53 protein-coding genes (2 of these 53 only partly in view) are annotated in these 57,671 nt (G+C 63.6%); 17 read left to right on the top strand and 36 right to left on the bottom strand.

Annotation, left to right across the window (positions count from 1 at the left end; genetic code table 11):
* Positions 1-747, bottom strand: partial view of a DNA internalization-related competence protein ComEC/Rec2 gene (locus Q0799_RS09705; protein WP_298397745.1) — the start only. It extends 1,557 nt beyond the left edge of the window; only the first 747 of its 2,304 coding nucleotides appear in the window; it begins with the start codon at positions 745-747; its stop codon lies beyond the left edge, outside the window.
* A gap of 61 nt (positions 748-808) precedes the next feature.
* Here Q0799_RS09705 and Q0799_RS09700 point away from each other — a divergent pair, with 61 nt between their 5' ends.
* Entirely contained in the window at positions 809-1,345 is a 537-nt protein-coding gene (locus Q0799_RS09700; RefSeq protein ID WP_281981462.1) for a DUF2062 domain-containing protein, read from the top strand.
* Here the strand turns inward: Q0799_RS09700 and Q0799_RS09695 are convergent.
* The 4 genes from Q0799_RS09695 to Q0799_RS09680 all read right to left on the bottom strand — a co-directional run bounded on the left by Q0799_RS09695 (position 1,337) and on the right by Q0799_RS09680 (position 6,725).
* On the bottom strand, positions 1,337-2,644 hold the full coding sequence (locus tag Q0799_RS09695) for a phenylacetate--CoA ligase family protein (protein ID WP_298397737.1): 1,308 nt from the start codon (positions 2,642-2,644) through the stop codon (positions 1,337-1,339). The two genes, Q0799_RS09700 and Q0799_RS09695, sit on opposite strands and share 9 nt — an antisense overlap.
* 84 nt (positions 2,645-2,728) lie before the next feature.
* Positions 2,729-4,711, bottom strand: coding sequence for a methyl-accepting chemotaxis protein (locus Q0799_RS09690; protein ID WP_298397734.1), 1,983 nt, complete (start codon positions 4,709-4,711; stop codon positions 2,729-2,731).
* 99 nt (positions 4,712-4,810) lie between these two features.
* The gene (lolD, locus tag Q0799_RS09685; RefSeq protein ID WP_298397731.1) at positions 4,811-5,491 is read right to left on the bottom strand and encodes a lipoprotein-releasing ABC transporter ATP-binding protein LolD; all 681 of its coding nucleotides are present in this window, start codon (positions 5,489-5,491) and stop codon (positions 4,811-4,813) included.
* Positions 5,484-6,725, bottom strand: coding sequence for a lipoprotein-releasing ABC transporter permease subunit (locus tag Q0799_RS09680; protein ID WP_298397907.1), 1,242 nt, complete (start codon positions 6,723-6,725; stop codon positions 5,484-5,486). Before Q0799_RS09680 ends, lolD begins: the two co-directional genes overlap by 8 nt.
* A gap of 89 nt (positions 6,726-6,814) precedes the next feature.
* Between Q0799_RS09680 and Q0799_RS09675 the strand changes: the two genes are divergently transcribed.
* The 3 genes from Q0799_RS09675 to Q0799_RS09665 are packed head-to-tail and all read left to right on the top strand — an operon-like array spanning position 6,815 to position 8,429.
* A complete protein-coding gene (locus Q0799_RS09675; protein WP_028995424.1) occupies positions 6,815-7,129 on the top strand; it encodes a YbjQ family protein in 315 nt (104 codons plus the stop codon).
* Between the two features lie 4 nt (positions 7,130-7,133).
* Complete coding sequence (locus Q0799_RS09670; RefSeq protein ID WP_298397727.1) at positions 7,134-7,580, top strand: YbjQ family protein; 447 nt, start codon at positions 7,134-7,136, stop codon at positions 7,578-7,580.
* A 3-nt stretch (positions 7,581-7,583) separates the two neighbouring features.
* Complete coding sequence (locus Q0799_RS09665; protein ID WP_298397692.1) at positions 7,584-8,429, top strand: M48 family metallopeptidase; 846 nt, start codon at positions 7,584-7,586, stop codon at positions 8,427-8,429.
* On the opposite strand, the gene nudC is transcribed toward Q0799_RS09665, so the two are convergent.
* The 5 genes from nudC to Q0799_RS09640 all read right to left on the bottom strand — a co-directional run bounded on the left by nudC (position 8,426) and on the right by Q0799_RS09640 (position 13,053).
* A complete protein-coding gene (gene nudC / locus Q0799_RS09660) occupies positions 8,426-9,193 on the bottom strand; it encodes an NAD(+) diphosphatase (RefSeq protein WP_298397689.1) in 768 nt (255 codons plus the stop codon). The genes Q0799_RS09665 and nudC overlap by 4 nt on opposite strands.
* Positions 9,194-9,251: 58 nt before the next feature.
* The gene (locus Q0799_RS09655) at positions 9,252-10,337 is read right to left on the bottom strand and encodes a hypothetical protein (protein WP_298397686.1); all 1,086 of its coding nucleotides are present in this window, start codon (positions 10,335-10,337) and stop codon (positions 9,252-9,254) included.
* A gap of 54 nt (positions 10,338-10,391) precedes the next feature.
* Complete coding sequence (locus tag Q0799_RS09650) at positions 10,392-11,633, bottom strand: uracil-xanthine permease family protein (RefSeq protein ID WP_298397683.1); 1,242 nt, start codon at positions 11,631-11,633, stop codon at positions 10,392-10,394.
* Entirely contained in the window at positions 11,630-12,262 is a 633-nt protein-coding gene (gene upp, locus Q0799_RS09645; RefSeq protein WP_298397680.1) for a uracil phosphoribosyltransferase, read from the bottom strand. Before upp ends, Q0799_RS09650 begins: the two co-directional genes overlap by 4 nt.
* Positions 12,263-12,615: 353 nt before the next feature.
* Complete coding sequence (locus Q0799_RS09640) at positions 12,616-13,053, bottom strand: GAF domain-containing protein (RefSeq protein ID WP_298397904.1); 438 nt, start codon at positions 13,051-13,053, stop codon at positions 12,616-12,618.
* A 201-nt stretch (positions 13,054-13,254) separates the two neighbouring features.
* Here Q0799_RS09640 and Q0799_RS09635 point away from each other — a divergent pair, with 201 nt between their 5' ends.
* Positions 13,255-14,292, top strand: coding sequence for a hypothetical protein (locus Q0799_RS09635; RefSeq protein ID WP_298397678.1), 1,038 nt, complete (start codon positions 13,255-13,257; stop codon positions 14,290-14,292).
* Entirely contained in the window at positions 14,289-15,977 is a 1,689-nt protein-coding gene (recJ, locus tag Q0799_RS09630) for a single-stranded-DNA-specific exonuclease RecJ (protein ID WP_298397675.1), read from the top strand. Before Q0799_RS09635 ends, recJ begins: the two co-directional genes overlap by 4 nt.
* 13 nt (positions 15,978-15,990) lie before the next feature.
* Here recJ and Q0799_RS09625 read toward each other — a convergent pair whose 3' ends face one another.
* The 5 genes from Q0799_RS09625 to Q0799_RS09605 form a co-directional block, all read right to left on the bottom strand.
* Positions 15,991-17,118 (bottom strand): response regulator, encoded by a 1,128-nt coding sequence (locus tag Q0799_RS09625; RefSeq protein ID WP_298397671.1) that lies wholly within the window; start codon positions 17,116-17,118, stop codon positions 15,991-15,993.
* On the bottom strand, positions 17,115-17,540 hold the full coding sequence (locus Q0799_RS09620) for a BLUF domain-containing protein (RefSeq protein WP_298397668.1): 426 nt from the start codon (positions 17,538-17,540) through the stop codon (positions 17,115-17,117). The genes Q0799_RS09625 and Q0799_RS09620 overlap by 4 nt, the downstream gene beginning before the upstream one ends.
* A gap of 129 nt (positions 17,541-17,669) precedes the next feature.
* Positions 17,670-19,811, bottom strand: coding sequence for a bifunctional diguanylate cyclase/phosphodiesterase (locus Q0799_RS09615; protein ID WP_298397665.1), 2,142 nt, complete (start codon positions 19,809-19,811; stop codon positions 17,670-17,672).
* 144 nt (positions 19,812-19,955) lie between these two features.
* A complete protein-coding gene (locus Q0799_RS09610) occupies positions 19,956-20,846 on the bottom strand; it encodes a nitrate- and nitrite sensing domain-containing protein (protein WP_298397662.1) in 891 nt (296 codons plus the stop codon).
* Between the two features lie 7 nt (positions 20,847-20,853).
* Positions 20,854-22,044 (bottom strand): methyl-accepting chemotaxis protein, encoded by a 1,191-nt coding sequence (locus Q0799_RS09605; protein ID WP_298397659.1) that lies wholly within the window; start codon positions 22,042-22,044, stop codon positions 20,854-20,856.
* A 270-nt stretch (positions 22,045-22,314) separates the two neighbouring features.
* Between Q0799_RS09605 and prfB the strand changes: the two genes are divergently transcribed.
* Both prfB and Q0799_RS09595 read left to right on the top strand, forming a co-directional pair.
* Positions 22,315-23,419, top strand: a protein-coding gene (gene prfB, locus Q0799_RS09600) for a peptide chain release factor 2 (RefSeq protein ID WP_298397656.1) whose coding sequence is annotated in 2 segments (ribosomal slippage) — positions 22,315-22,395 and positions 22,397-23,419 — 1,104 coding nt in all. Because the reading frame shifts where the segments join, the coding sequence is not laid out codon by codon here.
* Positions 23,416-23,742: a cupin domain-containing protein gene (locus Q0799_RS09595; protein ID WP_298397654.1), complete on the top strand. Its 327-nt coding sequence runs from the start codon at positions 23,416-23,418 to the stop codon at positions 23,740-23,742. Before prfB ends, Q0799_RS09595 begins: the two co-directional genes overlap by 4 nt.
* On the opposite strand, the gene Q0799_RS09590 is transcribed toward Q0799_RS09595, so the two are convergent.
* Positions 23,743-24,717, bottom strand: a complete 975-nt coding sequence (locus tag Q0799_RS09590; protein ID WP_298397651.1) for a nucleoside recognition domain-containing protein — start codon at positions 24,715-24,717, stop codon at positions 23,743-23,745.
* Between the two features lie 127 nt (positions 24,718-24,844).
* Between Q0799_RS09590 and lysS the strand changes: the two genes are divergently transcribed.
* The 4 genes from lysS to Q0799_RS09570 all read left to right on the top strand — a co-directional run bounded on the left by lysS (position 24,845) and on the right by Q0799_RS09570 (position 30,154).
* Positions 24,845-26,338, top strand: a complete 1,494-nt coding sequence (lysS, locus tag Q0799_RS09585) for a lysine--tRNA ligase (RefSeq protein ID WP_298397648.1) — start codon at positions 24,845-24,847, stop codon at positions 26,336-26,338.
* Positions 26,338-26,856, top strand: a complete 519-nt coding sequence (locus Q0799_RS09580) for a hypothetical protein (RefSeq protein ID WP_298397645.1) — start codon at positions 26,338-26,340, stop codon at positions 26,854-26,856. The genes lysS and Q0799_RS09580 overlap by 1 nt, the downstream gene beginning before the upstream one ends.
* The gene (gene mnmC / locus Q0799_RS09575; RefSeq protein WP_298397642.1) at positions 26,856-28,775 is read left to right on the top strand and encodes a bifunctional tRNA (5-methylaminomethyl-2-thiouridine)(34)-methyltransferase MnmD/FAD-dependent 5-carboxymethylaminomethyl-2-thiouridine(34) oxidoreductase MnmC; all 1,920 of its coding nucleotides are present in this window, start codon (positions 26,856-26,858) and stop codon (positions 28,773-28,775) included. The genes Q0799_RS09580 and mnmC overlap by 1 nt, the downstream gene beginning before the upstream one ends.
* Positions 28,776-28,882: 107 nt before the next feature.
* Complete coding sequence (locus tag Q0799_RS09570) at positions 28,883-30,154, top strand: bifunctional O-acetylhomoserine aminocarboxypropyltransferase/cysteine synthase (RefSeq protein WP_298397640.1); 1,272 nt, start codon at positions 28,883-28,885, stop codon at positions 30,152-30,154.
* 54 nt (positions 30,155-30,208) lie between these two features.
* Here the strand turns inward: Q0799_RS09570 and Q0799_RS09565 are convergent, their stop codons facing one another.
* The 15 genes from Q0799_RS09565 to Q0799_RS09495 all read right to left on the bottom strand — a co-directional run bounded on the left by Q0799_RS09565 (position 30,209) and on the right by Q0799_RS09495 (position 48,556).
* Positions 30,209-32,563 (bottom strand): ATP-binding protein, encoded by a 2,355-nt coding sequence (locus tag Q0799_RS09565; RefSeq protein WP_298397638.1) that lies wholly within the window; start codon positions 32,561-32,563, stop codon positions 30,209-30,211.
* Positions 32,560-33,078 (bottom strand): YfiR family protein, encoded by a 519-nt coding sequence (locus Q0799_RS09560; protein ID WP_298397636.1) that lies wholly within the window; start codon positions 33,076-33,078, stop codon positions 32,560-32,562. The genes Q0799_RS09565 and Q0799_RS09560 overlap by 4 nt, the downstream gene beginning before the upstream one ends.
* Positions 33,078-35,039: a TonB-dependent receptor gene (locus Q0799_RS09555; RefSeq protein WP_298397633.1), complete on the bottom strand. Its 1,962-nt coding sequence runs from the start codon at positions 35,037-35,039 to the stop codon at positions 33,078-33,080. Before Q0799_RS09555 ends, Q0799_RS09560 begins: the two co-directional genes overlap by 1 nt.
* A gap of 71 nt (positions 35,040-35,110) precedes the next feature.
* Positions 35,111-35,908, bottom strand: coding sequence for a hypothetical protein (locus Q0799_RS09550; protein ID WP_298397630.1), 798 nt, complete (start codon positions 35,906-35,908; stop codon positions 35,111-35,113).
* A gap of 10 nt (positions 35,909-35,918) precedes the next feature.
* Positions 35,919-37,037, bottom strand: coding sequence for a cell division protein ZapE (zapE, locus tag Q0799_RS09545; protein WP_298397627.1), 1,119 nt, complete (start codon positions 37,035-37,037; stop codon positions 35,919-35,921).
* Positions 37,038-37,138: 101 nt separating this feature from the next.
* On the bottom strand, positions 37,139-38,560 hold the full coding sequence (gene lpdA / locus Q0799_RS09540; protein WP_298397624.1) for a dihydrolipoyl dehydrogenase: 1,422 nt from the start codon (positions 38,558-38,560) through the stop codon (positions 37,139-37,141).
* 72 nt (positions 38,561-38,632) lie between these two features.
* Positions 38,633-39,868, bottom strand: a complete 1,236-nt coding sequence (gene odhB, locus Q0799_RS09535) for a 2-oxoglutarate dehydrogenase complex dihydrolipoyllysine-residue succinyltransferase (protein WP_298397621.1) — start codon at positions 39,866-39,868, stop codon at positions 38,633-38,635.
* A 24-nt stretch (positions 39,869-39,892) separates the two neighbouring features.
* Positions 39,893-42,724 (bottom strand): 2-oxoglutarate dehydrogenase E1 component, encoded by a 2,832-nt coding sequence (locus tag Q0799_RS09530; protein ID WP_298397901.1) that lies wholly within the window; start codon positions 42,722-42,724, stop codon positions 39,893-39,895.
* A 108-nt stretch (positions 42,725-42,832) separates the two neighbouring features.
* Positions 42,833-44,131: a citrate synthase gene (gene gltA / locus Q0799_RS09525; protein ID WP_298397618.1), complete on the bottom strand. Its 1,299-nt coding sequence runs from the start codon at positions 44,129-44,131 to the stop codon at positions 42,833-42,835.
* 64 nt (positions 44,132-44,195) lie between these two features.
* The gene (locus Q0799_RS09520; RefSeq protein WP_028995008.1) at positions 44,196-44,462 is read right to left on the bottom strand and encodes a succinate dehydrogenase assembly factor 2; all 267 of its coding nucleotides are present in this window, start codon (positions 44,460-44,462) and stop codon (positions 44,196-44,198) included.
* Positions 44,462-45,172 carry a succinate dehydrogenase iron-sulfur subunit gene (locus tag Q0799_RS09515; protein ID WP_028995007.1) on the bottom strand — a complete coding sequence of 237 codons (711 nt, stop codon included), beginning with the start codon at positions 45,170-45,172 and terminating at the stop codon, positions 44,462-44,464. The genes Q0799_RS09520 and Q0799_RS09515 overlap by 1 nt, the downstream gene beginning before the upstream one ends.
* A gap of 12 nt (positions 45,173-45,184) precedes the next feature.
* Positions 45,185-46,969: a succinate dehydrogenase flavoprotein subunit gene (sdhA, locus tag Q0799_RS09510; protein WP_298397612.1), complete on the bottom strand. Its 1,785-nt coding sequence runs from the start codon at positions 46,967-46,969 to the stop codon at positions 45,185-45,187.
* A gap of 2 nt (positions 46,970-46,971) precedes the next feature.
* Entirely contained in the window at positions 46,972-47,319 is a 348-nt protein-coding gene (gene sdhD / locus Q0799_RS09505) for a succinate dehydrogenase, hydrophobic membrane anchor protein (protein WP_298397609.1), read from the bottom strand.
* The gene (gene sdhC / locus Q0799_RS09500) at positions 47,316-47,696 is read right to left on the bottom strand and encodes a succinate dehydrogenase, cytochrome b556 subunit (RefSeq protein WP_298397606.1); all 381 of its coding nucleotides are present in this window, start codon (positions 47,694-47,696) and stop codon (positions 47,316-47,318) included. Before sdhC ends, sdhD begins: the two co-directional genes overlap by 4 nt.
* Positions 47,697-47,827: 131 nt before the next feature.
* The gene (locus Q0799_RS09495) at positions 47,828-48,556 is read right to left on the bottom strand and encodes a GntR family transcriptional regulator (RefSeq protein ID WP_298397899.1); all 729 of its coding nucleotides are present in this window, start codon (positions 48,554-48,556) and stop codon (positions 47,828-47,830) included.
* A 222-nt stretch (positions 48,557-48,778) separates the two neighbouring features.
* Here Q0799_RS09495 and Q0799_RS09490 point away from each other — a divergent pair, with 222 nt between their 5' ends.
* From Q0799_RS09490 to Q0799_RS09480, 3 genes are all read left to right on the top strand, one after another.
* Positions 48,779-49,771, top strand: coding sequence for a malate dehydrogenase (locus Q0799_RS09490; RefSeq protein WP_298397603.1), 993 nt, complete (start codon positions 48,779-48,781; stop codon positions 49,769-49,771).
* 69 nt (positions 49,772-49,840) lie between these two features.
* Complete coding sequence (locus tag Q0799_RS09485; protein WP_298397599.1) at positions 49,841-50,824, top strand: aldolase/citrate lyase family protein; 984 nt, start codon at positions 49,841-49,843, stop codon at positions 50,822-50,824.
* Positions 50,817-51,548, top strand: a complete 732-nt coding sequence (locus tag Q0799_RS09480; RefSeq protein WP_298397595.1) for a tRNA pseudouridine(65) synthase TruC — start codon at positions 50,817-50,819, stop codon at positions 51,546-51,548. Before Q0799_RS09485 ends, Q0799_RS09480 begins: the two co-directional genes overlap by 8 nt.
* On the opposite strand, the gene Q0799_RS09475 is transcribed toward Q0799_RS09480, so the two are convergent.
* The 4 genes from Q0799_RS09475 to Q0799_RS09460 form a co-directional block, all read right to left on the bottom strand.
* Positions 51,542-51,982 carry a CBS domain-containing protein gene (locus tag Q0799_RS09475; RefSeq protein WP_298397592.1) on the bottom strand — a complete coding sequence of 147 codons (441 nt, stop codon included), beginning with the start codon at positions 51,980-51,982 and terminating at the stop codon, positions 51,542-51,544. The two genes, Q0799_RS09480 and Q0799_RS09475, sit on opposite strands and share 7 nt — an antisense overlap.
* 92 nt (positions 51,983-52,074) lie before the next feature.
* Entirely contained in the window at positions 52,075-52,503 is a 429-nt protein-coding gene (locus tag Q0799_RS09470; RefSeq protein ID WP_298397589.1) for a hypothetical protein, read from the bottom strand.
* 4 nt (positions 52,504-52,507) lie between these two features.
* A complete protein-coding gene (locus Q0799_RS09465; protein ID WP_298397586.1) occupies positions 52,508-53,737 on the bottom strand; it encodes a porin in 1,230 nt (409 codons plus the stop codon).
* A gap of 18 nt (positions 53,738-53,755) precedes the next feature.
* Positions 53,756-55,012, bottom strand: coding sequence for a nitronate monooxygenase (locus Q0799_RS09460; RefSeq protein ID WP_298397583.1), 1,257 nt, complete (start codon positions 55,010-55,012; stop codon positions 53,756-53,758).
* Positions 55,013-55,184: 172 nt separating this feature from the next.
* Here Q0799_RS09460 and Q0799_RS09455 point away from each other — a divergent pair, with 172 nt between their 5' ends.
* Both Q0799_RS09455 and Q0799_RS09450 read left to right on the top strand, forming a co-directional pair.
* On the top strand, positions 55,185-56,342 hold the full coding sequence (locus Q0799_RS09455) for an NnrS family protein (RefSeq protein ID WP_298397581.1): 1,158 nt from the start codon (positions 55,185-55,187) through the stop codon (positions 56,340-56,342).
* 110 nt (positions 56,343-56,452) lie between these two features.
* Entirely contained in the window at positions 56,453-56,716 is a 264-nt protein-coding gene (locus Q0799_RS09450) for a hypothetical protein (RefSeq protein ID WP_298397579.1), read from the top strand.
* A 51-nt stretch (positions 56,717-56,767) separates the two neighbouring features.
* Here Q0799_RS09450 and Q0799_RS09445 read toward each other — a convergent pair whose 3' ends face one another.
* Positions 56,768-57,671, bottom strand: the 3' portion of a protein-coding gene (locus Q0799_RS09445; protein WP_298397577.1) for an ATP-binding protein. It continues 797 nt past the right edge of the window; the window shows 904 of its 1,701 coding nt (coding positions 798-1,701); the start codon falls outside the window, past its right edge; the stop codon is at positions 56,768-56,770.

Raw genomic sequence — 57,671 nt, 5'->3', positions numbered from 1 at the left:
CGACATCAAATGAATGGTCCCGGTACGGTTGAAAACCACCCACAGATCGCTGTCGACGGCTTTCTGGTCGCCCACCGCCAGCGCCGTCAGGATGCCCTGCCAGGGATAGTGCTCGGCCGGCAGCAGGCGCGCGAAATTCTGCCGGACGGTGGCGCGCAGGGCTTGCACGACGGTGGCCGGGCGCCAGACGAAATCCTCCACTCGGGTCGCCGCACCGGGACGGACATAACCGGTCGCCCGAATGCCACGTTCAAGCAGCCAGGCTTCGTAGTCGAAACCGCCCGGATTGGCGCCACCGTGCGGACGTTTCAGGCGAACGGTGAACTGCCAGCGCTGTCCCGGCGCCACCGCCGGTGCCGCCTGCTTGCCGTGATACCAGGCCAGTTGTACCCGCGACGGCACGACGGCGCCGGGTGTCAGCCGCTGTTCGATGGCGAATTCGAAACGCACGCCCCGCTCGAACTCCTGCGGCAGACCGCTAACCACGCCGACCACTTCGATGTCCTGGCCTTCCCAGGCGCTGCCCAGTTCGTCGGCCAGCTGCCATTCAGCACGCCAGCCGGCCCAGGCGACACCGATCAGGAAACAGCCGAGCAACAGTGCCAGACGGACCACCGGCCCGCGCCAGCGCAAGGCCGGCAGCATCAGGGCCAATGCCGGCACCAGCAGCAATGTGCTAGACGGCAGTACGGCACGGGTCTGCAGAAACAGGACACCAAGCCCAAAGGAGATCACGGCCAGATTCATGCCAATATCATGGCACGAACCGTCACAAACGGCGACCGGCGCATTTTGCGATAATCCGCCCATGCGCCGCTTCCTGAAGAATCTCCTGCCGGATCACGAAACGATACGCCGCAACCCCTGGTTGCGCCCGTTCGAGAACTCGCTGCTGCACCCCCGGCTATGGCATCTGAACCGCCGCTCGGCCGCCGGCGCCGTGGCCGTCGGCCTGTTCTGCGGCCTGATCCCGGGGCCGTTCCAGATGCCTGGCGCGGCGCTGTGCGCCATCCTGTTCCGCGTCAACCTGCCGCTGGCGCTATTCGTGACGCTCTACACCAACCCCTTCACCATCGTTCCGCTCTACCTGCTGGCCTACCAGATCGGCCGGCTGCTGATCGGCGATACGGCCGGCTTCCTGGCGCCGCCGGCCTTCGATTTCGATAGTTTTACGGCATGGACTCAGGCCATGCAGGCGTGGATGCTGGCCGTCGCCCGACCACTCGCCGTCGGCCTGATCGTGCTTGCCGACGGCCTGGCGCTGGCCGGCTACCTGCTGACGCGCGGCGCTTGGCGGCTCTACCTCGTCCGCCACTGGCACCGGCGCCGCCGGCGTTCAGCCTGACTTCCTGCGATGGTCGATGACGCGAATCGCCTTGCCCATTGAGCGCTCGATGGCGCCGGTCGGTTTGACATTGACCTGGCACGACACACCGATGAAGTCCTTGATGTCCTTCTGCACCTTGGCGGCGATGCGGTCCATTGCTTCCTGGCCCTTGGCGAACAGCGGCGGGCTGGCTTCAACGTTGACTGCCATCGAATCCATGAAGCCTTCGCGGAACACCTCGATCTGGTAGAACGGCGACAGCGTTTCGGTACGCATCAGCACCGCCTCGACCTGGGTCGGGAAGACATTCACCCCGCGGATGATCAGCATGTCGTCGGAACGCCCGGAGATGCGGCGGATGCGCGCATGGGTGCGGCCGCATTTGCACGGTGAGCGGTCGATCACCGAAATGTCGCGGGTACGGTAACGCAGGATGGGAAAGGCTTCCTTGGTCAGCGAGGTGAACACGATCTCGCCCTCCTCGCCGTCCGCCACCGGCTGGCCGGTATTGACGTCGACGCATTCGACCAGGAAATGGTCCTCCCAGATGTGCAGGCCCTTCTTGGCCTCGATGCACTCGACACCGACGCCCGGCCCCATGACTTCCGACAGGCCGTAGATGTCGATGGCTTCCAGACCCAGGCGCGCCTCGATCTCGTAGCGCATTTCCTCGGTCCACGGCTCGGCGCCGAAAATGCCGACGCGCAGCGGCAGCTTGCGCATGTCGACGCCGATGCTCTCGGCTTCCTCGGCGATGTTCAGGGAGTACGACGGCGTGCAGCACAGGGCGGTGGCCTGGAAATCCGACAGCAGCATGACCTGCTTCTGGGTCTGGCCGCCGGACATCGGCACGGTCAGCACGCCCAGTTCCTCGGCGCCGTAATGCAGGCCGAGGCCGCCGGTGAACAGGCCGTAGCCGTAGGCATTGTGCAGTCGGTCACCGGGGCGCAGGCCGGCGGAAGCCAGGCTGCGGGCGACCAGTTGCGCCCAGTTGGCGATGTCGCGACGGGTGTAGCCGACCACGGTCGGCTTGCCGGTGGTGCCGGACGAAGCATGCACCCGGACAACCTGCTCGGTCGGCACGGCGAACATGCCGAAGGGGTAGTTTTCGCGCAACTGCTCCTTCTTGGTGAAGGGCAGCAGGCGGGCATCGGCCAGCGACTGGATGTGATGCGGCTTGACCTCCAGTTCGTCCATCGCCTCGCGGTAGAACTTGACCGTCGCATAACAACGCTCGACGGTGCTACGCAGCCGACGCAACTGCAAAGCCTCGAGATCCTCGCGCGGCAAGGTCTCGTTCTCGATATCGAAAATCATTGTGTCATCTCCCTGATGCTGTTTTTGTTTGAGGGAGAAATCATACGCCCGCCGAAGCGGGCGTGGGCACGGCGGCCTTCAGATTCAGGTACGGAAGCGTCCGACTTCCTGATTCAGGGTTTCGGCCAGCTGGCGCAGGCCGTCCGCCGTATGCGCATTGCTGCCGGCCGCGGCGTTGTTCTCTTCGGCCATCTGGGCAATGCGCTCGACGTTCTGGGCGATTTCCGTGCTCGCCGCCGCCTGCTCGCGCAAGGCCACGGTGATTTCGGAAACGGCGTCCATGACCCGGCGGGCATGCTGCTGGACTTCGCCGATGGTTTCGCCGGCGCGCTGCGCTTCGACGACACCGACCGCCACCCGGTCGACCCCCTGCTTCATGCTGTCGACGGCGACCGCGGTTCCCGACTGGATGGCCGCAATCATGCCGGCGATTTCCTGGGTGGACTTGGCGGTCCGCTCGGCCAGCTTGCGCACCTCGTCGGCCACCACGGCGAAACCGCGGCCGGTCTCGCCGGCGCGCGCCGCTTCGATGGCCGCATTCAGCGCCAGCAGATTGGTCTGGTCGGCAATGTCCTTGATCGTGCCGACAATCGCCGAAATCTCGTCGGACTGACGGCCCAGCGCCTCGACCGTGCTCGCCGAATGATTGACCGTATCGGCAATGCCCTGGATCTCGATCACGACCTTGCTGACAATCGCGCTGCCCTCACCCGCGACGCGGTCCGATTCGCGCGAATAGGCCTCGGCATCCTGCGCATTCTTGGCGATGTGATCGACGCCGACGGTCATTTCCTCGACCGACGCCGCCATGCTCGATGCGGCATCGCTCTGCGAACCGGCGCTGCCCGAAATCTGGTGGCTGGACGTCGACAGGTCGCCGGCCGCCACGCGCAGATGGCCGACGTCGGCCTGGATGCGGGCAAGCAGTTCGCGGATCGAGGCGGCCATATTGTTCAGATCGGAACCCGCCTCATGCAGCTCGTCGGCCCCTTCGGACGCAAAATGCACGGTCATGTCACCGTCAGCCATGCGCTTGGCGCCGGCCGAGAACACCCGAACCGTATCGGTCACCGAGTAATAGGCACCAATGCCGAAGTAGCCCACCGCCAGCATCACCAGCGTCGCCAACGCGGCCTGGAACAGGAGCACACGCTCGGCTGCCGCCTTGCGCGCTTCAAGCTGCTGCTCGAACTGCGGCATCAGCGTTTCGAACATGATCTTGTAACCCAGGTCGATGGCCTGCGTGGTCAGGGCGAAATAATCCGCCGGCTTGGTTTCGAAACGCTCGCTCAGAATGTCCTGCTGGACCAGGGTGACGATGTCCTGAACCGCCTTGGTGAACGCCTGCGTCGGCTCGACCAGCGTCGTGCGCAGCGACGGCGAGTAGCGCATCGCCTTCTCCAGGTTGGAGTTCTGCGTGCGCAGGGTGCCGCTCATGCGCTCGATCAGGGCGGCGATCTCGCGACGGTTATCCAGCGTCAGTTCCTGGGCGCTGAGCACACCGGTACCGCGCCCGCGCGTGATCGCCAGCGGCTCCAGCATCGCCGGCATCTTGCCGACGACGGTATCCATGAAATAGTAGGTATCGATCTGCGGGTCCAGCGTCAGCTCGGTTTCATCGGCCAGATCGACCATGAAGACCAGGACCTTGTTCACCATCTGGGTATGCCGCTTGAAATTGTCCGGCGCCTCCCAGTTCAGACCCTGCTTGCTGATCTCCGCCCAGTCGGCGCGGATTTCCTTCCAGGTATCGCTGTCGCGCAGCACCGGCAGCAGGCTGGCATCGGTCTCGCCGATGGCCTTCTCGACCTCGCGCTCAACCGCCGCGCGCCGCTCCTTCATTGCCTCGTTGCCGTTGAGCACCCCGGAAGACAGCCCCCGGTGCTGCTGCATGAACTGCACCGCACGGTTCATCGGCTTGAGCATCTGCAGACCGTCGAGCTCATGCTGGGCGGTACGGATGTCCCGGCTCAGATTGAGGAACAAGGTGTAAAGCAGGACCAGCAGCACGACAACCAGCGCGCTGCCGAGAAAAACGAACTTGGCCCGGAAACGCATGCGATTCATCAGGGCAACTGCGGGTGCGAACAATGTGCGCATATTCAACCTCCAAGGCCACGATCCGGCCATAAAATCATCAAAAGCGGCCGGATTCTATCGGATACATCAAGAAACAACTAATTTGCCATCGTCCAATTCGATTGTTCTATCGGTACGCTCTGCCAGACGACGGTCATGCGTGACCATGACCAGACTTCCCCCTTGAAGCTTCACCTGCGCAACCAGCAGGTCGAAAACGGCACCGGCGGTGTGACTGTCGAGATTGCCGGTTGGTTCATCGGCCAGGATGCAAGACGGCCGGCTGACCAGGGCCCGGGCGATGGCGGCGCGTTGACGTTCGCCGCCCGACAGTTCGCCGGGCCGATGCGCCAGGCGATGGCCGAGACCGACGGCGCCGAGCATGTCGGCGGCCGCCGCCAGCGCCTGCTGACGCGGTTCGCGCCGGATCAGCAGCGGCATGGCGACGTTTTCCAGTGCCGAGAACTCGGGCAGCAAATGATGAAACTGGTACACAAAACCCAGATGACGGTTGCGCCAGTCGCCCCGGTCGACCTCGTTCATCGCCGAGAAATCGCGCCCCATCAATGCCACCGAACCGCTGCTCGGCGCATCGAGGCCGCCCAGCAGGTGCAGCAAGGTGCTCTTGCCGGAACCGGAAGCGCCGACGATGGCCAGTGTCTGCCCGGCCGCCAGATCGAGGTCGATGCCGTTGAGCACGGCCACCTCCAGGCCGCCGCCGCGGAATACCTTGCCCAGTCCCCGGGCCTGCAGGATCAAATCACTCATAGCGCAGCGCCTCCGCCGGATTGACCCGCGCCGCCCGCCAGCTCGGATACAGCGTCGCCAGCAGCGACAGCACGAAGGCGATGCCGGTCACGCCCCAGACATCGCTCCACAGCAATTCGGACGGCAGGTCGGAAATGTAATAGACGTCCTTGGCCAGGAACTGGATGCCGAGCACACGTTCGATCGCCGGCACCACCACGTCGATGTTGAGCGCCAGCGCGACACCGCCGGCCACGCCGAGCCCCAGCCCGATGAAGCCGACCAGCGCGCCCTGGATCATGAACACCGCCATGATCGAGCGCGGCCGGGCGCCGAGGGTGCGCAGGATGGCGATGTCGGCCTGCTTGTCGGTGACCGCCATGACCAGCGTGGACACCAGATTGAAGGCGGCGACCGCGACGATCAGCGAGAGGATGATGAACATCATCGTCTTCTCGATCTGCACCGCGCGGAAGAAATTGGCATGGCTCTTGGTCCAGTCGTGCAGCCAGGCATCGGCGTTGATGTAGGCGACCAGTTCGCGGGCGATGCGCGGCGCCTTGAACAGGTCGTCGACCTTCAGGCGCACGCCACTGACCGCGTCACCCATCTGGTACAGGCGCTGCGCATCCTGCAGGTGGATCAGCGCCAGTCCCGAGTCGTACTCGTACATGCCGACCTCGAAGATGCCGACCACGGTGAACGAACGCACCCGCGGCACCACGCCGGCCGGCGTCACCGTGCCCTGCGGCGCGATCAGCGTCACCTTGTCGCCGGTGAACACGCGCAGCGAACGCGCCAGATCGGCGCCGAGGACGACCCCGAACTCGCCTGGCTTGAGCGCATCCAGGCTACCGCTCCGGATCGTCTGGCGGAAGTCGGCAACGCCGTCTTCCAGGTCGGGCAGGATGCCGCGCACCAGGACGCCCTTGACCTCGCCATCGACCGAGAACATGCCCTGCGACTGCACGAAGGGCGCGGTCTCGCGAACTTCCGGATGCTGTTTGGCCTGGGCCGAAATCGACGCCCAGTCGCGCAGCGCGCCGTCCATCGCGGTGATCTGGATATGCGAGGCGACGCCGAGGATGCGTGTGCGCAATTCCTTCTGGAAGCCGTTCATGACCGACAACACCACGATCAGCGCGGCAACGCCGAGGCCGATGCCGGCCATCGAGATCAGCGAAATGAAGGAGATGAAATGGTTGCGCCGCTTGGCACGCGTGTAGCGCAAGCCGATCAGCAACTCGTAGGGCAATGACATCCGTATTCCCGCAATGCAACAAAAGCGCTATGGTACACCCACCCGGAAAAGCCGGCCCATTCAACCGTTCAGGAAATACCGCAATGATCGTCACCAATATCGAAACCGTCCCCGGCAAGCAGATCGTCAAGCATCTCGGGCTGGTCAGCGGCAACACCGTCCGTTCCAAACACGCCGGCCGCGACATCATGGCCGGCCTGAAAAACATCTTCGGCGGCGAACTCAAGGGCTATACCGAACTGCTCACCGAATCGCGCGAGGAAGCCACCGAGCGGATGATCGAGCAGGCCCGAGCCATCGGCGCCAACGCCGTGGTCAATGTCCGTTTCTCGACCTCGTCGGTTGCCGCCGGCGCTGCCGAACTGTTCGCCTACGGCACCGCTGTCGTCGTGGAATGACGCCATGTACGACCTGATCCTATTCCTGGTCTTGTTGCTGCTCGGCTATGTCTTCGGACAGCGCGCCGAAAAGCGGCATTTCAAGTCCATCATCGAACGCGAGCAGACCCTGCGCGACATCCTGGTCTTCTCCGAACGCCGCATCCCCGACGAGGACCAGCTCGAAGGCATCCTGGTCAGCGGCAACGTCGTCATCTCGGTCGACTTCTTCAAGCGCTTCGTCGCCAGCCTGCGCAACCTCGTCGGCGGCCGTGTCAGTTCCTACGAATCGCTGCTCGAACGCGCCCGCCGCGAAGCCATCCTGCGCATGAAGGACGCCGCCCGGCGCAAAGGCGCCACCGCCGTCTGGAACCTGCGCCTGGAAACCGCGTCGATCTACAAGGGGGCGCAAAACGCTGTCGGCGCCGTCGAAGTCGTCGCCTACGGCACTGCCGTCCGCCAGCGCCGCTGAGTCATGGCCGAGTACGAGAACCCACAGATTCCGGAAGGCATCAACGTCAGTCCGACGCATCCGCTCAAGGATTTCGCGCTGCTGGTCGGCGGCATCAGCGCGCTGATCCTGGTTGCCGTACTGGCCCTGTCACTGCTCGCCGGCCAACTGGCCCGTCACGTTCCGTTTGAGCAAGAGCGCGCCCTGGCCGGCAGCCTCGGCCGCTGGCTGCCGGAAACCCCGGCCGAGCCGGCGCATCGCGAGCGCCAGCAATACCTGCAGCAACTGGCCGACCGCCTGGCCACGGCCATGGACCTGCCGCCGGAAATGACGCTGACCGTGCATTACTCGGCGTCGAACACGGTCAATGCGCTGGCCACGCTGGGCGGTCACATCGTCGTCTTCCAGGGTCTGATCGACACACTGCCCAGCGAGAATGCGCTGGCCATGGTCATGGCCCACGAAATCGCCCATATCCGCCACCGCCACCCCATCGTCGCCATGGGCCGGGGTTTTGCCGTGATCTTCGCGCTCTCCAGCCTGGCCGGCATCGGCGACGGCGCCATGCAGCAATGGCTGACCGGCGTCGGCATGCTGCCGATCCTGTCGTTCAGCCGCAGCCAGGAAGAACAGGCCGACGCCGACGCACTGCAGGCCATGCTGCGCACCTACGGCCACGTCGGCGACGCAGCCGCCTTCTTCGAGCACATCGCCCGCCAGCAGACCACCGGCGAACCGCTGGCCATCTTCAGCACCCATCCCGGCCACGAGGAACGCATCGAGCGCATCCGGCAATTCGCCCAAAGCCACGCTGCTCAGGCCGCGCCGACCTCGGTGCCGCTGCCGGATTTCATGAAGACGCCGGATTAAGCCGCCAGCGCCGCGTCGATCAGGCGCCGCGCGATACTCACCGGATCGGGCAGCAGCGGCAGCTCGCCCGGCAGGTACCAGCCGGCATCCTCGATTTCGCCGGGCTGCGGCGTGATCGCCCCGCCAGCGTAATCGGCGAAGAAGGCAATCATCAGCGAATTGGGAAACGGCCAGGGCTGGCTGGAGAAATAGCGCAGGTTGGCGATCTCGATGCCGACCTCCTCGCGCACTTCGCGCACGGCACATTGCTCCAGCGTCTCGCCCGCTTCGACAAAACCGGCCAGGGCGCTGTACACGCCCGGCTTGAAATGCGGACTGCGCGCCAGCAGCAGTTTCTCGCCATCGCGCACCAGCACCATCACCGCCGGCGACAGGCGCGGATAGGCCAGCAGGCCGCAGGCCGGGCAGCGCATCGCCGGCTCGCCGGCCATGATTTCGGTCGGCGTGCCGCAACGGCCGCAATAACGGTGATTGGCCCGCCAGTCGAGCAGTTGCGTCGCCCGCCCGGCGAGCGCGAAGAGTTCAGGCCCGGCCAGCGTGAAGATGGCGCGCAATGGCGTCGGCTCGGCGCCGGCAATCTGCGGAAACTCGGCCAGATCGACGGCATGACAGGGCAGGCCCAGGTACTCACCGACGTAAAGGGCGTTCTCTGGCGTTCCGAAAGCGTTCGCCGGCGCACGGGGAAAAATGGCCTCGCCAGCATGAGCGGTGCAAACCAGCAGGCGATGCTCAAAGCGCAAGATCCAGTAGGCGTCTGTCGTCATCGGGCGTATGAAAAGAAAACGGTTTGACCACAAAAAAACCGGCTGCGGAGACGAAGGCTCACTGCCCGTCGCCGGCCGGCGGCCGCCTGATCTCCACCCGCAGCGTCGGCGCCTGAACGTCCGGCCGGAACATCAGCGCAACGGCTTGCGGCGGCCCCTCGCGCTCCAAGGCAACACGCTTGTACCCGGGCATGATGCAATCCTCATCGAAGTTTTCCCCCGGTTGCAAGGCCCCCGCGGATGCGTAAACAAGCTGTTCCTGGCCGACAAAATAGCCCATGGCCGTGCGCTCCCGGGGGATGGGCACCGGCGGATCGATCCCGTCGGGACGGAAGGCAATGCGGAACTCCCGCGTCGCGGCGACATCCGCCGAAGCGTTCGCCGGCACGAAATCGGCGTGTACCAGGCGATCGTTCTGGCGCCAGTAAAAGCGCAGTTCCGGCAGGGCTTCACCCGCCGACCAGAAGAAATGCAGGTCCTGGGCATTGCGGCAGTAAAGGGTGCGTGTCGTGCTGCGGGTGTCAAGCCAGGCATCGCCAAACCTGCGGTCGATCCGTTCCAGCACGAACCCCGCAGGCGTCGACAGCGACTGGGCAAAGACCGGCCCTACCCCGGACAGTTCGAAACGCTGGATCGACCCGACTGAATACGGCATGGCGGCAGCCAATGTCCCCTTGACGGCATTTGCCGCCAAGCTATGCCTGGCCTGAAAAACTGCGCTCTGCCCCAGGGTCATCGCCATCGCCGGCGACAGCAGGATGAACAAGCCGCTGGCGCCCAGATACAAGCTCTCACCCTTGTTCAAAGCCGGCCTGAGCAGATGGCCGGCAAACACGTGTCCGGCAAACCAGACGAGCGGTGCCGCAACGAGCAAGGCCGCGTAGAAGACCGCCAGCGCCTCCATGCCGGAAACCATCCGGCCCGGGATGAGTACCACGCCGACAGTCAGCGGCAGCAGCAGGAACAGCGCCAGCAGGCGCAGCGACAGCCAGCTGCCGGCCTTGCCCTGGCGACCGAAATGGCGGCGCTCCCGCCACAGGATCGCGCCGATCACCAGCAGCAACACGACCCCCACCAGCCCCCAGGCCCACGCCTCGAAGCCGGACAAGTTACTGAAAAGCATCAGGAATTTATCGATTTCCATGCCGGATCTTCAATCACATTTCAGTTCATGCGTACCAATCCCGCGTCCGGGAAATCAATGCGCCCCGTTTGCCTCCGCCGGCTCGGCCGGCAACAACAGGTTGAGCAGCACGGCGAGCACGCCGCACAGGCTGATGCCCTGCAGCGAGAAAGTGCCAATGGTCACGCCCAGACCGCCGATGCCGGTGACCAGCGTCACCGAGACAATGCACAGGTTGCGCGCGCTGGTCAGGTTGACCTTGGCGTCGAGCAGCGTCTTCAGGCCGATGCCGGCAATCGAGCCGAACAGCAGGACCATGATGCCGCCCATGACCGGCATCGGGATGGTCTGCAGCAGCGCCCCGAACTTGCCGACGAAAGCCATCAGGATGGCGAAGCCGGCCGCCCAGGTCATCACCACCGGGTTGTAGTTCTTGGTCAGCATCACGGCGCCGGTCACCTCGCCGTAGGTGGTCACCGGCGGGCCGCCGAACAGGCCGACGACATTGACCGCCAGACCGTCGCCGAACAGCGTGCGATGCAGGCCCGGGCTTTCGGTGAAATCCTTGCCGGCAACCGAGCCGATGGCGAGGATGCCGCCGACGTGCTCGACGATGGGCGCAATCGCCACCGGAATCATGAACAGGATCGCCGCCAGGTTGAATTCCGGCGTGCCGAACTCGGGCACGGCGATCCACGCCGCCGCCGTGACCTTGCTGAAGTCGACGATGCCGACGAACAGCGAGACGGTGTAGCCGACGGCGACGCCGACCAGGATCGGCACCAGCTTGAGCAGGCCGCGCGCGCGGATGGCGGTGAGCATGGTCGCCAGCAGCGAAATCGCCGCCACCGCGATGGCCGTCCCGTAGGGCACGACCTGGGCGTCACCGGCTTTGCCAGTGGCCATGCTGACCGCGACCTGGGCCAGACCGAGGCCGATGACCATGACCACCGGGCCGATCACCACCGGCGGCAGCAGCTTGTGGATCAGACCGACGCCGCGCCATTTGACCAGCGCCGCAGCGACGTAATAGAAGAAGCTGGCGGCGGCGAGCGCGCCGAGCGTGGCGTTCATGCCCCAGGTCTGCACCGAGTAGATCACCGGCGCGATGAAGGCAAAGCTGGAGCCGAGGTAGATTGGCACCTGGCGCTTGGTGCACAGCTGGAAGATCAGCGTGCCGACACCGGCACCGAGCAGCGCCAGGCTCGGGTTGAGGCCGGTCAGCAGCGGCACGAGGACGGTCGCGCCGAAGGCGACGAAGAGGATTTGCGCGCCGGACAGCGCGGTGCGCCAGACGGGGTCGTGGGTGTGACTCATGATTCCTTGGTTCCGAAAATCTTGTCGCCGGCATCGCCGAGGCCCGGGATGATGTAGCCGTGCTCGTTGAGGTGGCTGTCGACGGCAGCGGTGTAAATCTGCACGTCGGGGTGCGTTTTTTCCATCGCCGCGATGCCTTCCGGCGCGGCAACCAGGACCAGCGCCTTGATCTGCTTGCAGCCCTTGCGCTTCAGCATGTCGATGGTGGCGATCAGCGAACCGCCGGTGGCCAGCATCGGGTCGATGATCATCGCCAGGCGTTCGTCGAGCTGGCCGACGAAACGCTCGAAATACGGCTCCGGCATCAGCGTCTCGTGGTTGCGGGCAATGCCGACGACGCTGACCTTGGCGTTCGGGATCAGGTCGAGGATGCCGTCGAGCATGCCGATACCGGCGCGCAGGATGGGCACCACGGTAACCTTCTTGCCCTTGATCTGCTCGATTTCGACCTCGCCGCACCAGCCTTCGATGCGGCAGGGCTCAAGCTCGAAATCGCGGCAGGCTTCGTAACTCAGCAGACGCGCCAGCTCGGCGGTCAATTCGCGGAATTTCTTGGTACTGATGTCGCCTTCCCGCATCAGTCCGATTTTGTGTTTGACCAGGGGATGGCGGACTTCGATCACCGGCATGGGCTACCTCGCGTGCAATTTTCTGAAAGGACGAAGGTTAATCCATTCGGGCCGGCCACGCAGTTGACCGGACGCAATTCCCGGCAATATTCCCGGAAACTGATCGAGCGCCGGGCATCCCCTAGCCCGCCACCTTCTTCCAGCCCTTCCCCTCCATGCACGCATGCATGCGCCTGACCGAAGCCGTCGTCGGCATGGCACCGCTCGAATCGCTGTAGGTCGCGGTTTTGCAATCGCGAACATCAGCATCGTAATCGCCACCCGCCTTTTCCCAATGCCAGGAGGGGGCGAGCAAGGAACAAGCGGAGGAGAACGCTGCGGCGATAAGGAATAGCCTGTAGCGCATGTTTGAACTAAGCCGATTTCGCCAGTTCGTTGCTCAGACGAAGCGCTTGAGCTTCGATGAACAGGATGTCGTCTTCAGAAAAAGGGATCTCGCGCTTCTCCAGGCTGGTGAAATTCAACGTTCCCCAAACATCTCCTGACACGATAATCGGGGCACTTATGTAGAACTCACATGGGATACCACTGTAGAGGGGATGCAAGGACATACCCGGAACACCATCAACTTCGGTGATCGCGACAGTTCGCTTTTTTTGGAACACCTCCCGGCAATAGACCCCCTCAAGTGCGAAGCTATCTCCCGCCTCCGGTATCCCGGTTTCAGAGGAAACAGCGATCACGTCATAATCGCCGCAGTGAATATGGCTCACTATTCCCATCATGGCCCCGAATCGCTGTCGACCGGCACGAAGTATTCCATCGCACAGGTCACCAAATTTCCTGTTCATCATCTCGTCACGCTGATCGCTCTCTGCTCACGAATGGGCAACCGATATGGATGCCATGTCCGGCTCTGGGCCGGGGGAGCATCTTAGCCGCACCAACAACGCGTGGATAGATGGCCGCTCCTGGCCAACTGCTGCGCTCACAACCGCAGTTGGCCCCGGGGCAATGATAAACTCGCGCCTTCCCCCGATGAGTGCTGCACCGTGCGCCTGACCCTGCTTGTTCCCGAATTGATCTGGCCCGAACCGGGCGACCAGTTGACGCTGGACAAGTTGCCGGCACCGGGTTTCGAGTGGCTGGACGGGCATGCGGCGTTCCGGCGTTCGGCGCCGGTTTCGGTCGAGGAATCACTGCTCGACCTGTTCGGTTTGCCGGCGGGCGGACCGGCGGCGTTCCGGCGGCTGGGCGAAGCGGGTGCGGTTGCCGAGGACGGCCACTGGCTGTGCGCCGACCCGGTGCATCTGCGTTTTCATCACGAGCGCATCGTGCTTGCCGATGCCGGGGCCTTCGATGTGGACGACGGCGAAGCACAGGCGCTGGTGGCGGCGCTGAATGCGGAGTTTGCCGACATCGGCGTGTTCCACGCGGCGACGGCGCGGCGCTGGTATCTGCGTCTGCACCAGCCGGCCGAGCATCTTGCCGCGCCGCTTTCCGCCGTCGCCGGCCGGCGCATGGACAGCGACCTGAGCGACAAGACCTCGCCGCTGCACCGCTGGCTGAACGAGGTGCAGATGTTCCTGCATCTGCACCCGGTCAACGCGGCGCGGGCCGGCGCCGGCAAACCGGCGATCAACAGCCTGTGGTTGTGGGGCGCCGGGACTGCCGGGCAGCCGGTGGCGGCGTTCGATGCGCTGTTCGCCGACGATACGCTGGCCATCGGCCTGGGCCGCGCTGCCGGCTTGGCCGTGCATGGCCGGCCGGAAAATCTGGGCGAAGTGCTCGCCGCCAAGGTGCAGGCGCCGCTGGTCGTGCTCGATCAGTTGCTGCCGACCATCCTCTACGAAAACCCGGAAGGTTGGCGACAGACCTTTACCGATCTGGAAAACCACTGGTTCGCCCCGCTGCGCACGCAACTGGGCAAGGCCGTGCACCAGCTCGACATCGTCGCCCCGACCATCTACGGCCGGCTGCAGTGGACGATCACCGGCGGCGAACGCTGGAAATTCTGGAAAAAGGGCCGCTCGCCGGCCGTCATTGCCAACGCGCTGGCCGCCACAGCGCCTGAAGGAAAATCCTCTTGACCCGCATCGTCACCCGCAGCGCGCCCCAGCGCACCGTCTGGCAGCTGGAACAACAGGGGCTGCATCCCCTGCTCGCCCGGCTCTACGCCGCGCGCGGCGTCACCGACAAGGCCGAACTCGACTACGAACTCAAGTCGCTGCTGCCGCCCACCGCGCTGACCCACGCCAGCGACGCCGCCAGCCTGCTCGCCGACGCCATCGAGGCCGAGGCAAAAATGCTGATCATCGGCGACTACGACTGCGACGGCGCCACCGCCACCGCCGTCGGCATGCGCGCCTTGAAGGCGCTCGGTGCCGATGTCGATTTCCTGCTGCCCGACCGCTTCAAGCTCGGCTATGGGCTGTCGCCGGAGATCGTCGACGTCGCCGCGCAGCAATCGCCGGACCTGATCATCACCGTCGACAACGGCATCGCCAGCCTAGAAGGCGTCGCCCGCGCGCAGCAGCACGGCATTGCCACGTTGATCACCGATCACCACCTGCCCGGCGAATCACTGCCGGACGCGGACTGCATCGTCAATCCGAACCAGCCCGGCTGCGACTTCCCGTCGAAATGCATCGCCGGTGTCGGCGTGATGTTCTACGTGATGCTGGCGCTGCGCGCCGAACTGCGCGAGCGCGGCTTTTTCGCCGAGCGCCCGGAACCGAACTTCGCCGACTTGCTCGACCTCGTTGCGCTCGGCACCGTCGCTGATGTCGTCAAGCTCGACCGCAACAACCGCATCCTGGTCAGCCAGGGCTTGAAGCGCATGCGCGCCGGCCGCCTACAACCGGGCATCGCGGCGCTGTTCAAGGCCGCCGGGCGCGATCCGCGCAAGGCCACCGCCTTCGACCTCGGCTTTTTGATCGGGCCGCGCCTGAACGCCGCCGGCCGCCTGGCCGACATGCGCCTGGGCGTCGAATGCCTGCTCACCGACGACCCGGCGCGGGCGCTGAACATCGCCCAGGAACTCGACAACTTCAACCGCGAACGCCGCGAGATCGAGGCCGGCATGCAGGAACAGGCACTCGCCCTGCTCGAATCGATGGACGTCGATGCCGCCGCGCCCGGCGTCGCCCTCTTCGACCCGGGCTGGCACGAAGGCGTCGTCGGCATCCTCGCCTCGCGCATCAAGGACAAGTTGCATCGGCCGGTGTTTGCCTTCGCCCAGGGCGAAGGCGACATCGTCAAGGGTTCCGGCCGTTCGATCCCCGGCCTGCATTTGCGCGACGCGCTCGACCTCGTCGCCAAGCGCGCCCCCGGCCTGCTCGTCCGCTTCGGCGGCCACGCGATGGCCGCCGGCGCGACCCTCCGGGCCGGCGATTTCGAACGCTTCCAGGCCATCTTTGCCGAAGTCGCCGGCGAGCTCCTCGCCCCCGCCGACCTCACCCGCACGCTGGAAACCGACGGTCCGCTCGAAGGCGGCTACATCAGCCTGGAAACTGCCAAGCTACTGGAAAATGAAATCTGGGGCCAGGGCTTCCCGGCGCCGCTGTTCGTCGATGAGTTCGAAGTCGAACAACAGCGCGTGCTCAAGGAAAAGCACCTGAAACTTCGGCTACGCAAGGGCAGCAGCCGGATCGAGGCAATCCAGTTCAACTTCTCCACCCAGCCCGGCCACAACACCCGCGCCGCCTACCGGCTGTCGGTCAACGAATACATGGGCGTCGAGAACCCGCAGTTGATGATCGAGTACCTGGAGTAAGGAAAAAAGAAGCTCAGCCTTTGAGCATGGCGCGCAGACGTTCCTCAAGGCTGCCCAGCGTCGCCGTTGTCTCGCCCGTATTGTCGAAAATCTTGATCAGCCCCTGTGCCTTTTCCATCACCATCGCCGAAATTTCCTCCTCCAGTTCCGAACTCAGCCCGAGCGGCGTGAAGGAAATCACCAGCTGATCCATCAATTCACGAACCTGGGTAACGGCCTCACGACGAGCCAGTTCGGCATGTGTCACGCAATCGTGAATGGTTTGTTGAATATCCGGCAATAGTTCGACGATACCGTTCTGCGTCAGGCGGAAGCGCTGATCCGCGACCATCGCCTGAATACGTGCATCGGCCATTTCGGCACCAATCGCCAGATGGTCACGCAAACGACCGCAAAGATCGGCATCGGCGATTGGCATGTTGTTAACGAGCACGGTCAGGTGATCGAAATTGTAGGCACTGCAACGCTTGAACTGGAAAATCCGGTCCAGTTTCGCTACATGCGCGATGGTTCCGGTTTCCATCGGATGATCGCGACCCGCATCGCCCAGGGTAAAAGTCAGGCTGGGCATGCGGACCTGGACCGCCCCCTGCAGCCGGAAACTGTGCAGCATGCCGAGTACCGCCTGCGCAACGGCTTCGGCGTCCGGACTCTCGTTCAGCGCCCGCATGAACTTGATCAGCGCGGCATATTCATCCATGTTCGACAGCAACAACGAACTCAATTCCTCAGAACTGGCCAGTTGCTGCTTCATCAGTTCGCGCTGCTCGATACGATCCCTGATGCAACGGATCTGGTAGCGAACTTCATCAATCACATACGGCTTGACGATGAAATCCTCACCGCCTGCTTCATAGCCGGTCAGGCGAAATTCCGGCAATGCATTGTGTGCGATGAAAACCACCGGGATAGCCGCCGTATCGGCACGCAATTTGAGTTCGCGACACAAGGCAAAACCATCATGATCGGGCAGCGTGACATTGAGCAACAGGATATCCGGTCGCTGGGCTGCCAGTCGCCGCATGCAGCCTTCCGCCGAGGTGAAAAACTCGACTTCGTATTCGTAGGCAAATACTGATTCGAGGATGACATCGGACATCACGTCATCATCGACACAAAAAATCCTCAGTCGTCCACTCACACGGCCTCCGATTCATCATTGAGCAAGTCGAGAAAAGGCCGGGCAATCTCTTCCGGCAACAACTCGCAGACATTGAGCGCCTGCTGACGGCCAAGCACGAAGGGATCCTCTTGGCGGCGCTCGAAAGTCGGCGAAACATAAGCCATCGCCCAGGTCGGCATCAGCAACTGCTCCCCGTTTGTGTGCGACAGGATGCGCAATTCACGGTGGCGTGGATCGCGCTCGATGCGAGCATACAGCGCTTCGACCTCAGCCTTCGGCCCTTCGAGGAACTGCAGGAAACGACGCCCCCGGAAAAGCAGGATGCCGGAAACTCCCGCCTGGTTATTGCGCGTTTGTGACAGGCGGAGGATGTCCAGAACATCCGCTTCGGTCAACTTATCGCTGGCCAGGCTCTCATATACGATTTGCGTGAATGGCATGTGCTGCGCTCCCTTGCCAAAACTATTGTTTGAATAGTTCGGCAGGTTAGCAGAAGCCGGTGTTCACGGTAGTGACGGATATCAAGCTTTTCCGGAAGTTCCGGACGGCAAAAGTGCCATGTGGGAAATTTACCGTGATCCGGCTTCGTCAAGATAGCCCGCCAGTTGCGCTGCCGGCATCGGCCGGGCAAACAGGTAGCCTTGAAACTCCTGGCAGCCGAGCGCGTTGAGCACCGCCAGTTGAGTCTGCTTTTCCACGCCTTCGGCGACCACCCGCAGATTCAGGCTGTGCGCCAGCGAGACGATGGCGCGGGTGATGGCCAGTCCGCCATTGCCTTGATCGCATTCGAGCACGAAGGAGCGGTCGACCTTGAGGATGTCGATCGGGAAACGCTTGAGGTAGGCAAGCGAGGAGTAACCGGTGCCGAAGTCGTCGACCGCGATGTAGACGCCCATCGCCTTCAGTTCATTGAGCACGGCCAGCGTGCGCTGGACGTCGCCCATCAGCACACCCTCGGTGATCTCGAGTTCGAGGTTTTCCGGCGGCAGTCCGGCTTCTGCGAGGACGGTGCGGACCAGCGCAGCCAGGTCCTTTTCCCGGAACAGGCTGGGCGAAATATTGACCGCCACGCGTAGATGCCCGTGGCCGGCAGCCCGCCACCTGGCCGCTTCCCGACAGGCGGTGCGCAGCACGAAAACCGTCAGTTGGCCGATCAGGCCATTCTCTTCGGCCAGCGGAATGAAACGCACCGGCGACACGCTGCCGAATTCGGCGCTCTCCCAGCGGACCAGGGCCTCGAAACCGAAGGGACGGCCCCGGGCATCGACCTTGGGTTGATAGACGACGTGCAACTCCTCCTGCTCGACTGCCCGGCGCAGCGCCGAGTCGAGCGCCAGACGGTCGCGCGCCTCGGCATTCAGCGACTCGGTGTAGAACTGGAACTGCCCTTTGCCCAGTTTCTTGGCATGATGCATGGCCGCGTCTGCATGGCGGAGCAGGACACCGAGGTCGGCACCGTCGTCGGGGAAGACGCTGACACCGATGCTGCAATCGACGCGGACTTCCTGGCCGTCGAGCATGACCGGTTCGCCAATCGCGTTGCGAACCCGGCGCAGGATGTGCAAGGTGTCGCTGAGGCCGCCATCGTCGCCAAGGATGAGCACGAATTCGTCGCCGCCGTAACGGGCGACGGTATCGGTATCGCGCAGGCAGGATTTGAGTCGGCGGGCCACTTCGACCAGCAGTTTGTCGCCGGCACCATGCCCCAGGCTGTCGTTGATCAGCTTGAAGTTGTCGAGATCGACGAAAGCCAGCGAGCCCTTGGTCCCTCGACGCTGGGCCAGGTTGAGCAATTGCTGCAGGCGGTCCTGGAGCAGGTTGCGGTTGGGCAGCCCGGTCAGCGGATCGTGCGTCGCCTGGTATTCGAGTTGTTGCCGGTAATTGTGCTGGGCGGTCACATCCTCGACCGTCCCTTCGTAATACAGCGCCTCACCCTCGGGGCTGTACACCACGTGGGCATGTTCGGAAATCCAGATGCGGCTGCCGTCGCGGCGATAGACCTCGGATTCGAAATCGGTCACCCGTCCGTGCTCGCGGATCAGGGTCTTGAATTCCTCGCGTCGCCCGGCCTCGACGTAGAGTCGGCCGGCGATGTCGGACAGGCCGGCGATCAGCGCCGCCGGATTCTCGTAGCCATAGAGTTCGGCGAGCGCCCGGTTGGCGGCAAGGTAATGACCGTCGATCGAGGTCTGGAACATGCCGACCACGGAATCCTCGAAAATGCTGCGGTAGCGCAGCTCGGCATCGGCCAGTTGACGCTGGCTCTCGACCTGCTCGGTGATATCTTCGATGAAGCCTTCGAGTACCCGCTGTCCTTTCTCGTCGAACACCACAGCACCGCGCTCAAGCACCCACTTGACCGCCCCGCGCCGATGCACGATCCGGTACTGGGCGCGATAGCGACCGCTGCCGGCCATCGCTGCGGAAATCACCCGCCGCACCTGGGCCCGGTCTTCGGGATGGGTGATCACCTCCAGCGACGTGACCTTGTTGTGTTCGAGTTCGTCCGGGCAATAACCGGTCAGCTCGCGACTGCCGTCGCTGACGAAGTGCATCGTCCACTGCTCGTCGATGGCGCAGCGAAAGACCATCCCCTCCAGGTTGTGCACAAGTACCTGCAGCACGCGGTCGGTGTCGATGCCATTCCAGGCTGATTCACGACGCTTGCGCAGGACAGGAAGAAAACCGTTGGGTGATGCAATATCGTTCACGATGCAGATACATTGAGTCATTACGATGAATCATTAGCAAAAACCTTGCCTGCTCAAATTCAAGCACTTTTCGCAATATTTCCGGGAAAACCATAACAATTCGTCAGTTTCCAAACAGCGGCGCACCAATACGGTGCAATCAATTCAGGAAAGCGCATAACTCCCCCCCGGGCGCCCGGCCGATGCACCGATCCCGGCATCGGACAACACCCGGCCGTTGTCGGCAATCCACGCAAAAACCGCATCGACCGCACGCGTTGCGTCGTCGAAATATTCCTGAGCGCCGACCGTCACCCCGCCGGTGCCGAGCACCCGCTGGCGCAGCAAGCGCACCATGTGCTGAACGGCATGCTCGGCCTTGCGGTTCATCGCCCCGCCCTCGCCGGCCTGCTTGAGGATGGATTCGGCCCGGCCGATCAGGAACAGCAGCCGCACCCGGGCAACCGCCGAGCAGCTACCGCGCGTCGTCACGCTCAGGCCGACAGCACGCGCCTGGCCCAGGCATTCGGTCAGCGCCGGCAGGCGGGTGGCGTAGTTGCGCACCAGATTGCGTTCGCCGCGCCCGGCGACCAAGGGCTCAAGGCGGGCTTCGCCAAGCGCGGCCAGCCAGCGCAGCAACTGCTCGATCAACTGGCTGTGCTCGACGATGCTCTGCTCGACCGACAACTGCCCCAGGCGTTCGCGCAATCCGCCCCAGTGATGCCGGAACAGGCTCAGCTCGTTGGCCGTCAGGCAGGGATGGGGTTTGCCGGACTCGCTGTCGGCCAGCGGCCGCAGTGCCTGGAACAGGCCCTCGATTTCCCGTGCCTTGCTCTCCAGCTTGCTGCCGAATCCCTTGTCGCCGGCCAGCCAGGCTGAGCTCATGCCGCGGTGCTGCTGGAAATGCGCCGTCAGCGCCAGCAAGGTCCGGCAGGCGTCGAGGTTGAGTTCGAGCGACTGGCCGGCGTCGCGCCGACTGTGCCGGTGATGCTGCGCCAGCGTCAGCAGCGCGATCAGCACGGCTGCCCCCAGGAGCGAATAAATGACCCAATCCATGGCTGCCTCACTCGTATTGATATTGGTTCAGGGCGCCGTTCAACTGCCCGGCCAGCTCGCTCAGGTAACGCGACAGTTCGCTGTTCTCGCTGACCAGATGCTCGTTGGCATCGGCCAGTTGCGCCACCTGCTCGATGTCGCGGGCGATGTTCTGCCCGGCCTCGCTCTGTTCGCGGCTGGCAGCCGCGATATCGCGGATCAGTTCCAGCGTGCGCTGGGCGTTTTCCTCGACCCGGCGCAATTCGCCAACCGCCTCGCCGGCATCGGTCAGGCTGGCCGTCGCCTCGTCACGGGTCTGCGCCATGGCGGCAATCATCCCGTCGACCTCGTGCCTGACGCCCTCGATACGCTCGCCGATCTCGCGGGTGGCAACGCTGGTCCGTTCGGCCAGCTTGCGCACCTCGTCGGCGACCACGGCAAAGCCGCGTCCCTGCTCGCCGGCGCGCGCTGCCTCGATGGCGGCATTGAGCGCCAGCAGATTGGTCTGGGTGGCGATATCGGAAATCAGTCCGACGATGGTGTCGATTTCGCGCGAGCGCTCGCCGAGCCGTGCCGCACCGGCCGCCGTGCGCTCCACCGTCGCGGCCAGCCCGGACAGGCTGTCGGACAGGCTGCCGACCCGACTGGCACCGGCCAGCGCCATCTGCCGCGATGCTTCGGCCACACCGGCGGCGCCCTGCGCACTGTCGCTGGTGACGCCGAGACTGACGGTCAATTGCTCCAGCGTGGCCGACGAGGAAAATGTGATGTCGCGCTGCCGGCGCACGCCGGCATCGCCGCCACTGGCGTTCTGCTTGCTCTCACTGGCGACGCTGGAAATCTCCTGCGCCATCCGGGCGAAAACCAGGAACAGCCCGGCCAGCGAGCGGGCCATGCCGTTCAGGCGCTCGGCCAGCGGCGCCAGAACGCCGCAATCGCGGCCGTCGAGACGGGCCACCAGCTTGCCGCCGGCCAACTCCAGCGCGAAGCGGTCGATCTCCACCAGTCCCTGCTCCAGGCCACGAACCAGACGCAGCGACAACCAGGCCGACAACAGCAGCACAGCACCGCCCAGCCAGCCGAGGTAAACCGGCCAGCCGCCGGCAAATCCCAGCGCAATGGCGGCGCCGGCGGCCACCGCCAGCAACCAGCAGGCAAGCTGGGGACTACGTAAATTGACCAGCAAAGGTCGTGAAACAGGCACATCGCTCTCTGTCATGGGGCCCTCGTCATTGATTGACTGTTGTGCAGTGCAATATGCAAGAGCCTTGCCATCTGGAATCCGAAAATCATCACTATTGGAATCAACGAGATAAATAAAAACACCATTCGCTGATACAGCAAAAATCCCAAAATCGGGGCATTGCGGATGCGCATCGCCGCAAGGCGCGCACCGGCGTGGTGCCCTCCCCGGCAATACACAATCCGGTCGGCATCGCCGTGCCCGGCAGCTATAATTGCGTCTTTTCAAAGCATTGGAATTTGTCTCATGGAAGCAGAACGGCTGAACAGCATCTCCAACAAGCTCGACGACCTGGCGCAGCGCGCCGACGAGCTACGGAGGTATCTTTGACTACGATCACAAACGTGAGCGTCTGACCCTCCTCAACCAGGAGATGGAAGACCCGAAGATCTGGGACGACCCCAAGCGTGCCCAGGAACTCGGTCGTGAGAAGAAGGCCCTGGAAGACATCGTTCTCGTCCTCGAGGAAGTCGATGGCGCGATCAACGACGGCCGCGAACTCTTTGCCATGGGCAAGGAAGAAGGCGACGACGACACGCTGCTGTCGGTCGAAGCCGACAATGCCGGCATCGAGGAAAAAGTCGGCAAGCTTGAATTCCGCCGCATGTTCAACAATCCCTCCGACCCGATGCCCTGCTTCCTGGAAATCCAGGCCGGTGCCGGCGGTACCGAAGCCCAGGACTGGGCATCGATGCTCCTGCGCATGTACCTGAAGTTCGGTGAAAAGAAGGGCTTTTCCGTCGAGGTCATGGAAGAGTCGGAAGGCGACGTCGCCGGCATCAAGAGCGCCACCGTCAAGTTCACCGGCGACCACGCCTACGGCACGCTGCGCACCGAAACCGGCATCCACCGCCTGGTCCGCAAGTCGCCGTTCGACTCGAACGCCCGCCGCCACACCAGCTTCACCTCGGTCTTCGTGTATCCGGAAGTCGATGACTCGATCGAAATCGAGATCAACCCGGCCGACGTGCGCACCGACACCTACCGCGCTTCCGGCGCCGGCGGTCAGCACATCAACAAGACCGACTCCGCCGTGCGTCTGACCCACGTCCCGACCGGCATCGTCGTCCAGTGCCAGAACGACCGTTCGCAGCACCGCAACCGCGACGAAGCCTGGCAGATGCTGCGCGCCCGACTCTACGAGTTCGAACTGCGCAAGCAGCAGGCCGAGCAGCAAAAGCTGGAGGATGCCAAGTCCGACATCGGCTGGGGCCACCAGATCCGTTCCTACGTGCTCGACCAGAGCCGGATCAAGGATCTGCGCACCAACTTCGAGACCGGCAACACACAGGCCGTACTCGACGGCGACCTCGACGACTTCATCGAGGCCAGCCTGAAACAGGGCGTGTGACGCCCAACCTGTTCGCCGGATTGCCGTCGGCCGCGCTGGCCGACGAGCAATTCGCGACGATTCTGCAGCGCCCGGGACTGCGCATCGAGCGCATCGTTTCCACCGGGCAGGCCAGCCCGCCGGATTTCTGGTACGACCAGGACGAAGGCGAATGGGTGGTGCTGCTGCAGGGCGAAGCGAAACTACGCTTCGCCGACGAAGCCGACGCCCGCCACCTGCGCGCCGGCGATTTCATCGACATTGCCCCACACCGCCGGCACCGTGTCGACTGGACGGCGCCGGATCAGGCCACCGTCTGGCTGGCCGTTTTCTACGCCGCCTGATCAGGCAAAGACGATGTGGCCGACGGTGCGCAGCGCGATGCCGATGCAGGCACCGAGCGCCGCCGGTTTCCACACCTTGGCAACACGCGGCCCGGCCGCGATCAGCACGGCAACACCAGGCAGGTCGAAGGGCGAGATCAGCACGGCAACACCAGGCAGGTCGAAGGGCGAGATCAGGAAACCGGCACTGCTGTTGAGCAGTTCGACGCTGATCTGACCGGCGCGACGCATCTCGTCCATCACCCCCATCATCGCCGTGCCGCCGGCCAGGTACTTGGTCAGTGCCGGCAGCACCAGCGCCCGGTCGATCGCCAGCGCATCGAGCAGCGGCGCCAGCAAGGTCGTCAGCAGATCGATGGCACCGAAAGTGCGCAAGGCGGTGACCACCACCAGCGACAGCACCAGCATCGGGATCGCGCCGACCGCCAGCTTGAAGGCCTCGGCGCCGGCCCGGTTGATCACGTCGAGCACGCCCTTGGCGCTCTCGGCCACCGGATGCGAAAGGTGTTCGTCGACCACGCCCTCGGCCGCCGACAGCGAACGTCCGAACAGGTAATAGGTCGCCGCCGCCGCGGTCAGGCCGCCGAGCAGCGACCACAGCAGGGTCAGGCCGATGTCGAGGCCCATGGTCATCATCGGCAGCGCCGCGTTGGCCTGCGACATCGCGAAGACCATCGCCAGCGTTGCCGCGATGTGGCGGTCCGACGCCCCGCGCTGATCCATCATGGTCAGCGTCGCCATCGGCGCGGCAAAGCTGACGAAGTTGATCTGCAAGGCCGCGAACACGCCCAGCCCGGTCAGGCCGAAGGGCTTCAGCACCGGCGCCAGTTTCGCCACCACCCAGTCGAGCGCGCCGCGTGCTTCGAGCAAGCGCATCAGCGACAGCATCACCACCATCACCGGCAGCAGGATGAACAGCGAAAGCTCGACCGCCGAACGGCCGGCCTTGAGGAGTATTTCGATCAGGATTTCCATGGGGCGGGATTATGGCATTGGCGGGAAGAATTGCCCCCTTTCCCTTGTTCCGCCCCCCCGAATCGGCGAAAATCTCCCCTTTCCGCGCCAGTCAGCGCCAAACCCCGATTTACCCAAGGATTTCCCGATGTCCAACGCCGAACAGCAACAAGACGAGAACCACATCATCGCCGAGCGCCGCGCCAAGCTGGCCGAGCTGCGCCAGGGTGGGGTCGCCTTCCCGAACGACTTCCAGCGCGAGAACACCGCGCAGAAGCTGCACGACGGCTACGGCGAGAAATCGGCGGAAGAACTCGAAGGCCTGCCGGTCGAGGTCAAGGTCGCCGGCCGCATGATGTTGAAGCGGGTCATGGGCAAGGCCTCGTTCGCCACGCTGCAGGACGTTTCCGGCCGCATCCAGGTCTATGTCGCTCGCGACAAGGTCGGCGAGGACGTCTACGCCGCGTTCAAGGGCTGGGACCTCGGCGACATCCTCGGTGTCGTCGGCACGCTGATGAAGACCAAGACCGGCGAACTGACCATCCAGGCCAGCCAGATCCGCCTGCTGACCAAGTCGCTGCGCCCGCTGCCGGACAAATTCCACGGCCTGGCCGACCAGGAAATGAAGTACCGCCAGCGCTACGTCGACCTGATCATGAACGAGGAAACACGCTTCACCTTCCGCGCCCGTTCGGCCATCGTCCAGTCGATCCGCAACTACATGTGCGGCCACGGCTTCATGGAAGTCGAAACGCCGATGATGCACCCGATCCCCGGCGGCGCTGCGGCCAAGCCCTTCATCACCCACCACAACGCGCTCGACATGCAGCAGTTTCTGCGCATCGCGCCCGAGCTCTACCTCAAGCGCCTGGTCGTCGGCGGCTTCGAGAAGGTCTTCGAAATCAACCGCAACTTCCGCAACGAAGGTCTGAGCCCGCGCCACAATCCCGAATTCACGATGATGGAGTTCTACGAGGCGTATGCGAACTACCACACGCTGATGGACTTCACCGAAGGCCTGATCCGCCACGCCGCGCGCGAAGCGCTGGGCAAGGAAGTGTTCGAATACCAGGGCCGAGAACTCGACCTGTCCAAACCCTTCCACCGGCTGACCATCACCCAGGCGATCCAGCGCGAGCAGCCGTCGTTCACCGACGAACAACTGGCCGATGCCGAATTCCTCAAGGCCAAGATCGTCGCCTTCGGCGAGAAGGTTAAGCCGGGCGGCCTCGGCAGCCTGCAACTGCAATTGTTCGAAGCCTGCGCCGAAGCCCAGTGCTGGGAACCGACCTTCATCATCGACTACCCGGTCGAAGTCAGCCCGCTGGCCCGCGCCTCCGACAGCAACCCGGAAATCACCGAACGCTTCGAGCTGTTCATCGTCGGTCGTGAAATCGCCAACGGCTTCTCGGAGTTGAACGACGCCGAAGACCAGGCCGCCCGCTTCCAGGAACAGATGAAAGCCAAGGACGCCGGTGATGAAGAGGCAATGTATTACGACGCCGACTACATCCGCGCGCTGGAATACGGTCTGCCCCCGACCGGTGGCTGCGGTATCGGGATTGATCGCTTGATCATGCTGTTGACCGACTCCCCCGCCATCCGTGACGTGATTCTCTTCCCCTCCATGCGTCCGGAGTAATGCAAATCCGTCAGCTCCAGGTGGCTTGCGATGCGGTTCAGGATCGGCTGACCCTGCGCGTCGCGACACAAGCCAACGAGGAGTTCCGGGTATGGATCACCCGGCGTTACCTGCGCGAATTGTGGCCGCATCTGGTGGCCATGCTCGCCGGGCATCTGGCGGCGCGGCCGCAGGCAGTGGCCGAAAAACCGGCGGCGTCCGCCGCGCCGCAGTCGAGCTTTGACCAGCCGTTCAAGGAAGACAATCCCAGCTTTCCGCTCGGATCGACGCCGCTGCTGGCCAGCGAAGCGACGCTGACGGCAAGCGGCGACGGGCTGGCCAGGCTGATCTTCCGCGAGGGGCGCGAGCGTAGTTTCACGCTGAATCTCAACAGCGAACTAATGCAGGCGCTGTGCGCCATGCTGCGCAAATCGGCCGAGCAGTCCGGCTGGGCGCTGGCGCTCGATTACGCGCCGAGCGCCGCGGCCGAATCACCGACCCTGCCGGCCGAAGACCAGAAACCCGGCCTGCTCCACTAGTGGAACCGCTGCGCCCCGCCCGGCTCGAATTCGCCGACGACGGAACACCGTACTCGAGCGTCTACGGCGATGTCTATCACTCGGCCCACGGCGGCCCGGCGCAGGCCCGCCACGTTTTCCTCGGCGGCAACGAACTACCACAGCGCTGGCAGGGACGCGACCGCTGCGTCATCCTCGAAACCGGCTTCGGCCTCGGGCTGAACTTCCTCGCCACCTGGCAGGCCTGGCGCGCCGACCCGCAACGCTGCCGGCGGCTGCACTTCGTTTCCTTCGAAAAACACCCCTTCTCCGCCGCTGACCTCGCCGTCGCCCAGCGCGCCTGGCCGGAGTTCGCCGAACTGGCGGCGCAACTGCAGGCCCGCTGGCCGCTGCTGACGCCGGGCGTGCATCGCCTTTTCCTTGACGACCGGCAGGTCATCCTGACCCTGTTCTTCGGCGACGCGACGACGCAGTTGCGCCAGCTCGACGCCTCGGTCGACGCCTTTTTCCTCGACGGCTTCTCGCCGGCCAGGAACCCCGAGCTATGGACGCCGGAACTGTGCCGCGCGCTGTCGCGCCTCGCTGCACCGGGCGCCACGCTGGCCACCTGGTCGGTCGCCGGCCACGTCCGGGCAGCACTGGAAGCCGCCGAGTTCGACCTGGAAAAACGCCCCGGTTTCGCCAGCAAACGACAGATGCTGCACGGCCGCTTCCGTTCGCGCCGGCCCGATCGCCACGCACCGCCGGCCGACCGCCGCGCCGTCGTCATCGGTGCCGGCATCGCCGGCTGCACGGCGGCCAGCGCCCTGGCCGGCGCCGGCTGGCAGGTCGACATCGTCGAGCGTGCGCCGACACCAGCCACCGGCGCCTCGTGCAACGTCGCCGGCGTGCTGCGGCCCTTGCCCAGCGCCGACGACAACCGTCTGTCGCGCCTGACCCGCGCCGGCTACCTGGCCACCCGCGCCCTGCTGCAATCGCTGCCCGATGCCCGCTGGTCGCCCTGCGGCGTCCTCCACCTCGGCCGCGAGCCGCTGCACGAGGCGACCCAGCGGCGCGTCGTCGACCGCCTGCAACTGCCCGCCGAACTGCTGCAGTTTGTCGACCGCGAGCGCGCCGGCGAGATGCTCGGCCTGCCGGTCGAGGCCGGCGGCTGGTGGTTCCCGCAGGGTGGCTGGGTCAATCCGGCCTCGGTCTGCCGCGCCGCGCTGGCGGCTTTTCCCGGGCGCATCCGCGAACGCTATGAGGTCACGGTCGACCGTCTGGAACGAACAACAAATGGCTGGCGCCTGCTCGCCGCCGACGGCGGCGAGATCGCCAGCGCGCCGGTCGTGGTCATGGCCGCAGGCGTCGGCGCCCCGGCCTTCGCGGAGTTTGCCTGGCTGCCGCAGAAAAGCGCCCGCGGCCAGGTCACCCACCTGCCGCCCGACCCCATGCGTACGCTGGCGCACGTCGTCTGTCGCCACGGTTACGCGATGCCCGAGGTCGACGGCATCCGCCTGACCGGCGCCACGCTGCAGCCGAACGATCCCGATCCTTCCGTACGCGCCGACGACCACGCCGAGAACCTGGCCCGGCTGCGCCTGAGCCTGCCCGGCTACCTCGGCCCGGAAGATCCGGTGCCGCTAGCCGGCCGTACCGGCTTCCGGCCGATGTCGCCGGACCGCCTGCCGATCGTCGGCCCCCTTCCCGATCCGGCCGCGATCCGGGGCCAGCCGCGCCTGCCGGCGCTGCCGCGCCACCCCGGCCTGTGGTGCGTGCAGGGCTTCGGCGCGCGTGGCATCGTCTGGTCGGCGCTGATGGCCGATCTGCTGGTCAGCCGCCTGGAAGGCGACCCGCTGCCGCTGGAAATCGACCTTGTCGATGCCGTCGATCCCGGCCGCTTCCTGCTCAAATCGCGCGCCCGGCCACAAGACGACGATGCCTTCGACGACCGCACGTGAATAAGCTTAGCTGCAGAAGTGATTGGCGGAATCCGCCGGTCATGGTTAATCTGCGCAGGCTCCTGTAGACTTTTTCCTTTCACCACAAAAGCAAGAGAGACACACGCATGAAGATCGAAACCCTCGCCGTTCATGGCGGCTACAGCCCGGACCCGACGACCAAGGCCGTCGCCGTCCCCATCTACCAGACCACCTCCTACGCCTTCGACAGCACCCAGCACGGTGCCGACCTGTTCGACCTCAAGGTCGCCGGCAACATCTACACGCGGATCATGAATCCGACCCAGGACGTGCTGGAAAAGCGTGTCGCCGCGATGGAAGGCGGCGTTGCCGCGCTGGCGATGGCCTCCGGCATGGCGGCGATCACCGCGTCGATCCAGACGATTGCCGAGGCCGGTGACAACATCGTCACCTCGTCCACGCTGTACGGCGGCACCTACAACCTGTTCGCGCACACCCTGCCGCAGTACGGCATCGAAGTGCGCTTCGCCGACTACCGCGACCCGGACGCCTTCGAGAAACTGATCGACGCCAGGACCAAGGCCGTCTTCTGCGAATCAGTCGGCAACCCGCTCGGCAACGTCACCGATTTCGAAAAACTCGCCGAAGTCGCCCACAAACATGGCGTGCCGGTCATCGTCGACAACACCGTGCCCTCGCCCTACCTGTGCCGCCCGTTCGAGCACGGCGCCGACATCGTCGTCCACGCGCTGACCAAGTACCTGGGCGGCCACGGCAACTCGATCGGCGGCATCATCGTCGATAGCGGCAAGTTCCCGTGGGCCGAGCACAAGGCGAAGTTCAAGCGCCTCAACGAGCCGGACGTGTCCTACCACGGCGTCGTCTATACCGAAGCCCTCGGTGCCGCCGCCTACATCGGCCGCGCCCGCGTCGTGCCGCTGCGCAACATGGGCGCCGCGATCAGTCCGTTCAACGCCTTCCTGATCCTGCAGGGTATCGAAACGCTGGCGCTGCGCATGGACCGCATCTGCGACAACGCGCTGAAGATCGCCCAGTTCCTGCAGAATCATCCGAAGGTCAGCTGGGTCAATTACGCCGGCCTGTCCGACCACAAGGACCATGCGCTGGTGCAGAAGTACATGGGCGGCCGCGCTTCCGGCATCCTCAACTTCGGCGTCAAGGGTGGCCGCGAAGGTGGCGGCAAGTTCCAGGATGCACTGCAACTGGTCACCCGCCTGGTCAACATCGGCGACTGCAAGACGCTCGCCTGCCACCCGGCGTCGACCACGCACCGCCAACTGTCGCCGGAAGAACTGGCCAAGGCCGGCGTTTCCGAAGACATGATCCGCCTGTCGGTCGGCATCGAGCACGTCGACGACCTGATCGCCGATCTGGATCAGGCACTCAACGCCGCCTGATCAAGTCAGCGCAAAAACGACAAACCCGGCCTGGTGCCGGGTTTGTTTTTTGGCTCAGCGCTTATAGTCGTCCTGATCGCCCAGCACCGTCCCGACTTCGCCGAGGAAGTGCGTCAGTGCCTCCGCAAAGTTTTCGGCAAGCGGCGCACAGGCACCTGCATCCCCGGCTCGCGCCGCCATCTGGAGCTCGGCGGCAAGCGCACTGACCGACCCAATGCCGATGGTTGCCAGCGAGCCTTTCAGCGCATGGGCCAGGCGCTCCAGTCCGTCCAGGTCCCCCGCTGCCAGCAGGCGCCTGATTGCCGCCGGGTCGTCGCCATGTACCCGGGCAAACGAAACCAGCAGATGGGCCAGAAAATCCACTTTACCCCGGGCAACTTTCAGCCCGCCGTCCAGATCGAGATCGCTGATTCCGCGCAAACGCCCGGCCAGCTCCTGGTCATCGTCGGCGCTTGTCGGCTCCGGTGTATCGATGACGACCGGCAGTTCGTCGCCGGCCGGCAGCCATTGCTCAAGCACCGCGTAGAGCATTTCCGGCGCGACCGGCTTGGCGATGAAGGCATTCATGCCGGCCTCCAGGCAATGCCTGCGGTCCTCGTCAAAGGCGTTGGCGGTCATGGCAACAATCGGCACGGCCTGACCGGTCGGCAAGCGCCGGATCGCGCGCGTCGCCTCGATGCCGTCCATCTCCGGCATCTGCATGTCCATCAGGATCAACTGGTAGTCGCCGTTACGGAACATCTCCACCGCTTCCCGTCCATTGATCGCGACATCCGTTTTCAGACCGACGGCTTCCAGCATGTCGAGCGCAACCTCGCGATTGACCTCGTTATCTTCGGCCAGCAGCAGGCGAGCGCCGGCGCAGTGCTGCAACAGCTTGCTGCTGTCGGCACGCGCCTGGCTGACGGCCGACAGCAGCGCCGCCGGATTACCGATGCGCAATACGGCCGAAAACCAGAATACGCTGCCCTTTCCGGGCTCGCTGATGACGCCGATGTCGCCACCCATCAACTCGGCCAGCCGGCGGGTGATGGTCAGGCCCAGACCGGTACCGCCATAGCGGCGGGTGGTCGAGGCATCGCCCTGCTCAAAGGCCTCGAACAGCTTTGCCTGGCGATCGATCGGAATGCCGACCCCGCTGTCCTCGACCGAGAAGCGCACACGCAAGGCGTCGCCCTCGGCATGCTCAAGCGAAGTACGGATGGCGATACCGCCGCGTTCGGTAAACTTGATCGCGTTGCTGGCGAAGTTGAGCAGCCCCTGGCGCAGCCGGGTCGGGTCGCCCCGCAGGTAGCGGGGCACGTCGCCGCGCTCGACCGCCACTGTCAGCCCCTTTCTCGCCGCCGTCTCGGCAATCAGCGTCTCCACCTGCCCCAGAACATCGTCGAGCGAGAAATCGGTTTCCTCAAGCTGCATCCGCCCGGCCTCGATCTTGGACAGGTCGAGGATGTCGTTGATCACCGTCAGCAGATGCTGACCGGCCGCCTCGATCTTGCGCAGGCGCTCCCGTTGCCACGGATTGAGCGCCGTACGCTGGAGCATGCCGGTCAGACCGATCACCGCATTGAGCGGTGTGCGTATCTCGTGGCTCATGTTGGCCAGGAAACGGGTCTTGGCGCTGCTGGCAATACGCGCCTGCTCCATGGCGGCGGTCCGCTCCTTGAGCAGCACCTGCAGCGAATCGCGGTGTTCGCGCAGGCTCTGGTCGCGGTTGCGGATTTCGTCGAGCATCGCGTTCAAGCCCCTGGCCAGGGTGTCGAGTTCGTGGATGCGGCTGGGGTGTGCCCGGAGGCTGAAGTCGCCGTGCTGCGAAACCTGCTCCAGGAGAACCGTCAGGTCGGCCAGGGGCCGCAAGGCACTGCGACTCAGGCGGCGTGAAAGATGCTGGCCAAGCAGCAGCGCCAGCAGGGCGGTCGAGCAAATGACCGCCAGCTGGACCAGCATCTGCCAGTAAAGCGCCCCCAGGCTGACGCGCAGATACAGGTTGCCGAGCAACTGCTCCTGATGGCGGATCGGCCGGACCAGTTCGACATGACCGGCCAGGTAATCGATTTTCTCACCGACCGCCGGCAGCGCTTGCGGTTCGCTCCCACCGGCCGTCAGGTATTGCGCGAAAGGCAAACCGGCCTCGTCATAAACGACAGCGGCGAGAGCCTCCGGCGCATGCTCGAGTGAGCGCAGCAGCGCCGTGGCATCCTCCGGATTGCGGAACACCAGGCTGGCACCGAGATTTTCGCCGAGGATGGCGGCCTGCCCGCGATGGGCGTGCAGCAGGGCGGAAACGCCAAGGAGCAGGCTGCTGGCGACGACGATCAGCGCAAAAATGCCAAGCGCGCCGGCAAGAATGCGCCGGTTGATACCGGCCAGGCGCTGACCAAGGGGAATCGTCCGGCTATCGTCACGACTCACTGGACCACCTCGCTGGCCAGGCGCAGCAGTTTCGAACTGAGACTGAGGCCACGGTGACGCGCTTCGACAAGATTTGCCCGGAAACCGAGTCGGCCTTCCTGCATGTCCATGTTCAATACGATGCCGCGCGCACTGCTGCCGGGCGCGTCCGTCACCAGCAGCACCGGACGGTTACCGAGGTATTCGACGACCCGCGGCAGGTTGCCGATGGCAGCCTGGCCGAGAAAGACGACATGGCACGGCGCCAGCGCCTCGACGCTGCCTGCCCGGCGGATGGCCAGACTGCTGCCGCCGGCCCGGCGTCCCTGCAGGGTGTCGATTTCCCGACCAAAGGGATCGGTGCCATAGATGCAGACGTTGAGCACGGGCGGAGGCGGTTCGGGCCAGGTGGTGAAGGCAATGAAGTTGTACAGCACGCCAGCCTTCAGCTGGTACTCGGTAAAACCCTGGCCAGCAGCCGGCAGCGCCAGCAGCGAGGCACACAGGGCGAGGAACGGAAGCCGCAGGCGCGTCATCAGAAACGGTAATCCATCTTCAACAGCACGGCCCGCCCGTCCTGGGTGAAACTGTCCTGCCAGTTGCTGTCGGCGCCGGGATGGCGGTAGCGCCGGTCGAACAGATTCCGCACGGCAAGCGACAAGTCCATGCCACGAATCCAGCCCTCGGCACTCAGGTTCAGGTGAGACAGGCTGTAGGCATCGAGGATGGCACCGTCCAGAGTGCGCCGACGCCCCTCGAAGCGGTACTCGTAACCCAGCCGCAGGCCATGCCAGGGCAGCGGGTAGATCAGGTTGAGCCGCCCCAGCCAGCGCGGGGAATTCTCCAGTTCCCGGCCCGCTGCCTGGGTGACATCCTGGAACGACACGCTGCCCCGCAGACGAACACCGGAAAGCCAGTGGCGCGCCGCCGACAGTTCGATGCCCCGGGCATCGATGCGTTGCCCCGAACGGTACTGCGTCAGGCCGCTGGCCGCATCGGTGGTCAGGCTGATGATGTCGTCGAGGCGCCAGCGGTAGAGCGAAGCCCGCAGGCTGGTACCGTTGCCCAGGCGATGATCGGCAATCAGTTCGTAGGTATCGACGATTTCGTTGTCCAGCCCCGGATTGGCGATCTGCGAGACGGCATCGTCGTAGTCGCGCTCATAGGCATTCGGTGCTCGATGTGCCCGGCCGTACAGCATCTTCAGGGTAGTCGCCGGCGCCGCCTGCCAGATCAGGCCGAGTCGCGGACTGATCTGGGAACCGCCGACATCGCTGCGGTCGGCACGCAGGCCGACAACCGAGGTCCAGGCATCGGCAAATTGCCATTCGTCCTGGAAATAGATACCGTGACGCCGGCCGTCGCCGCGGATCAAGGTATCGATGCCGACGGTGGTCGGATCGTCGTTGCTCTGCATGATGCGGCTGTTGCGCTGCCACTCGGCACCGAACAGCAGCTTGTGCCCGGCGATGCCGGTATGCAGCAGACGCAGTTCGCCGCCGTGCCAGTCACTCTCCCCCCTGGCCAGATTGGGCACACCGGAATAACGGTAAATGCCGTCATAGCGCTGCCGCCCATAAATGGCGCGGGCGAGGACTTCAAGTCGGTCATTGAGGTAGCTTTGCCGGTACTGCACTTGCATCACGCTATAGGCGTCGCGCTGGTAATGGCCGTCGGCCAGCGCATCGGCAAAGAAGGAAGCGGTTGGATCGTCCTTGCGCCGCTTGCCGCTGGCCATTTCGGCCGACCAGGCGCCGCGCGCGACACGGGCGAAGAACTCGCGGTCGCGCTCGCCATCCTGACCGGCAACCCGCCCGGCCACATCGCTGCCACCCGGGCCGGCTCCGGGGTAAGCCATGTTCAGCGTCTGGCCGTCGGCGCGCAGACCGGAAACCGAGAACATCGCGTCGACCCCGTTCTCCAGCCGACGCCCCCAGCTGATCCGAGCCTCCCGCTGGTTGCCGCGAGACTTCCAGGCCACGGCGGCCTCGCCGCCGTCCAGACTGGCGCCATCGCGGGTGATGATGTTGACCACGCCGAACATTGCGTTCTGACCATAAACCGCACCGCCCGGTCCACCGATGAACTCGATCCGTTCGACGAGATCGATGTCCACCGGAAAATCGCGGCCGACGGTGCCGCCGTCGTACAAGGCATCGTTGATCCGATTGCCATTGACCGCGACCAGTACCCGCGTCAGGTAGTCGCCGGGCAGGCCGATGCCGCGGGTGCCGATGCTGCCATACTGGCGATCGTACGAGGTATGGATGCCGGGCAGGCTGGACAATGCCTCGTCGAGCGTGCGCCAGCCGAAAGCCTTGATCTCGTCGCGGGTGATCACACTGGCTGCCGCCGCGACCTCGCTCTGTTTCTGCGCGTACTTGGCTGCACCGGTGACCGTGACTTCGAGCAGATCCTCAAGGCTGAGCGCTGCCGCATCCACCGATTGCGCACTCGCCGGCGCAGCCGTCGCAATGGCAAGAACGAACGCCGGCAAAAGCGCTCCCGATCTGCTACGCCCCATCATCTCCCCCGTTTTTTCTGTTCTGTTGCCGTCGAGCGCAAGAATCAGTCAATCTCCTCGACCATCAGCCAGATCGAGCGCGCATCGCGCATCTGCCCGGTGCCGACGCTGTACGAACCGCCCTGGCGCGTGTTCGCCTGCTGGCCGGTGCCGCCGAGTTCCATCCATTCGCCGAGCCGGCCACTGATCGTGGTGGCCAGTCGCTGTCCGGCAATCACGCCCCGCCCTTCCTGTTGTTCGGCCTGCTGCGAAATTTCCAGCGTCACCCGATCGCCGCTGACCCGTGGGCTGGCGTGAAAACCGCTGCCGATGTCGCGATAGACGATGCTGTCGTTGACGATGGCGCCGCCCGGACCGACGGCGATCTGGCGCATCGGCACCGGCAGCGAGCGACCGACCTGGATGAAGGCGCGCCCGCCTTCCACGGTCTGCACCCGCTGGGCGGCATTTTCGCCGCGCTGGCTGCGGGTGTCCCAGACGCGCGCATCGACACTGGCCTGCGGCTTGCCGCCGAAGATGACCTGACCGACGGCTTCGGCGCCCCGGTTGGCGGATTGTTGCTGGCGATCGTGGGCCACGTGGATGATCAAACGCCGTGCCGGCTTGTCGATCGCCGCCAGCGCCCGCTTGATGTCCTCGCGGTTGCGCGGCGAGGTGCGCAGGAACAGCTGGTTGTTCATGCCGGTCAGCGTGCCGCCCGGCTCGACCAGCGGCAGCAGGGCGGGCAGCACTTCATCGACCGTCCGGCTCTTGAGTTCGATGACCTCCAGCGACTGCGCCTGGACGATGCCGATCCAGCACAGCAGAAACAGGCCAAACAGGGTGTGCAGACGCTGGCGCATGGTCTTCTCCTCAGGGTGCAACGATATGCGGCTGGGCCAGATATTCGCGCGAGTTCATCTCGGTCAGGCGGCTCACTGTACGCTTGAATTCGCTGGCCTGGGTACCTTCTGTGTATAGCGCGTCGGCTGCGCACTCGGCGGTGGCGATTAGCTTGACCTTGTTGTCGTAGAAGACATCGACCAGCCAGGTGAAACGACGGGCTTCCGAGGCCTGGTGTACGGTCATTTTCGGTATCTTCGACAGCAGCACCGTATGGTAGCTGCGCGAGATTTCGAGATAGTCGTTCTGTGAGCGCGGACCGCCGCACAGGGTGCGGAAGTCGAACCAGATCACGCCATGCCCGCGCCGCACCGTCGGAATGTCGCGGTCGAGCACCTCGATGTGTCCGCCACGCTTGCCCTCCTCGCCGGCCACCATGTGGAAGTATTCGAGCATCTTGGCTTCGGCAGCGTCGTCGGCCGGATGGTGATAGATCTCGACCTGCTCAAGCGCGCGCAGGCGATAATCGATGCCGGCCTCGACTTCGTAGACGTCGAGATTCCGGTTCAGCAAGGCGATGGCCGGGAGAAAGCTCTCGCGGTGCAGGCCGTTCGGGTAGAGCCGGTCCGGCGGGTAGTTCGAGGTCATCACCAGGATCACGCCGTTGGCAAAAAGCCCTTCGAGCAGGCGGCCGAGGATCATTGCATCGGCGATGTCGGAGACGTGGAATTCGTCGAAACAGAGCAGGCGCACGTCCTTGGCGATGGCCTCGGCCAGCTTCAGCATGGGATCGGGCTCGCCCTTGAATTTCTCCAGGTCGCGGTGGATCTGCTGCATGAAGGAATGGAAATGCAGGCGTTTCTTGCGCCGGTACGGAACCGAGTCGTAGAAGCAATCCATCAGGAAGCTCTTGCCGCGCCCGACGCCGCCCCAGAAATACACGCCCTTGGGCGGCTTGGGCGGGCTGAGCAGGCGCTTGAGGGTGCTGCCGCGCTGGACCTTGAATTGCAGCAACTGGGTGTAGAGGTTCTGCAGGGCATTCGCCGCCGCCATCTGCGCCGCGTCGGCAACATAGCCGCGTTCGGCAAGCAGCGCGTTGTAGGCATCGAGCATCCCGGTCGGGGAGACATTGAGTTTTTTATGAGGCATCGAGGCGTCGTTATTCTGGATTGGGGGAAGAGTCGCTATTTTCGCAAATAAAAAAGGCGGTTGCGTCACCGCAACCGCCTTTTGTGCCGGAAAAACCGGGCTTAGAAGTGCAGCGAGCGCTTGTCGCAGGCCAGGGCAGCTTCGTGCACGATTTCCGACAGCGTCGGGTGGGCGTGGCAGATACGGCCGAGGTCTTCGGAAGCACCGGCAAATTCCATCGTGACGACGGCTTCGGCAATCAGTTCGGAAGCATTGTTGCCGATGATATGCACGCCGAGGATACGGTCGGTCTTGGCGTCGGCCAGGACCTTGACGAAACCGCTGGCGTCGCCGTGACCGAGGGCACGGCCGCTGGCCAGGAAGGGCACCTTGCCCGGCTTGTAGGCAATGCCTTCGGCCTTGAGCTGCTGTTCGGTCTTGCCGACCCAGGCGATTTCCGGATGGGTGTAGACCACGCCCGGAATGGTGTCGAAGTTGCAGTGACCGGCCTGACCGGCGATCAGTTCGGCAACCATGACGCCCTCTTCCGAGGCCTTGTGCGCCAGCATCGGACCGCGGACGACGTCGCCGACCGCCCAGACGTTGGGCAGGTTGGTCTGGCAGTGGCCGTTGACTTCAACCTGGCCGCGCTCGTTCAGCTTGAGGCCGACGGCGTCGCCGTTGAGGCCGTCGGTGTTCGGGATACGGCCAACCGAAACGATCAGCTTGTCGCATTCGAGCTTCTTGGCGCCGTCCTTGTCCTCGTATTCGACGGTGACACCCTTCTTGGCCACCGAGACCTTGCCCAGCTTGATACCGGTGGTGATCTTCAGGCCCTGCTTGGTGAACAACTTGAGCGCTTCCTTGGCGATGTCCTGGTCGGCGAACGGCAGGAAGTCCGGCGCGGCTTCGAGCACGGTCACATCGGTACCGAGGCGACGCCAGACCGAGCCCATTTCCAGGCCGATGACGCCGGCGCCGATGACGCCCAGGCGCTTCGGCGCGGCGTCGAAATCGAGCGCCCCGACGTTGTCGCAGATGACCTTGTTGTCGACCGGGATGCCGTCGAGGTGGCGCGGCTTGGAGCCGGTGGCGATGATCACGTGCTTGGCCAGGACTTCTTCCTCGCCAACCTTGACCTTGTACAGCTCGCCTTCCTTGCCGGCAAAGCTGGCGTGGCCGTTGAGGCCGGTGACCTTGTTCTTCTTGAACAGGCCGCGGATGCCGCCGGTCAGCTGGGTGACGATGGTGTTCTTGCGACCGATCATGGTCGGCACGTCGATGCTGACACCCTTGGTCGAGATGCCGTGCATGGCGAAGGAGTGATTGGCTTCCTCGTACAGTTCGGAAGAGCGCAGCAGTGCCTTCGACGGGATGCAGCCGACGTTCAGGCAGGTGCCGCCGAGCCGCGGCTCGCCCTTGGGATCGGCGTAGGCGTTGGATTCGGCGCAGGCGGTGTTGAAGCCGAGCTGGGCGGCGCGGATGGCGGCGACATAGCCGCCGGGACCACCGCCGATAACGAGCACGTCAAATTGCTTGGACATGGATCAACCTTTCTTTCAGATGTGCAAAGGCGCCAGCGCCCGTGCGGGAACACTGGCGCCGGCGATGCTGGCTTAAACGTTGAGCAGCAGGCGGGCCGGATCTTCCAGCGCTTCCTTCATGGTCACCAGACCGAGGACGGCTTCGCGGCCATCGATGATGCGGTGATCGTAGGACATCGCCAGATAGTTCATCGGACGCACGACGACCTGACCGTTTTCGACGACGGCACGGTCCTTGGTGGCGTGGATGCCGAGGATGGCCGACTGCGGCGGGTTGATGATCGGGGTGGACATCATCGAACCGAAGATGCCGCCGTTCGAGATCGAGAAGGTGCCGCCGGTCAGTTCTTCGATCGACAGCTTGCCGTCCTTGGCCTTGGCGCCGAATTCGGCGATCTTCTTCTCGATGTCGGCGATCGACATCTGGTCGGCGTTGCGCAGGATCGGCACGACCAGGCCGCGCGGCGAACCGACGGCAATACCGATGTCGATGTAGCCGTGGTAAACGATGTCGTTACCGTCGACCGAAGCGTTCAGGATCGGGAACTTCTGCAGCGCGGCAACGGCGGCCTTGACGAAGAAGCCCATGAAGCCGAGGCGAACGCCATGGGTCTTCTCGAACTTCTCGCCGTACTGCTTGCGCAGGGCCATGACCGGGGCCATGTTGACTTCGTTGAACGTGGTCAGGATGGCGTTGGTCTGTTGCGACTGCAGCAGACGCTCGGCGATGCGGGCGCGCAGGCGGGTCATCGGCACACGCTCTTCGGTGCGGTCGCCAAGGGCGACACCGGTCGGCGGCACCGGCAGCGAGGTCGTCGACTTGGCAGCGACAACCGGACCGGCAGCCGGCTTGGCCTGGGCGGCCACGGCGTCTTCCTTGGTCACGCGACCGCCACGACCGGAACCGGCGACGTCGGCGGCAGCGATGCCCTTCTCGTCGAGGATCTTGCGGGCAGCCGGGCTGGCCGTACCGGCCGGTGCAGCAGCAGCCGGCGCCGGGGCGGCGGCAGGCGCAGCCGCCTTCGGTGCTTCGGCAGCCGGAGCCGGTGCAGCCGCACCGGCGACGGCAGCGGTGTCGATCCGGGCGATCAGTTCGCCGGAGACCACGGTCTCGCCGTCAGCCTTGATGATTTCGACCAGCACGCCGGCGCCGGGCGACGGCACTTCGAGGACGACCTTGTCGGTTTCGATGTCGATCAGGATTTCGTCGCGGGCGACAGCCTCGCCGATCTTCTTCTTCCAGGAAGCCAGCGTGCCTTCGGCGACGGACTCGGACAGTTGCGGAACTTGAACTTCGATAATGCTCATGGTGACTCCACTCTGCTTTAGTTATCAGTACTCGATCTTGCCCAGGGCGGACTCGATCAGTGCCTTTTGTTGCTCGTTGTGCTTGGCCAGGTAGCCAACCGCCGGGGACGAGGAAGCCGGGCGGGACACCAGCAGCATCTTCTGCTTGCTGCCGAGTTGCGAATCCAGGTGGTGACGCGAGGCGATCCAGTACCAGGCACCCTGGTTGCGGGGTTCTTCCTGGGCCCAGACGATTTCGGTCGCCTTCGGATACTTGGCCAGCTCCTGTTCGAGCGATTCCTTCGGGAAAGGATACAACTGCTCGAGACGGACGATGGCAATATCGTTGATCTTCTTCTCGCGACGGGCATTGACCAGATCGTAGTAGACCTTGCCGCAGCACAGCACGACGCGCTTGACCTTCTTCGCATCGAGGTCGTCCACTTCACCGATGACGCGCTGGAATTCGCCGTTGGCCAGTTCGTCCAGCGACGAGGCGGCATCCTTGTGACGCAGCAGCGACTTGGGCGACATGACGACCAGCGGCTTGCGCTGCATGCGCACCGCCTGACGGCGCAGCATGTGGAAGACCTGGGCGGCCGTGGTCGGCACGCAGACTTCCATGTTCATCTCGGCGCACAGCTGCATGAAGCGCTCCAGGCGGGCGGACGAGTGTTCCGGACCCTGGCCTTCGTAGCCGTGCGGCAGCAGCATGACCAGACCGCAGGCGCGGCCCCACTTGGCTTCGCCGGAAGCGATGAACTGGTCGATGACGACCTGGGCACCGTTGGCGAAGTCGCCGAACTGGCCTTCCCAGATCACCAGCTCGTACGGGTTGGCGGAAGCGTAGCCGTAGTCGAAGGCGAGCACGGCCTCTTCGGACAGCACCGAGTCGTAACACTGGAAGCCGGCCTGCTTTTCCTGCAGGTTCTTCAGCGGGTGGTAGGTGCCGGTGTCCCAGTTGGTACGGTTCTGGTCGTGGAAGGCCGCATGGCGGTGGAAGAAGGTGCCGCGACCGACGTCTTCACCGGAGATGCGGACGCCGTAACCGGAAACCAGCAGCGAAGCGTAGGCCAGGTTCTCGGCCATGCCCCAGTCGACCGGCAGCTTGCCCTCGCCCATCGCGGCACGATCCTCGACGATCTTCTTGACGCGCGAATGCAGCGTGAAGTTCTCGGGAATATCGGTCAGACGCTGGGCCAGACGCTGCAGTTCGGCAACCGGCACGCGGGTGTCGCAGGTCTCGATGTAGTTCTTCGTCAGGAACGGCGTCCAGTCGATGGTCATCGGATGCTTGTAGCCGGCCAGCACCGGGTTGTACAGCAGTTCGCCCTTGTCCAGGTGCTCGCGATATTCCTTGATCATCTGGTCCGGACCGTCGGCCGGCAGCGTGCCTTCGGCGATCAGCTTGTCGCCGTACAGCTTGCGGGTACCCGGATGCTTGGAAATGATCTTGTACATCAGCGGCTGCGTGACCATCGGCTCGTCCTGCTCGTTGTGGCCGAGCTTGCGGAAGCAGATGATGTCGACAACGACGTTCTTCTGGAAGGTCTGGCGATATTCGACGGCCAACTGGGTGACCAGCGCCACGGCTTCCGGATCGTCGCCATTGACGTGGAAGATCGGGGCGTCGGACATCTTGAAGATGTCGGTGCAGTAGTGGCCGGAACGGTAGTCGCGCGGGTCGGAGGTGGTGAAGCCGACCTGGTTGTTGACCACGATGTGCAGCGTACCGCCGACACCGTAACCGCGCGTCTGCGAGAAGTTGAGCATTTCCTGGTTCACGCCCTGACCGGCGACGGCGGCATCGCCGTGGATCAGGATGGGCATGACCTTGGACTTGGCACCTTCGCCGCGACGGACCTGGCGGGCATAGACCGAGCCTTCGACCACCGGGTTGACGATTTCAAGGTGCGACGGATTGAAGGCCAGCGTCAGGTGGCAGGCGCCGCCAGGCGTCGACACGTCGGACGAGAAGCCCATGTGGTACTTGACGTCACCGGCCGACAGATCGCTCTTCTTCTTGCCTTCGAATTCGGCGAAGAGCATCGACGGAGCCTTGCCCAGCGTATTGACCAGCACGTTCAGGCGGCCGCGGTGGGCCATGCCGACGACGACTTCGTCAACGCCCATGGCACCGCCGGTACGCACGGCTTCGTCCATGGCGACGATCAGCGATTCACCGCCTTCGAGCGAGAAGCGCTTCTGGCCGACATACTTGGTATGCAGATAGCGTTCGAGCGTCTCGGCAGCCGTCAGGCGCTCGAGAATGCGCTTCTTCTGGTCGACGTTGAAGGTCGGACGCGAGCGGATGCTTTCCAGCTTTTCCTGCAGCCAGCGCTTCTCGGTGTAATCGGTCATGTACATGTACTCGACACCGATGGTGCCGCAGTACGTCTGCTTCAGCGTTTCGAGGATGTCGCTGAGCTTGGCGTTTTCCGGCAGGCCCTTGAGCGAACCGACGTTGAAGGTCTGGTTCAGGTCGGCATCGGTGAAACCGTAGAAGGACGGCTCCAGTTCGTCGAGCTTCGGGCGCGGCAGGCGCTTGAGCGGATCAAGATCGGCCCAGCGCGTACCGAGCGAACGGTAGGCGGTGACCAGCTGGCCGACGGCCGACTGCTTCTTGTGCTCGGTCGTCGAGGAAGCCGGCGCAGCCGGCTTGAAGCCGCCGCTCTTGGCCAGTTCGGCGAAGGCCGAAACCACCGGGGCGTGCGCCACATCGCGGGCGACGAAGCCGGGCATCTGGGCCAGGTGATCGAAGTAATCGCGCCACTCGGCGGGAACCGAGGTCGGATCGTTGAGGTAGTTTTCGTAAATTTCTTCGACGAAGGGAGCGTTACCGCCAAAGTAAAGCGTGCTGTCGAATTTATCGTTCATCGTAGTCATAGGCGTCCCCACCAGGGTTTGTTCTCTGTCGCTGCGGATGCAGTCCGACAATTCTCCGCATGTAAAAAAGGGCGGCCCACGGCCGCCCGATTCTTTTTCTTAGCCGCGTTGGGCGAGCGGTACCACGTCGCGCTTGGCAGCGCCGATGTACAACTGGCGCGGACGGCCGATCTTGTATTCCGGATCGGAGATCATTTCTTCCCACTGCGTCATCCAGCCAACCGTACGGGCCAGCGCGAAGATGCAGGTGAACATCTCGGTCGGAATACCGATCGCCTTCTGGACGATGCCGGAGTAGAAGTCGACGTTCGGGTAGAGCTTCTTCTCGACGAAGTACGGATCTTCCAGCGCGATCTTTTCCAGTTCCATGGCCAGCTTGAACAGGCGGTCGTTTTCCAGGCCCAGTTCGGTCAGCACTTCGTTGCACACCTTGCGCATCAGCTTGGCGCGCGGGTCGAAGTTCTTGTAGACGCGGTGGCCGAAGCCCATCAGCTTGAACGAGTCGTTCTTGTCCTTGGCGCGCTTGATGTACTCGCCAACGCGCGACACGTCGCCGATTTCTTCCAGCATCTGCAGGCAGGCTTCGTTCGCGCCGCCGTGTGCCGGGCCCCACAGGCAGGCGATACCGGCCGAGATGCAGGCGAACGGGTTGGCGCCCGACGAACCGGCCAGACGGACGGTCGAGGTCGAGGCATTCTGTTCGTGGTCGGCATGCAGCGTGAAGATGACGTCGAGGGCGCGGACCAGCACCGGGTTCGGCACGTACTTCTCGCACGGGTTGCCGAACATCATGCGCATGAAGTTGGCGGTGTAGTCCAGATCGTTGTCCGGGTACATGAACGGCGCGCCGGTGTTGTACTTGTAGGCCATGGCGACGATGGTCGGCAACTTGGCAACGATGCGGTTGAAGCTGATGTTGCGGTGCTCGGCGTCCGAGTAGTCCATGGCTTCGTGGTAGAAGGCGGACAGGGCGCCGACGACGCCGACCATGACTGCCATCGGATGGGCATCACGACGGAAACCGTTGTAGAAGCGGGTCAGCTGGTCATGCACCATCGTGTGCTTCTTGATGGTGGTTTCGAAATTGACCTTCTGGGAGGCGTTCGGCAGTTCGCCGTTCTTCAGCAGATAGGCAACTTCGAGGAAGTTGCAGTTCTCGGCCAGTTGCTCGATCGGGTAACCGCGGTACAGCAGTTCGCCCTTGTCGCCGTCGATGAAGGTGATCTTGGACTTGCAGCTGGCGGTGGACAGGAAACCGGAGTCGTAGGTGAACAGGCCGGTCTTGCCGCCCAGGGTACGGATGTCGACACAGTCGTTGCCGTGCGTCGGGGACATGATCGGGAAATCGACAGGTGCTTGTCCGTCGATACTCAGAGTTGCCTTGCGTTCGGTCGTCATGGTTTTTTCCCTTTACAGGTGTTGGTTATCACTGCGCTGCCAAAATACGGTCAACGTTACAAAATTAGCCCGCTAACCTTACTGAACACTTACGTAATTTTTCGACGACGGGCACGAAACGCGCCTCGTCCTCGTTACATTCTTCCTTGCCGCTGATCAGGTACCAGAGGTCGTGGTCCTCCAGCGCGACCAGATCCACGAACGCCGCCTGCTCTTCCTCGGTCAACTGATCGAATCCGTCGTCGAGAAAACGCGTCAGCGTGATGTCGAGTTCGAGCAGTGCGCGGCGGATGCAACGCCAGCGCAGGCGTTCGTAGTCCTGGCGTTCCATCAGACGGCGCGGGCGACCATCATGTCCTTGATCTTGCCGATGGCCTTGGTCGGGTTCAGACCCTTCGGGCACACGTCAACACAGTTCATGATGGTATGGCAACGGAACAGACGGTACGGGTCCTCAAGGTTGTCGAGGCGCTCGTTGGTCGCCTGGTCGCGCGTATCGGCGATGAAACGGTAGGCAGCCAGCAGGCCGGCCGGGCCGACGAACTTGTCCGGGTTCCACCAGAACGACGGACAGGAGGTCGAGCAGCAGGCGCACAGGATGCACTCGTAGAGGCCGTTCAGCTCTTCACGATCTTCCGGCGACTGGAGACGCTCGCGCTCCGGCGCCGGATCGTTGTTGATCAGGTACGGCTTGATCGAGTGGTACTGCTTGAAGAACTGGGTCATGTCGACGATCAGGTCGCGGATGACCGGCAGGCCGGGCAGCGGACGCAGCACGATCGGCTGCTTCAGTTCGTCGATGTCGGTCAGACAGGCCAGGCCGTTCTTGCCGTTGATGTTCATCGCATCGGAACCGCAGACGCCTTCGCGGCAGGAACGACGGTACGACAGCGTGTCGTCCTTCGCCTTCAGCTTGGTCAGGGCATCAAGCAGCTTGCGGTCAGTCGGCTCGAGCTCGACCGAGATGTCCTGCATGTAGGGCGCGTCGTCCTTGTCCGGATCGTAGCGGTAGATGCTGAATTGAACCGTACGTTTGCTCATGTATCTCTCCGATTAGTACGAGCGCGTCTTCAGCGCGATGGGTTCGACGGTCAGCGGCTGCATGTTGACCGGCTTGTACGAGATGCTGTTGTCGACCGGATTGAACAGCGTGTGCTTGAGCCACTCGGCGTCGTTGCGACCGTTCGGGAATTCCGGGGTATCCGGCGCATCGTCACGCACGTGGGCGCCGCGCGATTCCTTGCGGGCCTCGGCGGAGAGCATCGTTGCCTTGGCGACCTCGATCAGGTTTTCCATTTCGAGGGCTTCGGTACGGGCCGTGTTCCAGGCCATCGACTTGTCCTTGATCTCGAGCTCGCGGGCTGCCTTCTCGACTTCGAGGATCTTCTCGACGCCGGACTTGAGCAGGTCGCCGAAGCGGAACACGCCGGCGTGGTTCTGCATGGTGCGCTGCATGGCCAGACGGGTTTCGTGCACGTTGGCACCGCCCTTGCGATTGTCGATGGCGGAGATGCGGGACAGCGACTTCTCGGCAGCGTCCTTCGGCAGTTCGCGATGCGCCTTGCCGGACTTGAGGTCTTCCACGGCGGAGTCGCCGGCCGACTTGCCGAAGACCAGCAGGTCGAGCAGCGAGTTGGTACCCAGGCGGTTGGCGCCATGCACCGAGGCACAGGCACATTCGCCGGCGGCGTAGAAGCCGGGGACGACGGTGTTGTAGTCGCCGTTCTGCGGGGTCACGACACGACCGGAGTAATGCGTCGGGATGCCGCCCATCTGGTAGTGACAGGTCGGGACGACCGGCAGCGGTTCCTTGATGCAATCGACACCGGCGAACTGCAGGCCGATTTCGCGGATACCCGGCAGACGCTTCATGATGGTGTTCGGATCGAGGTGGGTGATGTCGAGCAGGACGTAGTCCTTGTTGACGCCACAACCGCGGCCTTCGTTAATTTCGGTGGTCATGGCGCGGGAAACCACGTCGCGCGACGCCAGATCCTTGGCGTTCGGCGCGTAGCGCTCCATGAAGCGTTCCTTGTTGGCGTTGCGCAGGATACCGCCTTCGCCACGGACGCCTTCGGTAATCAGCACGCCTGCACCGGCGACGCCGGTCGGGTGGAATTGCCAGAATTCCATGTCTTCGAGCGGGATGCCGGCACGTGCCGCCATGCCCAGGCCGTCACCGGTGTTGATGAAGGCGTTGGTCGAGGAGTAGAAGATACGGCCGGCACCGCCGGTCGCGAAGATGGTGGCGCGGGTGTGGAAGATGACGACCTGGCCGGTCTCCATTTCCATCGCCGTGACACCGACGACATGACCTTCGGCATCGCGGATCAGGTCCAGGGCCATCCATTCGACGAAGAACTGGGTGTTGGCCTTGACGTTGCGCTGATACATCGCGTGCAGCATGGCGTGACCGGTACGGTCGGCAGCGGCACAGGAACGGCGCACCGGCTTTTCGCCAAAATTCGACATGTGGCCGCCGAACGGGCGCTGGTAAATCTTGCCGTCGTCGGTACGGTCGAACGGCATGCCGTAATGTTCGAGCTCGACCACGCACTCGTTGGCCTTGCGCACCATGAATTCGATCGCGTCCTGGTCGCCGAGCCAGTCGGAACCCTTGACGGTGTCGTACATGTGCCAGTGCCAGTGATCTTCCTCGGAGTTGCCGAGCGAGGCGGCAACACCACCCTGGGCGGCAACGGTATGCGAACGGGTCGGGAAGACCTTGGACAGGACGGCCGTCTTCAGGCCGGCTTCGGACAACTGGATTGCGGAACGCAGACCGGCGCCACCGGCACCGACGATGACCGCATCAAACTTCAGAACAGGAATACTCACGCTTACAGCCTCCAGAGAATCGCGGCAACCCAGGCGGTGTAACCCACCAGCAGGGTAACGGTCAGCACATGCAGCGACAGGCGCAGGCCGGTCGGCTTGATGTAATCCATCCACAGGTCACGCATGCCGATCCAGGCATGGTAGAAGAGGCTGACGAAGAACAGGAAGGTCAGGAACTTGATCACGCCGATGGCGAAAATCGCCTTCCAGGCCTCGAAGCCCGAAGGCTGGGCGATGAGCAGAACAGCCGCCATCACCACCGTATACACAGCCATGATGACAGCGGTGGCGCGCTGGGCAATCCAGTCCTTGAGACCGTAATGGGCGCCAACAACGATACGATTGATCACAGCAGAACCCCCCACAGGATCAGGGTCAGCGGAATGCTGACAGCGAACACGACCGCCGCCGACTTGCGGGCGGCCTCCTTCTCGATGCCGACATGCAGATCCAGCAGCAGGAAGCGGATACCAGCGCAGAAGTGATGCACGAAGGCCCAGATCAGACCGGCAATGATCACCTTGACCAGCAACATTCCAGTGACTGCCGAAAAGGCCTCGGGCGACTCAAAGCTGGCGCCGAACAGCCAGATGATTACCGGAAGGCACAGGAACAAGCCGGCACCGCTGACACGATGCAGAATTGAAACCTTGCCAGGCAACGGCAACCTGATGGTCGTCAAGTCCAAGTTTTTTGGACGTTTTTTCTTGATGGACATCTCTGCCATGAACACCATCCCTCGCGTAAGAGTGCGGATTATCCGCTTGTACGTGGTTTGAAAAGAGCCGTAATTATACAGCTAAAAAACGCCCGCAAAGCGCGTCATGCTGTGCTTTTGCGGCATGCATAAACCCCGGATCAACCAAGGTCATTCCGATAATAGTGATGTGCCGTGCAATACAGGCCGCGACGCCACTCGACCGGCTTGTTGCCATAGGTGTAAGCGGTACGCTCAACCAGTAACAAAGGGGCGCCGACATCCACCCCCAGATGGCCTGCACTTTCCGCGTCCGCAGCAACCGCACGCAGACGCTCTTCGGCGTTGATCATGCGCACACCGAAATCGCTTTCGAAAAGACTGTAGAGCGAACGCTCGCCGGCGCGCAGCGCCTCCAGCGTCAGGTCGCTGAACAGGTCGCCCACCAGATAGAGCTGATCGAAGACGACGGTCTGCCCGGCAAAACTCAGCAGCCGCTTGACATGAATGACCGGGTCGCCGACCTGCAAGCCGAGCTCGCGCGCGACTTCCTGGGAAGCCGGTATCTTTTCGCAGAAAAAGGGCTTGCTGACCGACGGGACCGCCACACCGTCGTCGGGCAACAGGCGCAGGAAACGGTAGAAGGATCGCGGATCGCTATGCGTGGAAACAAAGGTTCCCTTGCCCTGACGACGGACCAGCATGTTCTCGGCCGCCATCTCGTCGATGGCCTTGCGCACGGTGCCCTGGCTGACGTTGAAACGCTGCGCCAGTTCGCCTTCGCTGGGAATTGCATCACCCGGCCCCCACTCGCCGCGCTCCAGGCTGGCAATCAGGAAATCCTTGATCTGCCGGTAGAGCGGACTGAACGTAGGCGCCGTCGAGCGCATTGCGGAACGGTTTGCATCACGGGTCATGGCCCGGGATTTCAGCATAATTCGGCGACAGCGTCCACGAAAAGTTGTCTTATATAAGACACATGATGAATTGACAGCGCTACGCCGAACTTCTAACATCCGCGCTTCCATTGCCGATAGAACGCAAGGTCAGAAACACCCGGCAACAGGATGCACAAACAATTCAACCAAGCTACTCAAGACCAGGAGCGACTCATGTCCAAAGCCCCCATGCGCGTTGCCGTCACCGGCGCCGCCGGCCAGATCGGTTATAGCCTGCTGTTCCGTATTGCCTCGGGCGAAATGCTCGGCAAGGATCAGCCGGTCATCCTGCAACTGCTCGACCTGCCGCAAGCCCAGAAGGCCGTGCAGGGCGTGATGATGGAACTCGACGACTGCGCCTTCCCGCTGCTCGCCGGCATGGTCGCCACCGACGACCCGAACGTCGCCTTCAAGGACGCCGACGTCTGCCTGCTGGTCGGTGCCCGTCCGCGCGGCCCCGGCATGGAACGTGCCGACCTGCTGACCGCCAACGGCGCCATCTTCACGGTTCAGGGCAAGGCCATCGCCGAAAACGCCAAGGAAGACGTCAAGGTCCTGGTCGTCGGCAACCCCTGCAACACCAACGCCTACATCGCCCGCTCTGCCGCGATCAAGGTTGGCCGCACAAACCCGAACAACTACCACGGCATGCTGCGCCTCGACCACAACCGTGCGCTGACCCAACTGGCCCAGAAGTCCGGCCGTCCGGTCTCCTCGCTCAAGCAACTGGTCGTCTGGGGCAACCACTCGCCGTCGATGTACGCCGACTACCGTTTCGTCACCTCCAACGGCGACAGCGTCAAGAACATCATCAATGATGCCGCCTGGAACAACGACGTCTTCCTGCCGACCGTCGGCAAGCGCGGCGCTGCCATCATCGACGCCCGCGGCCTGTCGTCCGCCGCTTCGGCCGCCAACGCCGCCATCGACCACATCCGCGACTGGCATCTCGGCTCGACCGAGTGGGTCACGATGGGTATCCCGGCACCGGCCGACAACGGCTACGGCATCCCGGAAGGCCTGGTCTTTGGCTTCCCGTGCGAGTGCAAGAACGGCACCTTCACCCTGATCAAGGGCCTGGAGATCGACGATTACGCCAAGAGCAAGATCGCCATCACCCTGAAGGAACTGGAAGACGAGCGCGCTGCCGTCGCCAGCATGCTGTAATCCTTTTCAGCACCCGGAAAGGCCGCGGTAAAATACCGCGGCCTTTTTTCATTTGTCCGACGATATTCCATGCGCCATCCCAAGCACGTCCTGTTCGCGGGTGAAAAGCCCTTCCCCATCCTGCCTGCCGTAGACCACTACGCCGGTTCGGAAAAGCTGATGAAGAAGGCGCTGCAACTGCAGCAGGAACTCGGCCCGATCTTCGACATCACCTGCGACTGCGAGGACGGCGCCCATGCCGGCGCCGAGCGCGAGCACGCCGAAATGGCCGCGGCGCTGATCCTGTCCGACGACAATCGCTTCAACCGGGTCGGCGCCCGCATCCACGATGTAACGCACGCCCACTGGCGCCAGGACCTGGAAATCCTGGTCGGCATCGCCGGCCGTCGCCTGCCCTTCATCACCCTGCCCAAGCCCTGCAGCGCCGCCGATGTGCAGACGCAGATCGCCGCCCTGCGCGAGATCGAGCAGCGCTGCGGCATCGCGCAGCCGATTCCTGTTCACGTCCTGATCGAAACTCACGGTGCCCTGCGCGAAGTCTGGCAGATCGCCGCCCTGCCCGGCGTCGAATCGCTCGACTTCGGCCTGATGGACTTCGTTTCCGGCCACCACGGCGCGATTCCCGGCAGCGCCATGAAGAGCCCCGGCCAGTTCGACCATCCGCTGGTCGCCCGCGCCAAATGCGAAATCAGCGCCGCCGCGCTGGCCTGCGGCGTGGTGCCGTCGCACAACGTGACCACCGAACTCAAGGACATTGAATACATCCGCAACGACGCGCTGCGCGCCCGCCGCGAATTCGGCTACCTGCGCATGTGGAGCATCCATCCCAACCAGATCCAGCCCATCGTCGAAGCCATGCGCCCCGACTTTTCCGAAGTCCAGACCGCCAGCGAAATCCTGATCGCCGCCCAGGACAAGGACTGGGGACCGATCCAGCACGCCGGCAAGCTGCACGACCGCGCCTCCTACCGCTATTACTGGGAGTTGCTCGACCGTGCCCACGTCACCGGCATGGAGCTTCCCGACGCAGCGAAGCAGCGTTTCTTTGCCTGAAACCCTGCCCATCCTCTACCGCGACGAGCATATCGTCGCCATCGACAAGCCGGCCAAGCTACTCGTCCACCGCTCGGAGATCGACCGCCACGAAACGCGTTTCGCGATCCAGATCCTGCGCGACCAGATCGGCCGGAAAGTCTGGCCGGCGCACCGGCTTGACCGCGGCACATCGGGCATCCTGCTGTTCGGATTGAGTTCGGAAATCGCCAGCCTGCTCGGCCGGCAGTTTGCCGAGGGTCAGGTCAGCAAACGCTATCTCGCCGTCGTTCGCGGCCATCCGCCCGAAAGCGGCAGCATCGCCCACCCGTTGACGCGCCAGCGCGACGATTACGAATTCCAGGGCGAGCACAGCAGCCAGGAAGCTCAGGCCGCACTGACCCATTTCCGCCGCCTGGCGAGCATCGAATTACCGGTCGAGGTCGACCGCTACCCGGTCAGCCGCTACGCGCTGCTTGAACTGGAACCGGTCACCGGCCGCAAGCACCAGTTGCGCCGCCACCTCAAGCACATCGCCCACCCGATCATCGGCGACGCCACTTACGGCAAAGGCAGGCACAACCGCTATTTCGCCGAAAACCTGGGCTGCGACCGGCTGCTGCTGGCGTGTACGCAACTGGGCTTCAGCCACCCGTTGGATGGCCGAAGCATCGATCTGAAATGCCCGCCGGGCGACAGCTTCGCCGCCCTGCTCAAGCGTTTCGGCTGGTCCCTGGCTCAGTAGCCGATCGACGACTCCAGCGCCTCCATGCGGCGCATGTCGCCTTCAAGCTCGATCATGTCCTGCCCCAGCGCATCGCGCGCCGACACCATGCCGATCGCCCGTCCGCCGGCGTCGACGACCGGCACATGGCGGAAACCCTCCTCGGCCATCATGTGCAGCGCATGCGACAAGGGCTTGTCTTCGCGGATGGTCAGCGGATCGGCCACCATCACGGCCGACAGGGGCGTGGCATCGGGATCCAGGCCGGTCGCCAGCACCTTATTCAGTGCATCGCGCTCGGTGAAGATGCCGGCAATGCTACCGCCCGACAGGATCAGCAGGGCCCCTATCCGCTTTTCCGCCATCAGCCGGCTGGCCGCACGAACATTCATGTCCGGGGTTGCCGTGATCAGCGGACGGCCTTCAAGCACATCGCAAATCATTCTTCTGGGCATGTCTTGTCTCCTTTTGGTATGAATCAGGTGCCAGCCTGACAGCCGTATATTGTGGCTTTATGACCGCCAGCACAAGTTTGGAGACAAATTGTTCAGCGCTTTAGTTCATAGACCACGCGCACCCGCGCGTCGGCACGCGACAACTCGACAAAGCCGATACCACCGGGATTGGCCGCCACCCACTTGACCACCTCCTCGGTCGAAGCGAGACGCGGCGGCGCCTGCATGCGCCCGGTGAATACCTGGCGCGACCAGTAGGCGTTGATTTCCGACAGATCCTTGCCGACCAGCATCTTGTAGAACTGTGCGCGTTTCGGGTGGGCATCGTCGAGATCGACCGGCATCGCCTCGATGCCATTGAAGAATTGACGGTTCCGTCCAAAAAAGACGTTGATGACCTCGTTGCGCGTCATCGCGGCAACACCGCTACGGGCGTTGACGACCACGACCAGCTCGGCATGGGCGACACCCGCCAGGCCGGTCAGTACGATGAGGGCAATCCGGAAAAAAAGTCGGCGCATGTGTTCAGAACACGAAGTCCAGACTCACGGAAAAGACATCCATCCGCCCATCCCAGCGGGCGCGGTCATCCCTGCGATACGGAAAGAGCGAGGACGAATCGCCACGGATGCCGTCCCATTGCGCCTTGAGCGCGACATTGCGGGCAACGTCCCAGCGCGCACCGGCAAAAATGGTTTTCTGGTCGGAGTGCGAGTCTTCGATCACATAAGCCGCCACCAGATTCGAGAGTGGATCGCCGAGCGAGGGCTTAGGCCGCTCGCTGGAACGCACACGCGAATAGCCGACAAAAGGCGTCACCTTGCCGATCCGGTAACCCAGCAACAGATAGCCGGCGTTCGAGTCGCTCAACGCGCGGGTTCCCTGATCGATGTGATTCAGCATCAACTGGGCCTGGAACGGCCCCTTGTCGTAAACCAGACCGAGCGAGTAGTAATGCGTACGGGTATCGCGGGTTTTCAGGTACTGCGCAGCGGCCGCCGGCAGAGCAATGTTGTTTTCCTTGGCCAGCACCGGCGCCAGCGGCAGATCGTTGCGGAAACGGATATTGGCGTAACTGCCGCGAAGCTGGAGCCCGCCCAGTTGATATTCGAGATAGCCGCCGAGCATGGGCGAGCGGCGGATATCCCACTGTTCGTCGGCCAGCGGGATATTGCCGCGCGACTGTCCGTAGAATACCTTGCCGCGCATCACCCCCTCGCCCAGCGGCACGGCCAGCGAGGCGTCGGCGCCGTGAATGCTGTAGAACGGAAGGTGCCAGAAATAATCGCCGGGCGGACGGACCGTCAGGAAGGAATAGCCGACCCAGCGCGAATCGGCCAGCATGAAAAATTCGGTTCCGAGACGGCCGGCCCGCAAACTCAGGTTGGGCGACGGCTCGAACTTGACGAAAGCCCAGGCCAGTTCGGGGTGAAAGGTCCGGTCGAAACGATAGCGGCTGAGCACCTGCGCCACCGCCTGCCACTGGGGATTGACCTGCCAGTTGGCCTGCAGCCCAAGGGCGCTGTCGGTCTTGCCGGTCCATGCGTCGGTCGCGCCGCGCGCCTGCGACAGGTCGCGGACAAACTCGACATGGTCGGAGGTGGTGCGTACGGCGCCCAGCGTACCGAAGCCCTGAAGAGTGAACGAATCACCGGGTGCCGCCAACGCCGCGGCGCAGAACAGACCGGAGGACAACAGGAGGACCAGACGCTGCCAGCCCCCCCGGCGACAGATGCGATTTCCTAGCCCGGACATGCCTGGCCTCCGTTTGAATTAACGCGTAGCGGGCTCCGGCAAGGCGACCTGCTGATCCGTGCTGAACTGATAATCCTTGAAGATGTGTTCGGCACTCAATATCTGATAAGTGCCGTCGTCCAGTTTGCGGGTCGTGTCCTTCAGGCGCCAGGTCAGCTGGCCACAGGTCCAGATCTCGAAGTTGCGCATGTGGGTACACAGACAGGTCTTGTCCCAGACCTTGACCTTGCGCGCCTCGGGATGTGCGGCGACTTCGCGGTTGTACGAGGTGATGTAGGAACACTTGCCGCTGGCATCGAGCAGGTAGCCGTAGGCTTCGCAATTCGGGCGGATGCCGTCGCCGATACCCGGGCTGGACTTGATCATGCGCATCGGATAGCCGGTCGGCGAGATCTGGTTGACCTCGATGTCGTCCTCGGTCGCCTTGAAGTACTCCTGCTTGGCAGCATCGGGCAGGCCGCATTCTGCCGCCACGGTGAAGCGCGTTGCCACCTGGACGGCGGCTGCGCCGGCTTCGAGGAACTGGGTGGCGTCGGTACCGGTGAAGATGCCACCGGCCGGAATCACCGGAATATCGAGATGCTCATCTCTCAGGTACTGCATGACCTCGGCGACGATGGTCGCCAGGTCGTATTGCGCCCAGTCCATGCCAAAGCCGAGGTGACCACCAGCCAGCGGGCCTTCAACGACGACATAATCGGGCATGCGGTTGGTGCGCGCGCTCTTCTTCAGGAAGAGTTGCAGGGCGCGGACCGAAGAAACAATGATGCCGAGCTTGGCATCGCGGAAACGCGGGTGATCCTCGATCAGGCCAAAGGAGCCGAGATGCAGGCCGGCGGCCAGGGTGATGCCGTCGATACCGGCATCGAGCGCGGCCGACATGCGGACCTTGAGGGTCTCGCGCGGCGCGTTCATGGTCAGCTTTTCCATGCAGTTGATGAAGACCATGCCGCTGCCCTGCTTGCGCGCCATCGTCGCTTCAACGTGCAGGCGGGTTGCCTCTTCGAGGCGGCCGAGGTCGAACTTGACCGGCGACTTGTCCTCGTTGTTAACGTTGTACTTGTACAGCGCGAGCTTTTCCTTGACGTGCTTGGTTTCGTAGCGCCGATCGGAGACCGTGTTGATCATCGCATCGGAAATATGGCCGACGCCACCGAGGCGCGCTGCCTCCAGGGCCAGGTCGGCGGTCGAAATATCGACACCCATGCCGCCGATCATGATCGGAACCAGCTCGTGCTTGCCGAAACGCAAGCGGAAATCATCAACACGCTTCATCTTAGTCCTTAATAAACCCGCCGGGCTGATGTCTCTCTCCACGCCCGGTCAAGGGCGTAATTTTACGCCAATGTCCCCGCGACTGCGCGCCGCCATCGGATAAATCAAATATTCGGCCACGCCCGCTTGGTAAAGTTGCGACGTTTTACGCTTTCATCGAAACGGTTGCGCCATGAACCTCCTGCATCACCCGCTCTGGCTGGTCGGTTTCCGCCCATTTTTCCTGCTTGCCTGCATCGCCGGGGCACTGCTGCCGCTCGCCTGGGCCATGGTTTACTCCGGCACCGGGAACCTCGACGCCAGTCCGGTCGATGCCTTGCGCTGGCACGCCCACGAGATGTTCTTCGGCTTCGGCTGGGCGGTGCTCGGCGGCTTCCTGCTGACCTCGACCAAGAATTGGGTCAATATCCGCGGCCACCATGGCGCCGCTCTCGCCTTGCTCACCCTTGCCTGGCTGCTCGAACGCCTGGGCATGGCCATCGGCGGCGACTGGCCGGTGCCGCTGTTCCTGCTGTCGAGCAATCTCTTTCTCGGCAGCATCGTCGCCATGCTGGTGTGGACGCTGATCCGTTACCGGGAGCATGACAGCTACCGCGACAATGCCTTCTTCGTCGTCCTGCTACCGGTCTTCATCGTCGCCAAGCAACTGATGCTGCACGGCGACTTCGGCGCCGGCAGCGAGATGACGCTGGCGCTTTTCCGGCTGGCTTTCCTGGTCATGCTCGAACGCACGCTGAGCCAGTTCATGAAAGCCGCCTTCCAGGTGCAGATCCTGCGCCAGCCGCGCCTGGACATGCCGATCAAACTGCTCGGCCTGGTCCTGGTCGGCAGTTTCCTGATGCCCGCAAGTCTTGGTGCCGCCCTGTCGCTGGCACTGGCGTTACTGCTGCTGGTCCGTTTCGTCTTCTGGAAACCGCTGCTGGCCTTGCGCCGCATCGACATCGGCATCATGTACGTCGGCTATCTGGCCATCGCCGGCCAGTTGCTGATGTCTGCACTGGCGCAATTTATCGAACCTGGATGGGTCGGCTCGGTGACGACCCACCTGTTCACCTTCGGCGCCATGGGCTGCGTCATCCCGGCGATGATCATCCGCATCGCCAAAGGCCACACCGGCAGGAAAGTGATCTTCTCGCCGCTCGACCGCGGCATCCTCTACCTCATGCTGGCGGCGCTGGCGATCCGCATCGGCCTCCCGCAATTCGTACCCGACCTTTACCTGGCCAGCATCCATGCCGCTGCAAGCTGCTGGCTGCTGGCCTTCGGCCTGCTCGGCTGGCGCTGTATTCCGATGCTGCTGAAACCGCGTATCGACGGGCGCGAACATTGAACCTTCACGCGTAATTCCCGAGGACCGGGCAAAACGAATCATTTTGTCATTGTCATGTCATCACATTTATTTATAATGCGATTGACATTGTGACAATCAAGGATTCGATCATGACCGCTCGCTCGATCACCCGTTGTTATGGTTGCCCGCATCAACCCGAACCGGGCCAAATTCACGCCACGACATGCCCGCTCCCCCTGAACGGTCACGGCGGCAACGACAAGCTGAGTCAGCAGATGCGTCAGATTCAGGATTGCATCGAAGCGCAGGTCAACAAGATCGAGCAAGCCCTGCGCCGCACTTGGCTTCTTCTTGGTGGCATCTTCCTGCCCACGGCTGCGGTTGTCGCTTATGCCGTGGCTTTCCTCAGATAAGGCGACGCCGCCCGGCAGCACCTGACCACGCTTGCCGTCAGTAGCAGCCCCCTAGCCTTGCGCCTGCTCAAGCGCACGGAACATCGAGCAACGGCGAAATACTTCCTCGCCAGCCGCCACCCGCTTCTGGCTGCAGTACTTGGCGACCAGTTTGGCCAGCCCCTTGATGTCGCGCCCGGAAGCCTGCGGAAAGATGTCCGGCAGACGGTCGAGCAGCGCCGCATCGACGGCCAGCCCGAACTGCGCCGCCATGACGCCCCAGATTTTCCGGCGGTCGTCGCGGCCGGGCGAATGGAAGCGGATCAGCGCGATGCAGCGTGAGACGATGGCCTCGTCGATATCGTCCACCCGGTTGGTCGTCAGGAACAGCAGGCCGTTGAAATACTCCAGCACGCGCAAGAAGACGCCGACCACGGCGTTCATCGTGATGTTGTCGTCGCGCCGCTTGATGTAGACGTCGGCCTCGTCGATCAGCATGACCGCACCCCAGCGCTGGGCGCGGGTCAGGACTTCCTTCAGCGTCTTTTCCATCTCGGCGACGTTCAGGCCGAGTTGGCCGGAATGCACGCGATAGAGCGGGCGGCGGATGATCTCCGAATACACCTCGGCGGTCAGCGTCTTGCCGACGCCCGGCGGCCCGGCGCAGAGCACCGTCGTGCCGCCCGACTTGCCGGCAACGATGTCGTCCATCAATACGTCCATCTCGGCGGTCAGGATGTCGATCAGGTCGGTCTGTTCCGGCGGCAGCACCAGCTTGTCCTTGAGTTCCGGCTGATAGGCGTAGGGCGCCATGTCGTCCACATGGACCCAGACGTAGTGGTGCAGGTCGAGGTGGAACATCAGGATGTAAAAATGCACCGGCAGTTCGGTGAACAAGCCCTTGGCGATGCCGTCGCGGGTTTCCTCGACTTCGCTTTCCTCCTTGCCCGACAGCCGCGAGTTGCGCTGCACGCGG

This window comes from uncultured Azonexus sp., assembly GCF_937982035.1.
Lineage (GTDB): Bacteria > Pseudomonadota > Gammaproteobacteria > Burkholderiales > Rhodocyclaceae > Azonexus.
Note: the sequence above shows the minus strand (reverse complement) of the source record. Positions and strands in the feature narration are given on the sequence as shown.

Bases quoted from the DNA above. Each gene is read 5' to 3' on its own strand.
- lpdA (WP_298397624.1), bottom strand. From the start codon at position 38,560: ATGTCCAAGCAATTTGACGTGCTCGTTATCGGCGGTGGTCCCGGCGGC.
- Q0799_RS09495 (WP_298397899.1), bottom strand. From the start codon at position 48,556: ATGCGCTCGACGGCGCCTACGTTCAGTCCGCTCTACCGGCAGATCAAG.
- Q0799_RS09610 (WP_298397662.1), bottom strand. From the start codon at position 20,846: ATGGATTGGGTCATTTATTCGCTCCTGGGGGCAGCCGTGCTGATCGCG.
- Q0799_RS09620 (WP_298397668.1), bottom strand. From the start codon at position 17,540: ATGCCATTCACGCAAATCGTATATGAGAGCCTGGCCAGCGATAAGTTG.
- Q0799_RS09530 (WP_298397901.1), bottom strand. From the start codon at position 42,724: ATGAACGATAAATTCGACAGCACGCTTTACTTTGGCGGTAACGCTCCC.
- Q0799_RS09640 (WP_298397904.1), bottom strand. From the start codon at position 13,053: ATGAACAGGAAATTTGGTGACCTGTGCGATGGAATACTTCGTGCCGGT.
- gltA (WP_298397618.1), bottom strand. From the start codon at position 44,131: ATGACGACCGAACGCAAGGCAACTCTGAGTATCGACGGACAAGCACCT.
- nudC (WP_298397689.1), bottom strand. From the start codon at position 9,193: ATGACGACAGACGCCTACTGGATCTTGCGCTTTGAGCATCGCCTGCTG.
- lysS (WP_298397648.1), top strand. From the start codon at position 24,845: ATGTCCAACGCCGAACAGCAACAAGACGAGAACCACATCATCGCCGAG.
- Q0799_RS09560 (WP_298397636.1), bottom strand. From the start codon at position 33,078: ATGACGCGCCTGCGGCTTCCGTTCCTCGCCCTGTGTGCCTCGCTGCTG.
- Q0799_RS09450 (WP_298397579.1), top strand. From the start codon at position 56,453: ATGACCGCTCGCTCGATCACCCGTTGTTATGGTTGCCCGCATCAACCC.
- sdhC (WP_298397606.1), bottom strand. From the start codon at position 47,696: ATGGCAGAGATGTCCATCAAGAAAAAACGTCCAAAAAACTTGGACTTG.
- lolD (WP_298397731.1), bottom strand. From the start codon at position 5,491: ATGAGTGATTTGATCCTGCAGGCCCGGGGACTGGGCAAGGTATTCCGC.
- Q0799_RS09605 (WP_298397659.1), bottom strand. From the start codon at position 22,044: ATGACAGAGAGCGATGTGCCTGTTTCACGACCTTTGCTGGTCAATTTA.
- Q0799_RS09455 (WP_298397581.1), top strand. From the start codon at position 55,185: ATGAACCTCCTGCATCACCCGCTCTGGCTGGTCGGTTTCCGCCCATTT.
- Q0799_RS09475 (WP_298397592.1), bottom strand. From the start codon at position 51,982: ATGCCCAGAAGAATGATTTGCGATGTGCTTGAAGGCCGTCCGCTGATC.
- Q0799_RS09655 (WP_298397686.1), bottom strand. From the start codon at position 10,337: ATGGAAATCGATAAATTCCTGATGCTTTTCAGTAACTTGTCCGGCTTC.
- Q0799_RS09590 (WP_298397651.1), bottom strand. From the start codon at position 24,717: ATGGAAATCCTGATCGAAATACTCCTCAAGGCCGGCCGTTCGGCGGTC.
- Q0799_RS09690 (WP_298397734.1), bottom strand. From the start codon at position 4,711: ATGAATCGCATGCGTTTCCGGGCCAAGTTCGTTTTTCTCGGCAGCGCG.
- Q0799_RS09515 (WP_028995007.1), bottom strand. From the start codon at position 45,172: ATGAGCAAACGTACGGTTCAATTCAGCATCTACCGCTACGATCCGGAC.
- Q0799_RS09550 (WP_298397630.1), bottom strand. From the start codon at position 35,908: ATGCGCCAGCGTCTGCACACCCTGTTTGGCCTGTTTCTGCTGTGCTGG.
- Q0799_RS09490 (WP_298397603.1), top strand. From the start codon at position 48,779: ATGTCCAAAGCCCCCATGCGCGTTGCCGTCACCGGCGCCGCCGGCCAG.
- odhB (WP_298397621.1), bottom strand. From the start codon at position 39,868: ATGAGCATTATCGAAGTTCAAGTTCCGCAACTGTCCGAGTCCGTCGCC.
- Q0799_RS09695 (WP_298397737.1), bottom strand. From the start codon at position 2,644: ATGATTTTCGATATCGAGAACGAGACCTTGCCGCGCGAGGATCTCGAG.
- Q0799_RS09485 (WP_298397599.1), top strand. From the start codon at position 49,841: ATGCGCCATCCCAAGCACGTCCTGTTCGCGGGTGAAAAGCCCTTCCCC.
- zapE (WP_298397627.1), bottom strand. From the start codon at position 37,037: ATGCCTCATAAAAAACTCAATGTCTCCCCGACCGGGATGCTCGATGCC.
- Q0799_RS09465 (WP_298397586.1), bottom strand. From the start codon at position 53,737: ATGTCCGGGCTAGGAAATCGCATCTGTCGCCGGGGGGGCTGGCAGCGT.
- Q0799_RS09570 (WP_298397640.1), top strand. From the start codon at position 28,883: ATGAAGATCGAAACCCTCGCCGTTCATGGCGGCTACAGCCCGGACCCG.
- Q0799_RS09665 (WP_298397692.1), top strand. From the start codon at position 7,584: ATGGCCGAGTACGAGAACCCACAGATTCCGGAAGGCATCAACGTCAGT.
- Q0799_RS09470 (WP_298397589.1), bottom strand. From the start codon at position 52,503: ATGCGCCGACTTTTTTTCCGGATTGCCCTCATCGTACTGACCGGCCTG.
- Q0799_RS09700 (WP_281981462.1), top strand. From the start codon at position 809: ATGCGCCGCTTCCTGAAGAATCTCCTGCCGGATCACGAAACGATACGC.
- upp (WP_298397680.1), bottom strand. From the start codon at position 12,262: ATGCCGGTGATCGAAGTCCGCCATCCCCTGGTCAAACACAAAATCGGA.
- Q0799_RS09580 (WP_298397645.1), top strand. From the start codon at position 26,338: ATGCAAATCCGTCAGCTCCAGGTGGCTTGCGATGCGGTTCAGGATCGG.
- Q0799_RS09670 (WP_298397727.1), top strand. From the start codon at position 7,134: ATGTACGACCTGATCCTATTCCTGGTCTTGTTGCTGCTCGGCTATGTC.
- Q0799_RS09520 (WP_028995008.1), bottom strand. From the start codon at position 44,462: ATGGAACGCCAGGACTACGAACGCCTGCGCTGGCGTTGCATCCGCCGC.
- Q0799_RS09650 (WP_298397683.1), bottom strand. From the start codon at position 11,633: ATGAGTCACACCCACGACCCCGTCTGGCGCACCGCGCTGTCCGGCGCG.
- Q0799_RS09675 (WP_028995424.1), top strand. From the start codon at position 6,815: ATGATCGTCACCAATATCGAAACCGTCCCCGGCAAGCAGATCGTCAAG.
- Q0799_RS09460 (WP_298397583.1), bottom strand. From the start codon at position 55,012: ATGAAGCGTGTTGATGATTTCCGCTTGCGTTTCGGCAAGCACGAGCTG.